Origin of the sequence: Streptomyces sp. NPDC058086, assembly GCF_042885015.1 — a bacterium.
Lineage (GTDB): Bacteria > Actinomycetota > Actinomycetes > Streptomycetales > Streptomycetaceae > Streptomyces.
Genome location: NZ_JBHVST010000026.1, coordinates 57,018 through 112,894 on the forward strand (window position 1 = coordinate 57,018; position 55,877 = coordinate 112,894).

56 protein-coding genes (1 of these 56 only partly in view) are annotated in these 55,877 nt (G+C 69.8%); 42 read left to right on the forward strand and 14 right to left on the reverse strand.

From position 1 onward, the window contains the following. The 3 genes in view from ACFVWD_RS21705 to ACFVWD_RS21715 are tightly spaced (at most 49 nt apart) and all read left to right on the forward strand, a layout consistent with a single transcriptional unit that may run on beyond the window. A protein-coding gene (locus ACFVWD_RS21705) for a phosphotransferase family protein (protein WP_389598145.1) crosses the window boundary here: on the forward strand, positions 1–212 show its end. The gene continues 787 nt to the left of window position 1, outside the view; the window shows 212 of its 999 coding nt (coding positions 788–999); its start codon lies off the left edge, out of view; it ends in the stop codon at positions 210–212. A 49-nt stretch (positions 213–261) separates the two neighbouring features. Further along, positions 262–570 (forward strand): hypothetical protein, encoded by a 309-nt coding sequence (locus tag ACFVWD_RS21710; RefSeq protein WP_389598147.1) that lies wholly within the window; start codon positions 262–264, stop codon positions 568–570. After that, positions 567–896, forward strand: a complete 330-nt coding sequence (locus tag ACFVWD_RS21715; protein ID WP_389598149.1) for a hypothetical protein — start codon at positions 567–569, stop codon at positions 894–896. Before ACFVWD_RS21710 ends, ACFVWD_RS21715 begins: the two co-directional genes overlap by 4 nt. 13 nt (positions 897–909) lie before the next feature. Here the strand turns inward: ACFVWD_RS21715 and ACFVWD_RS21720 are convergent, their stop codons facing one another. The 4 genes from ACFVWD_RS21720 to ACFVWD_RS21735 are packed head-to-tail and all read right to left on the reverse strand — an operon-like array spanning position 910 to position 4,795. Next, positions 910–1,686, reverse strand: coding sequence for a succinate dehydrogenase/fumarate reductase iron-sulfur subunit (locus tag ACFVWD_RS21720; RefSeq protein WP_389598150.1), 777 nt, complete (start codon positions 1,684–1,686; stop codon positions 910–912). Beyond that, entirely contained in the window at positions 1,683–3,626 is a 1,944-nt protein-coding gene (locus tag ACFVWD_RS21725; RefSeq protein ID WP_389598152.1) for a fumarate reductase/succinate dehydrogenase flavoprotein subunit, read from the reverse strand. Before ACFVWD_RS21725 ends, ACFVWD_RS21720 begins: the two co-directional genes overlap by 4 nt. A 17-nt stretch (positions 3,627–3,643) precedes the next feature. Then, positions 3,644–4,480, reverse strand: coding sequence for a hypothetical protein (locus ACFVWD_RS21730; RefSeq protein ID WP_389598153.1), 837 nt, complete (start codon positions 4,478–4,480; stop codon positions 3,644–3,646). A gap of 24 nt (positions 4,481–4,504) precedes the next feature. After that, positions 4,505–4,795 carry a hypothetical protein gene (locus ACFVWD_RS21735; RefSeq protein ID WP_389598155.1) on the reverse strand — a complete coding sequence of 97 codons (291 nt, stop codon included), beginning with the start codon at positions 4,793–4,795 and terminating at the stop codon, positions 4,505–4,507. A gap of 395 nt (positions 4,796–5,190) precedes the next feature. Between ACFVWD_RS21735 and ACFVWD_RS21740 the strand changes: the two genes are divergently transcribed. The 13 genes from ACFVWD_RS21740 (at position 5,191) to ACFVWD_RS21800 (ending at position 22,661) form a co-directional block, all read left to right on the forward strand. Next, a complete protein-coding gene (locus ACFVWD_RS21740) occupies positions 5,191–7,437 on the forward strand; it encodes an ABC transporter family substrate-binding protein (RefSeq protein ID WP_389598157.1) in 2,247 nt (748 codons plus the stop codon). Positions 7,438–7,618: 181 nt separating this feature from the next. Continuing rightward, entirely contained in the window at positions 7,619–9,526 is a 1,908-nt protein-coding gene (typA, locus tag ACFVWD_RS21745) for a translational GTPase TypA (RefSeq protein WP_389598159.1), read from the forward strand. A 720-nt stretch (positions 9,527–10,246) separates the two neighbouring features. Further along, positions 10,247–11,872 (forward strand): ABC transporter substrate-binding protein, encoded by a 1,626-nt coding sequence (locus ACFVWD_RS21750; RefSeq protein ID WP_389598161.1) that lies wholly within the window; start codon positions 10,247–10,249, stop codon positions 11,870–11,872. Between the two features lie 154 nt (positions 11,873–12,026). After that, positions 12,027–12,959: an ABC transporter permease gene (locus tag ACFVWD_RS21755; RefSeq protein ID WP_389598163.1), complete on the forward strand. Its 933-nt coding sequence runs from the start codon at positions 12,027–12,029 to the stop codon at positions 12,957–12,959. Continuing rightward, on the forward strand, positions 12,952–13,899 hold the full coding sequence (locus ACFVWD_RS21760; RefSeq protein WP_389598164.1) for an ABC transporter permease: 948 nt from the start codon (positions 12,952–12,954) through the stop codon (positions 13,897–13,899). The genes ACFVWD_RS21755 and ACFVWD_RS21760 overlap by 8 nt, the downstream gene beginning before the upstream one ends. Before the next feature lie 11 nt (positions 13,900–13,910). Continuing rightward, positions 13,911–14,969: an ABC transporter ATP-binding protein gene (locus ACFVWD_RS21765; protein WP_389598166.1), complete on the forward strand. Its 1,059-nt coding sequence runs from the start codon at positions 13,911–13,913 to the stop codon at positions 14,967–14,969. Next, the gene (locus ACFVWD_RS21770; RefSeq protein WP_389598168.1) at positions 14,962–16,107 is read left to right on the forward strand and encodes an ABC transporter ATP-binding protein; all 1,146 of its coding nucleotides are present in this window, start codon (positions 14,962–14,964) and stop codon (positions 16,105–16,107) included. The genes ACFVWD_RS21765 and ACFVWD_RS21770 overlap by 8 nt, the downstream gene beginning before the upstream one ends. A 124-nt stretch (positions 16,108–16,231) precedes the next feature. Continuing rightward, positions 16,232–16,615: a VOC family protein gene (locus ACFVWD_RS21775; RefSeq protein WP_389598170.1), complete on the forward strand. Its 384-nt coding sequence runs from the start codon at positions 16,232–16,234 to the stop codon at positions 16,613–16,615. A 157-nt stretch (positions 16,616–16,772) separates the two neighbouring features. Continuing rightward, positions 16,773–18,398 carry an ABC transporter substrate-binding protein gene (locus ACFVWD_RS21780; RefSeq protein WP_389598171.1) on the forward strand — a complete coding sequence of 542 codons (1,626 nt, stop codon included), beginning with the start codon at positions 16,773–16,775 and terminating at the stop codon, positions 18,396–18,398. A 299-nt stretch (positions 18,399–18,697) separates the two neighbouring features. Further along, entirely contained in the window at positions 18,698–19,621 is a 924-nt protein-coding gene (locus tag ACFVWD_RS21785; RefSeq protein WP_389598173.1) for an ABC transporter permease, read from the forward strand. Next, a complete protein-coding gene (locus ACFVWD_RS21790; protein WP_389598174.1) occupies positions 19,614–20,600 on the forward strand; it encodes an ABC transporter permease in 987 nt (328 codons plus the stop codon). The genes ACFVWD_RS21785 and ACFVWD_RS21790 overlap by 8 nt, the downstream gene beginning before the upstream one ends. Before the next feature lie 5 nt (positions 20,601–20,605). After that, positions 20,606–21,619: an ABC transporter ATP-binding protein gene (locus ACFVWD_RS21795; RefSeq protein ID WP_389598176.1), complete on the forward strand. Its 1,014-nt coding sequence runs from the start codon at positions 20,606–20,608 to the stop codon at positions 21,617–21,619. Next, positions 21,612–22,661 (forward strand): ABC transporter ATP-binding protein, encoded by a 1,050-nt coding sequence (locus tag ACFVWD_RS21800; protein WP_389598178.1) that lies wholly within the window; start codon positions 21,612–21,614, stop codon positions 22,659–22,661. Before ACFVWD_RS21795 ends, ACFVWD_RS21800 begins: the two co-directional genes overlap by 8 nt. A gap of 245 nt (positions 22,662–22,906) precedes the next feature. On the opposite strand, the gene ACFVWD_RS21805 is transcribed toward ACFVWD_RS21800, so the two are convergent. Further along, positions 22,907–25,036, reverse strand: coding sequence for a prolyl oligopeptidase family serine peptidase (locus ACFVWD_RS21805; RefSeq protein ID WP_389598179.1), 2,130 nt, complete (start codon positions 25,034–25,036; stop codon positions 22,907–22,909). A 176-nt stretch (positions 25,037–25,212) separates the two neighbouring features. Here ACFVWD_RS21805 and ACFVWD_RS21810 point away from each other — a divergent pair, with 176 nt between their 5' ends. The 3 genes from ACFVWD_RS21810 to ACFVWD_RS21820 all read left to right on the forward strand — a co-directional run bounded on the left by ACFVWD_RS21810 (position 25,213) and on the right by ACFVWD_RS21820 (position 26,978). After that, positions 25,213–25,407 carry a hypothetical protein gene (locus ACFVWD_RS21810; protein WP_054228237.1) on the forward strand — a complete coding sequence of 65 codons (195 nt, stop codon included), beginning with the start codon at positions 25,213–25,215 and terminating at the stop codon, positions 25,405–25,407. 123 nt (positions 25,408–25,530) lie between these two features. Next, a complete protein-coding gene (locus ACFVWD_RS21815) occupies positions 25,531–26,784 on the forward strand; it encodes a type I restriction endonuclease (RefSeq protein ID WP_389598181.1) in 1,254 nt (417 codons plus the stop codon). Further along, positions 26,721–26,978 carry a methyltransferase gene (locus tag ACFVWD_RS21820; RefSeq protein WP_389598183.1) on the forward strand — a complete coding sequence of 86 codons (258 nt, stop codon included), beginning with the start codon at positions 26,721–26,723 and terminating at the stop codon, positions 26,976–26,978. The genes ACFVWD_RS21815 and ACFVWD_RS21820 overlap by 64 nt, the downstream gene beginning before the upstream one ends. Before the next feature lie 12 nt (positions 26,979–26,990). On the opposite strand, the gene ACFVWD_RS21825 is transcribed toward ACFVWD_RS21820, so the two are convergent. Further along, positions 26,991–27,200: a DUF397 domain-containing protein gene (locus ACFVWD_RS21825; protein ID WP_389598185.1), complete on the reverse strand. Its 210-nt coding sequence runs from the start codon at positions 27,198–27,200 to the stop codon at positions 26,991–26,993. Further along, positions 27,197–28,075 carry a helix-turn-helix domain-containing protein gene (locus tag ACFVWD_RS21830; RefSeq protein ID WP_389598186.1) on the reverse strand — a complete coding sequence of 293 codons (879 nt, stop codon included), beginning with the start codon at positions 28,073–28,075 and terminating at the stop codon, positions 27,197–27,199. The genes ACFVWD_RS21825 and ACFVWD_RS21830 overlap by 4 nt, the downstream gene beginning before the upstream one ends. Positions 28,076–28,230: 155 nt before the next feature. Between ACFVWD_RS21830 and ACFVWD_RS21835 the strand changes: the two genes are divergently transcribed. The 11 genes from ACFVWD_RS21835 (at position 28,231) to ACFVWD_RS21885 (ending at position 38,440) form a co-directional block, all read left to right on the forward strand. Then, positions 28,231–28,716 (forward strand): ATP-binding protein, encoded by a 486-nt coding sequence (locus tag ACFVWD_RS21835; protein WP_389598187.1) that lies wholly within the window; start codon positions 28,231–28,233, stop codon positions 28,714–28,716. Between the two features lie 199 nt (positions 28,717–28,915). Continuing rightward, a complete protein-coding gene (locus tag ACFVWD_RS21840; RefSeq protein ID WP_389598188.1) occupies positions 28,916–29,809 on the forward strand; it encodes a helix-turn-helix domain-containing protein in 894 nt (297 codons plus the stop codon). Between the two features lie 190 nt (positions 29,810–29,999). Continuing rightward, on the forward strand, positions 30,000–30,347 hold the full coding sequence (locus ACFVWD_RS21845) for a hypothetical protein (protein WP_389598190.1): 348 nt from the start codon (positions 30,000–30,002) through the stop codon (positions 30,345–30,347). A 370-nt stretch (positions 30,348–30,717) separates the two neighbouring features. Then, positions 30,718–30,960, forward strand: coding sequence for a hypothetical protein (locus ACFVWD_RS21850; protein WP_389598191.1), 243 nt, complete (start codon positions 30,718–30,720; stop codon positions 30,958–30,960). 54 nt (positions 30,961–31,014) lie between these two features. Then, positions 31,015–32,001, forward strand: a complete 987-nt coding sequence (gene mshB, locus ACFVWD_RS21855) for an N-acetyl-1-D-myo-inositol-2-amino-2-deoxy-alpha-D-glucopyranoside deacetylase (RefSeq protein ID WP_389598192.1) — start codon at positions 31,015–31,017, stop codon at positions 31,999–32,001. Continuing rightward, positions 32,001–32,420: a DUF6113 family protein gene (locus ACFVWD_RS21860; protein WP_389598194.1), complete on the forward strand. Its 420-nt coding sequence runs from the start codon at positions 32,001–32,003 to the stop codon at positions 32,418–32,420. Before mshB ends, ACFVWD_RS21860 begins: the two co-directional genes overlap by 1 nt. Before the next feature lie 160 nt (positions 32,421–32,580). Next, a complete protein-coding gene (locus ACFVWD_RS21865; RefSeq protein WP_389598196.1) occupies positions 32,581–34,827 on the forward strand; it encodes a hypothetical protein in 2,247 nt (748 codons plus the stop codon). Positions 34,828–34,993: 166 nt separating this feature from the next. After that, positions 34,994–35,920 (forward strand): ABC transporter ATP-binding protein, encoded by a 927-nt coding sequence (locus tag ACFVWD_RS21870; protein WP_389598198.1) that lies wholly within the window; start codon positions 34,994–34,996, stop codon positions 35,918–35,920. Beyond that, a complete protein-coding gene (locus ACFVWD_RS21875) occupies positions 35,917–36,657 on the forward strand; it encodes an ABC transporter permease (RefSeq protein WP_389598199.1) in 741 nt (246 codons plus the stop codon). The genes ACFVWD_RS21870 and ACFVWD_RS21875 overlap by 4 nt, the downstream gene beginning before the upstream one ends. Next, a complete protein-coding gene (locus ACFVWD_RS21880; protein ID WP_389598201.1) occupies positions 36,654–37,829 on the forward strand; it encodes a sensor histidine kinase in 1,176 nt (391 codons plus the stop codon). The genes ACFVWD_RS21875 and ACFVWD_RS21880 overlap by 4 nt, the downstream gene beginning before the upstream one ends. Next, positions 37,826–38,440: a DNA-binding response regulator gene (locus tag ACFVWD_RS21885; RefSeq protein WP_168510936.1), complete on the forward strand. Its 615-nt coding sequence runs from the start codon at positions 37,826–37,828 to the stop codon at positions 38,438–38,440. Before ACFVWD_RS21880 ends, ACFVWD_RS21885 begins: the two co-directional genes overlap by 4 nt. 1 nt (position 38,441) lies before the next feature. On the opposite strand, the gene ACFVWD_RS21890 is transcribed toward ACFVWD_RS21885, so the two are convergent. Both ACFVWD_RS21890 and ACFVWD_RS21895 read right to left on the reverse strand, forming a co-directional pair. Then, on the reverse strand, positions 38,442–39,293 hold the full coding sequence (locus tag ACFVWD_RS21890; RefSeq protein WP_389598202.1) for a tetratricopeptide repeat protein: 852 nt from the start codon (positions 39,291–39,293) through the stop codon (positions 38,442–38,444). A 17-nt stretch (positions 39,294–39,310) separates the two neighbouring features. Continuing rightward, on the reverse strand, positions 39,311–40,351 hold the full coding sequence (locus ACFVWD_RS21895; RefSeq protein ID WP_389598204.1) for a GNAT family N-acetyltransferase: 1,041 nt from the start codon (positions 40,349–40,351) through the stop codon (positions 39,311–39,313). Between the two features lie 140 nt (positions 40,352–40,491). Here ACFVWD_RS21895 and fdxA point away from each other — a divergent pair, with 140 nt between their 5' ends. Beyond that, positions 40,492–40,812 (forward strand): ferredoxin, encoded by a 321-nt coding sequence (gene fdxA, locus ACFVWD_RS21900; protein ID WP_018089397.1) that lies wholly within the window; start codon positions 40,492–40,494, stop codon positions 40,810–40,812. A 154-nt stretch (positions 40,813–40,966) separates the two neighbouring features. Beyond that, positions 40,967–42,064 (forward strand): bifunctional succinyldiaminopimelate transaminase/glutamate-prephenate aminotransferase, encoded by a 1,098-nt coding sequence (locus ACFVWD_RS21905; RefSeq protein WP_389598206.1) that lies wholly within the window; start codon positions 40,967–40,969, stop codon positions 42,062–42,064. A gap of 152 nt (positions 42,065–42,216) precedes the next feature. On the opposite strand, the gene ACFVWD_RS21910 is transcribed toward ACFVWD_RS21905, so the two are convergent. Beyond that, a complete protein-coding gene (locus ACFVWD_RS21910) occupies positions 42,217–42,660 on the reverse strand; it encodes an ATP-binding protein (protein WP_389598208.1) in 444 nt (147 codons plus the stop codon). 350 nt (positions 42,661–43,010) lie between these two features. Next, the gene (locus ACFVWD_RS21915) at positions 43,011–43,997 is read right to left on the reverse strand and encodes a heavy metal transporter (protein WP_389598210.1); all 987 of its coding nucleotides are present in this window, start codon (positions 43,995–43,997) and stop codon (positions 43,011–43,013) included. A 97-nt stretch (positions 43,998–44,094) separates the two neighbouring features. Here ACFVWD_RS21915 and dapE point away from each other — a divergent pair, with 97 nt between their 5' ends. Both dapE and ACFVWD_RS21925 read left to right on the forward strand, forming a co-directional pair. Next, a complete protein-coding gene (gene dapE, locus ACFVWD_RS21920; RefSeq protein ID WP_389598212.1) occupies positions 44,095–45,174 on the forward strand; it encodes a succinyl-diaminopimelate desuccinylase in 1,080 nt (359 codons plus the stop codon). A 109-nt stretch (positions 45,175–45,283) separates the two neighbouring features. Continuing rightward, the gene (locus tag ACFVWD_RS21925; RefSeq protein WP_054228224.1) at positions 45,284–46,042 is read left to right on the forward strand and encodes a TIGR00730 family Rossman fold protein; all 759 of its coding nucleotides are present in this window, start codon (positions 45,284–45,286) and stop codon (positions 46,040–46,042) included. A 57-nt stretch (positions 46,043–46,099) separates the two neighbouring features. Here the strand turns inward: ACFVWD_RS21925 and folP are convergent, their stop codons facing one another. Beyond that, the gene (folP, locus tag ACFVWD_RS21930) at positions 46,100–46,960 is read right to left on the reverse strand and encodes a dihydropteroate synthase (protein ID WP_101400502.1); all 861 of its coding nucleotides are present in this window, start codon (positions 46,958–46,960) and stop codon (positions 46,100–46,102) included. Between the two features lie 192 nt (positions 46,961–47,152). Between folP and ACFVWD_RS21935 the strand changes: the two genes are divergently transcribed. Then, complete coding sequence (locus ACFVWD_RS21935; protein ID WP_388544690.1) at positions 47,153–47,503, forward strand: DivIVA domain-containing protein; 351 nt, start codon at positions 47,153–47,155, stop codon at positions 47,501–47,503. Beyond that, positions 47,500–48,081 (forward strand): DNA-3-methyladenine glycosylase I, encoded by a 582-nt coding sequence (locus tag ACFVWD_RS21940; RefSeq protein WP_389598214.1) that lies wholly within the window; start codon positions 47,500–47,502, stop codon positions 48,079–48,081. The genes ACFVWD_RS21935 and ACFVWD_RS21940 overlap by 4 nt, the downstream gene beginning before the upstream one ends. Before the next feature lie 104 nt (positions 48,082–48,185). Here the strand turns inward: ACFVWD_RS21940 and ACFVWD_RS21945 are convergent, their stop codons facing one another. Next, positions 48,186–48,989 (reverse strand): enoyl-CoA hydratase/isomerase family protein, encoded by an 804-nt coding sequence (locus tag ACFVWD_RS21945; RefSeq protein ID WP_389598216.1) that lies wholly within the window; start codon positions 48,987–48,989, stop codon positions 48,186–48,188. Positions 48,990–49,365: 376 nt separating this feature from the next. Between ACFVWD_RS21945 and ACFVWD_RS21950 the strand changes: the two genes are divergently transcribed. Then, the gene (locus ACFVWD_RS21950; protein WP_003966491.1) at positions 49,366–49,533 is read left to right on the forward strand and encodes a DUF3117 domain-containing protein; all 168 of its coding nucleotides are present in this window, start codon (positions 49,366–49,368) and stop codon (positions 49,531–49,533) included. 144 nt (positions 49,534–49,677) lie between these two features. On the opposite strand, the gene ACFVWD_RS21955 is transcribed toward ACFVWD_RS21950, so the two are convergent. Next, positions 49,678–50,202 carry an O-methyltransferase gene (locus tag ACFVWD_RS21955; RefSeq protein WP_054228219.1) on the reverse strand — a complete coding sequence of 175 codons (525 nt, stop codon included), beginning with the start codon at positions 50,200–50,202 and terminating at the stop codon, positions 49,678–49,680. A gap of 414 nt (positions 50,203–50,616) precedes the next feature. Here ACFVWD_RS21955 and sigE point away from each other — a divergent pair, with 414 nt between their 5' ends. The 5 genes from sigE (at position 50,617) to ACFVWD_RS21980 (ending at position 55,737) form a co-directional block, all read left to right on the forward strand. After that, positions 50,617–51,318, forward strand: a complete 702-nt coding sequence (sigE, locus tag ACFVWD_RS21960) for an RNA polymerase sigma factor SigE (protein WP_054228218.1) — start codon at positions 50,617–50,619, stop codon at positions 51,316–51,318. Further along, the gene (locus ACFVWD_RS21965; protein WP_389598218.1) at positions 51,315–52,295 is read left to right on the forward strand and encodes an anti-sigma factor family protein; all 981 of its coding nucleotides are present in this window, start codon (positions 51,315–51,317) and stop codon (positions 52,293–52,295) included. The genes sigE and ACFVWD_RS21965 overlap by 4 nt, the downstream gene beginning before the upstream one ends. Before the next feature lie 139 nt (positions 52,296–52,434). Further along, on the forward strand, positions 52,435–54,228 hold the full coding sequence (locus tag ACFVWD_RS21970) for a trypsin-like peptidase domain-containing protein (protein ID WP_389598220.1): 1,794 nt from the start codon (positions 52,435–52,437) through the stop codon (positions 54,226–54,228). A gap of 210 nt (positions 54,229–54,438) precedes the next feature. Beyond that, positions 54,439–54,900, forward strand: coding sequence for a sec-independent translocase (locus ACFVWD_RS21975; protein WP_101400508.1), 462 nt, complete (start codon positions 54,439–54,441; stop codon positions 54,898–54,900). Positions 54,901–55,080: 180 nt separating this feature from the next. Next, complete coding sequence (locus tag ACFVWD_RS21980; protein WP_384911615.1) at positions 55,081–55,737, forward strand: hypothetical protein; 657 nt, start codon at positions 55,081–55,083, stop codon at positions 55,735–55,737. Positions 55,738–55,877: the final 140 nt, after the last annotated feature.

A 55,877-nucleotide genomic window follows, 5' to 3' on the forward strand; every position in this document is an offset into this window, starting at 1 on the left:
GCCAGCGCTTCCACGACGACTACGCAGCTCTGCGTGCCGACGGCCTCGACGAGGACCGGCTGCGCCTCTACCGCCTGGCCATGCACCTCTCGCTGGTCGCGGGCCCGCTCCGGCTCCTCGACGGCGACTTCCCGGATCCGGAGTTCATGCGGGCGATCGCGGAACACAGCATCGGGCAGACCCTCACGCTGCTGGAGAACCCCGTGCCATGATCTGAGGGGCGCGTCCGATGTGCGGCGCGCGCCGGGGAGTGGGGAACCGATGCACTACTCGTATGTGGAGGCCGTGGGCACGGTGGCGCTGGTCGGCCTGGCGGCCATCGGGATCGCCGGGATCACGACGGGCTGGGTGCCGCCGTTCGGCCGCAGTATCGTGCTCCGGCCGAAACTGTGGGGGTACGGGGCGCTGGTGAGCGCCGTCGGTATGACCCTCTTCGTGTTCCTCGGACCGTTCCGCGCCCCCGACATCGGCATGGCGCCCTACGCGCTCGGAGGCATGGGCGTGGCCTTCGTGGGCATGGCCCTCCAGATGGCGGCGCGCCGCCCCGGCCGCCCTTCCGCACGCCGATGACAGCGCACTGGCTCTTCGCGGCCGGCCTCGGCGAGGGCGTGGTCCTGGGACTCGCGGCGGCCGTCGGGATCGTCGCCGTGCGCGGCGGCCGGGTGCCGGGGTGGGAGCGCCGCCCCGTGGTCCGGCGCCGCCTGTGGGGCCAGGGCGCGCTGGTGCTGACGGCGGCTCTCGCCCTCGAATCGCTGAGCCTGGCCTTCACGGGCCCCGGCTTCCTCCAGTTCGCCGTCGCCGTCGTGAGCGGCGCGGGCCTGATCACCGGCGCCGCCCTGATGCACCGCGCGACCCGCGACCGCCGCCGCGGCCCCACCGCTCCTATGACTCCTTAGAGTCCTCCGACTCCTACGACGACGAATCCCGCCTCCTGATCTTCGACCCCAGCCACACCAGCGGGTCGTACTTGCGGTCGACCGCCCGCTCCTTCAGGGGGATCAGGGCGTTGTCCGTGATCTTGATGCCCTCGGGGCAGACCTCCGTGCAGCACTTGGTGATGTTGCAGTAGCCGAGGCCGTGCTCGTCCTGGGCGGTGCGCTTGCGATCCAGGCCGGTGTCGGCGGCCGCGTCCAGCGGGTGCATGTCCAGTTCGGCGACGCGCATCAGGAAGCGCGGGCCCGCGAACGCCGGTTTGTTCTCCTCGTGGTCGCGCACGACATGGCAGGTGTCCTGGCACAGGAAGCACTCGATGCACTTGCGGAACTCCTGCGAGCGGTCCACGTCCTCCTGCTGCATGCGGTACTCGCCGGGGCCGAGACCGGCCGGGGGGACGAAGGCGGGGACCTGCCGCGCCTTCGCGTAGTTGAAGCCGACGTCCGTGACGAGATCCCGTACGACCGGGAAGGCGCGCAGCGGTGTGACGGTGATCGTCTCCTCCCGCGTGAACACCGACATGCGCGTCATGCACATCAGCCGGGGGCGTCCGTTGATCTCCGCCGAGCACGAACCGCACTTGCCCGCCTTGCAGTTCCAGCGGACGGCCAGGTCCGGGGCCTGGGTCGCCTGGAGCCGGTGGATGATGTCCAGCACCACCTCACCGTCGTTGACCTCGACCGCGAAGTCCTCCAGGCCGCCGCCCTTCACATCCCCGCGCCACACCTTGAAGCGGGCCTCGTAGCTGCTCACTCGTAGAGCTCCTCTTCGGCGAGGTACTTGACCAGCTCTTCCTTCTCGAAGAGGGCGAGCAGGTCGGGACGAATGCGTTCGGTGGTCTCGCGGCTGAGGTCGATCTGGCCGTGCACCGGGTCGGTGGCCGCCAACCCGCCTGTGGGATCGGTGAGTTGGCACAGGAGATTGACGCGACGCCAGGTCCGCTCCATCGTCGGATGGTCCTCGCGGGTGTGGCCGCCGCGCGACTCCGTGCGCTCCAGGGCGGCGCGGGCCACGCACTCGCTGACCAGGAGCATGTTGCGCAGGTCGAGGGCGAGGTGCCAGCCGGGATTGAACTGCCGGTGGCCCTCGACTCCGGCCCGCCGTGCCCGCACCCGTAGCTCCGCGAGCTTCTCCAGGGCCTGTTCCATCTCGGCCTCGCGGCGGATGATGCCGACCAGGTCGTTCATGGCCTGCTGGAGTTCCTGGTGGAGGGTGTACGGGTTCTCGGGCGGCCGCCCGCTCTCAGCACCGGGCTCCGGACCCTCGGCCGAGAAGGGCCGCAGGGCCTCGGCCGCCGCCGTGTCGATCTGGATGTCGTCCACGGGCGGGCGGTCCCCGGCCAGGTCGGCGGCGTACTCGGCGGCGTGCAGTCCCGCCCGTCGCCCGAAGACCAGCAGGTCGGAGAGGGAGTTGCCGCCGAGCCGGTTGGAACCGTGCATGCCGCCCGCGACCTCACCGGCGGCGAACAGCCCCGGTACGCCGCGCGCGGCGGCCGAGTCCGACTCGACCGCGATGCCGCCCATCACGTAGTGACAGGTGGGCCCGACCTCCATCGCCTCCGCCGTGATGTCGACGTCCGCGAGCTCCTTGAACTGGTGGTACATGGAGGGCAGCCGGCGCCTGATCACCTCGGCGGGCATCCGGGTCGACACATCGAGGAAGACCCCGCCGTGCGGCGACCCGCGACCCGCCTTCACCTCGGAGTTGATGGCGCGGGCGACCTCGTCGCGCGGCAGCAGCTCCGGGGGACGCCGGTTGTGGTCCGGGTCCTCGTACCAGCGGTCGCCCTCCTCCTCGGACTGCGCGTACTTCTCCTTGAAGACGTCCGGGATGTACTCGAACATGAACCGCTTGCCCTCGGAGTTCCTGAGCACCCCGCCGTCCCCGCGCACCGACTCGGTGACCAGGATCCCCTTCACCGACGGCGGCCAGACCATGCCCGTCGGATGGAACTGCACGAACTCCATGTTGAGCAGCGGCGCCCCGGCGAGGAGGGCGAGGGCGTGCCCGTCGCCCGTGTACTCCCACGAGTTCGACGTCACCTTGAACGACTTGCCGATACCGCCGGTGGCGATGACGACGGAGGGAGCTTCGAGCACGAAGAAGCGCCCGGACTCGCGCTCGTAGCAGAACGCCCCGGAGACGCGGCTGCCGTCCTTCAGCACCCGTGTGACGGTGCACTCCTGATACACCTTCAGGCGGCTCTCGTACTCGCCCGTCTCCTTCATGTCCTCCTGCTGGAGCGACACGATCTTCTGCTGGAGGGTCCGGATGAGTTCGAGCCCGGTCCGGTCGCCGACGTGTGCGAGCCGCGGATACTCGTGGCCGCCGAAGTTGCGCTGCGAGATCCGCCCGTCCTTCGTACGGTCGAAGAGGGCGCCCCAGGTCTCCAGCTCCCACACCCGGTCCGGGGCCTCCTTGGCATGCAGCTCGGCCATCCGCCACTGGTTCAGGAACTTCCCGCCCCGCATGGTGTCGCGGAAGTGGACCTGCCAGTTGTCGTGCTCGTTGGCGTTGGCCATGGCCGCCGCGATACCGCCCTCGGCCATCACCGTGTGCGCCTTGCCGAACAGCGACTTGCAGATCACGGCTGTACGGGCGCCACGTTCGCGCGCCTCGATGGCGGCGCGCAGTCCGGCGCCACCGGCACCGACCACGACGACGTCCCACTCCTGCCGGTCGACCACGGACATCAGAAGGCCCCACTCATCTAGAAGAAGCGCGGATCGTCGAAGGCGCCGGACGCGAGCAGATACACGTAGAAGTCGGCGAGCGCCACGCTGATCAGCGACGCCCAGGCGAGCAGCATGTGACGGGCGTTGAGCTTCCCGACCCACTGCCACATCCGGTAGCGCACGGGATGTTTGGAGAAGTGCTTGAGCTTGCCGCCGACGATGTGCCGGCAGGAGTGGCAGGACAGGGTGTAGGCCCAGATCAGCGTGATGTTGAGCAGGAAGACCAGGGTGCCCAGGCCCATGTGGCCCCAGCGGTAGTGCTCGTCGCGGAAGGAGAGCACGGTGTCGTAGGTCAGGATCCCGGCGACGATGATCGCGGCGTAGAAGAAGTACCGGTGGATGTTCTGCAGGATGAGCGGGAAGCGGGTCTCGCCGGTGTACTTCTTGTGCGGTTCCGCCACCGCGCAGGCCGGGGGCGACATCCAGAAGCCGCGGTAGTAGGCCTTGCGGTAGTAGTAGCAGGTCAGCCGGAAGCCGAGCGGGAAGATCAGGATGATGATGGCGGGGGAGATGCCCCACCAGCTCCCGAAGAGGTCCGCGTTCGGGCCCGCGTGCATCGTCTGGCACCGTTCGGCCAGACAGGGCGAGTAGAACGGCGAGACGTACGGCGCCGAGTAGTAGTTCGTGTCCGCGAACGCGCGCCAGGTCGAGTACACGACGAAGGCCAGCAGCCCGGCCGCGGTGACGGCGGGCGCCAGCCACCAGCGGTCGGTGCGCAGATGCGGGGCGGTGATCGCGGCGCGCGTAGCGGTGCGTACGCCGCCGCTGTAGGGATGGGGTTCCGTACCAGTGGGTTCCGTACCAGTGGTCAAGGGAGAGCTCCGGTCGGGGTGGGGTCAGGGGGCGTGCCGGTCGCGGGCGCCGAGACCCTCGTCGTCCGAGTCCGTCCACAAGGCGTTGTCGTACGGGGTGTCGGGGATGGCCACGAGATCGGGGCGCCGCGGCGAGGCGACGCCGGGGGCCGTCTCGCGCAGCAGCGCGACGCTCTCGCGCAGATGGTCGGCGTCGGCGCGGACGCGGCGCATTTCGAGCCCGCCCCTGCCGATTTGCTGCTCCAGGCGGCCCACTGACCGGTTCAGGTCGTCGAGGCAGCGCTGGACTGACATCAGGTCGTCTTGCACGGACATGACGTGACCTCACTTCCGTGGGCCTCCGGGGCCCTGGGTGGCGACGTTCATGCGCCTGCGAGTGTTGCGCGTCACACCTACCGGTGTGAAGGGACGTGCACCAATTGGCGGGCGTGCGCTGGGGGCGCCGTCCCCTGGGGGTTGCGCCCCCAGACCCCCGCTTCGGCCTGAACGGTCTCGTCCTCAAACGCCGGACGGGCTGAATCGAGTCGGCCGGCGTTGCGCCGCACGGGTGTGCTTGCTCTCGCTCCTCGCGTGTCGCCACCGGCAGACGAACCCTTTCCTCTTCAGTGGGTCCGTAGATCTGATCAACTCCTTATATCGGTAAATATACCGCCAAACATGATCAGAACCCCTGTTCGCCCGCGGAGCGGCTTGTCCCGGAGGTAGCAGAGATGTCCCACGACGGCGTCGGACCGCGCGCGGTGATGCGCTCGGTCGCGTTCCTCACCGCGGGCGCGCTCGCGGTACCCGCCCTCGCCGCGTGCAGCGCGGACGAGGAGGTCGCCAAGCCCGCCGCCGCGCAGGACATCGCGCCCGCGACCCGCGACCGCATCGAGGACGGCGGCACCCTCCGCTGGGCGGTGGACGCCGTACCGCAGACCCTCAACACCTTCCAGGCGGACGCCGACGCCGGTACCTCCCGGATCGCCGGCGCCGTACTGCCGTCCCTGTACCGCCTCGACTCCAACGGCATCCCCCAGCTCAACCCCGACTACCTCGAATCGGCCAAGATCGTCGAGAGCGAGCCCAAGCAGGTCGTCCTCTACAAGCTCAACCAGCAGGCCGTCTGGAGCGACGGCCGCGAGATCGGCGCAGCCGACTTCGCCGCCCAGTGGCGCGCCCTTTCCGGCAAGGACAGCGCGTACTGGACGGCCCGCAACGCCGGCTACGACCGCATCGAGAAGATCGAGCAAGGCAAGAACAACCTGGAGGTCCGCGTCACCTTCAGCCGCCCCTACGCCGACTGGAAGTCGCTCTTCTCACCGCTGTACCCCAAGGACGTGATGGGCACCGCGGACGCCTTCAACGACGGGGCGCGCACCAAGCTCCAGGCCACCGCGGGCCCGTTCGCCCTCCAGAAGATCGACCACAAGGACGGCCAGGTCCTGCTCACCCGCAACCCGCACTGGTGGGGCCGCCCCGCCAAGCTCTCCGAGATCGCGCTGGTCGCCGTCCCGCGCGACAAGCGGGCCGAGGCGCTCGCCGCCGACAAGGTCGACCTGGCCGAGATCGACCCCGAAGAGGCGGGCCGGATCGCGCTCGCCGCCCGCGACAAGGGGACCGCCTCGTTGCAGGGACCGGGCTCCGCGCTCCCGCCCGCGAAGGCGCTGCGTTCCTCGGCGGTCGCGCACGGTTCCGACGAGAAGGCCGCGTCCGACGAGATCAAGGCCCGCGAGAAGCAGCGCACGGCGGTCGCGACCTACGCCGGTCAGCAGACGGCCCTGCGCGACTTCGTGGTCCGCAAGTCCCTCGAGCCCGCCTACACCCAGCTGGCCCTGAACGGCTCCGAGGGCCCGCTCGCCGACGAGCGTGTCCGCCGCGCCGTCGCCCGCGCCATCAACCGCGACGAACTCGCCAAGATCGTCCTGAGCCCGCTGGGCCTGCCCGCCGTCCCGGTCGGCAGCCACCTCGCGCTCTCCGGCCAGCCGGCCTACGCCGACAACAGCGGCGCGCTCGGCGGTGAGGACACCAAGGAGGCGCAGGCGCTGCTGGCGGATGCCGGATGGGTGCCCGGGGGACCGGTGAACGAGCAGCAGCAGCAGAAGAAGAAGGACAAGGACAAGGCGGCCGGGCCCGAGGGCAAGAAGGCGGACTCCGACGCCGACTCGGACGACGGGACGTTCATCGTCGGCGAGGACGACAAGAACGGCGAGGCCGACCGGGACAAGAAGGACCCGAAGGACCACGCCGAGAAGCAGGGGAATCACGGGCAGCAGCACGCGGACGACCAGGCCGACAAGCACCTCGACGGCAGGCAGTACGCCCCCAAGGACAACCGGCAGGGCGGGGCGCCGGGAGCCTACGCGCCCAAGGGCACGGCCGCCCCGGCGGGCGCCGCGGCCGGCGCGCTCGCCAAGGACGGCAAGGCGCTGACGCTGCGCTTCGTCCTGCCCTCGGGTCCCGGTTCGGAGTCGCTGCGCACGGTCGCCGACCAGATCTCACGGATGCTGGAGCGCATCGGCATCCGGACCGAGACGTCCAAGGTGCCGGACGACAGCTATTTCAAGGACCACATCGCCTCGGGCCAGTACGACCTGGCGCTGTACTCCTGGCCCGCCTCGGCCTTCCCCGCCACCGACGCCCGCCCGATCTACGCGAAGCCCGTCCCGGCAGCCGACGGCTCCCTCGCCGTCGAGCAGAACTACACCAGGGTCGGAACCGACCAGGTCGACCAGCTCTTCGACCAGGCCATCGCGACGCTGGACGAGGACGAGTCGCGTTCCCTGGTCCGCAAGGCCGACGCCCGGATCTGGGCCGCCGCCGGATCGATTCCCCTCTATCAGCGCCCCCAGCTCACGGCCACCCGCCTGAACCTCGCCAACGCCGGTTCCTTCGGATTCCAGACCCCTCTTTACGAGGACATGGGCTTCCTGAAGAAGGGCGCGCAGGGGGGAACGCCAACGAAGAAGGACAAGTAAGAAGGGCACGTAAGAAGGGCGAGCAACGTCGCCCACGGCCTCCGCGGACTGGCCCGCGGAGGCCGTGCCCGTCAAGGCCACGTACCATGGGGTAAGGCCGTGGCGTGTCCAGCCCGGCAGGGTCCGCGTAGCACTGACGTACGCGCAGGCCGTCCACTCACTCCGGGAGAAGCGCCTCAATATGGCCACGCGCCACGACATCCGCAACGTCGCCATCGTCGCCCACGTCGACCATGGCAAGACCACCCTGGTCGATGCCATGCTCAAGCAGGCCGGTGCCTTCGCCGCGCACGCCGCCGAGTCGCTTGACGACCGCATGATGGACTCGAACGACCTGGAGCGTGAGAAGGGCATCACGATCCTGGCCAAGAACACGGCCGTGAAGTACCACCCGAAGGATGGTGGTGAGGTCATCACCATCAACATCATCGACACCCCGGGCCACGCCGACTTCGGTGGCGAGGTCGAGCGCGGTCTGTCGATGGTGGACGCGGTCGTCCTCCTCGTGGACGCCTCCGAGGGTCCGCTGCCGCAGACCCGCTTCGTGCTGCGCAAGGCGCTGCAGGCCCGCCTGCCCGTCATCCTGTGCATCAACAAGACGGACCGTCCCGACTCGCGCATCGACGAGGTCGTGAACGAGGCGTACGACCTCTTCCTCGACCTGGACGCCGACGAGGACCAGATCGAGTTCCCGATCGTCTACGCGTGTGCGCGTGACGGTGTCGCCTCCCTGACCAAGCCGGAGAACGGCACGGTCCCGCAGGACAGCGACAGCCTGGAGCCGTTCTTCACCACGATCCTGGAGTCCGTGCCGGCCCCGTCCTACGACGAGTCCGCCCCGCTCCAGGCGCACGTCACCAACCTGGACGCCGACAACTTCCTCGGCCGTATCGCGCTGCTCCGCGTCGAGCAGGGCGAGCTGCGCAAGGGCCAGACCGTCACGTGGATCAAGCGCGACGGCACGATGTCCAACGTCCGCATCACCGAGCTGCTGATGACCGAGGCGCTCACCCGCAAGCCGGCCGAGAAGGCGGGCCCGGGTGACATCTGCGCGGTCGCCGGTATCCCGGACATCATGATCGGCGAGACCCTGGCCGACCCCGAGAACCCGATCGCGCTGCCGCTGATCACGGTGGACGAGCCCGCGATCTCGATGACCATCGGTACGAACACCTCGCCGCTGGTCGGCCGCGGCGGCACCGGCAAGGGCGCCACCGCCAAGGCCGCGGTCAAGGACCGCAAGGTCACCGCCCGCCAGGTCAAGGACCGTCTCGACCGCGAGCTGGTCGGTAACGTCTCGCTGCGGGTGCTGGACACCGAGCGTCCGGACGCCTGGGAGGTCCAGGGCCGTGGTGAGCTCGCGCTCGCCATCCTGGTCGAGCAGATGCGCCGCGAGGGCTTCGAGCTGACCATCGGCAAGCCGCAGGTCGTCACCCAGCAGGTCGAGGGCAAGACGTACGAGCCCGTCGAGCGCATGACGATCGACGTGCCCGAGGAGCACATGGGCGCGGTCACGCAGCTCATGGGCGTCCGCAAGGGCCGTATGGACAACATGTCGAACCACGGCTCCGGCTGGGTCCGCCTGGAGTTCGTCGTCCCCTCCCGCGGTCTCATCGGCTTCCGTACCGAGTTCCTGACCGGTACGCGCGGCACGGGCATCGCCCACTCCATCCACGAGGGCCACGAGCCGTGGTTCGGCACGCTCACGACCCGTAACAACGGCTCGCTGGTCGCCGACCGCTCCGGCGCCGTCACCGCGTTCGCGATGACGAACCTCCAGGAGCGCGGTGTGCTGTTCACCGACCCCGGCACCGAGGTGTACGAGGGCATGATCGTCGGCGAGAACTCGCGTGCCGACGACATGGACGTGAACATCACCAAGGAGAAGAAGCTCACCAACATGCGCTCGGCCGCCGCCGACTCGTTCGAGGCGATCGTGCCGCCGCGCAAGCTCTCCCTGGAGCAGTCCCTGGAGTTCTGCCGCGACGACGAGTGCGTCGAGGTGACCCCGGAGGCCGTGCGCATCCGCAAGGTCGTCCTCGACCAGAAGGAGCGCGGTCGCACCGCCAGCCGCGCCAAGCACGGCTGACCTCGGCCGTTCCGCAGTGATTTCGGGCACCTCGCATCCGCGGGGTGCCCGACGCGTTGGGGGGCGCGCCGAGCGCGACGCGCGGTTTGCGCCGCGGTACGGGGCTGCGATAGGGCGGAGAGCGAGGGAAGGGTAGGGAAAACCCTTCATTACGGAGGAGCAGACCTCCAAATTGGCCGGTTCCCACTACCCTGCAATCACGTGGGTCTCGGCCGCACGGTGCGTCTCGCTGCCGTGATCACACCGTCGGGGACGCACTCGCTTGATCAGCGAACGGCCTTGTCGTGGAAGCCCGTTGACCGCACAGAGGGGCAATCGCCTCCGCCGGTCCGGGGTGGGTGGGCACGCCGATGGCACCCCCACATGACGGCCACGATAGCCGCAACCCCTTTTTTCGCTCCGCGCGTCCGCAATGCGGACGGTCGAGACCGATAGATGTGTAACAAGTCCGTTTCGCAGGGATCTTTCAGCAAACCCTTTGTCCGGATTTTGGAAGAAGTAGGCGACAGGTGTGATCGAACCGAGACCTTGTGAGTGTGGTCGGGGTCTGGCCCATGGCAGATAGTTAGGCGCGTAGAGCTCGGATCAACGGGCCATGCGCCTTCAGGTGGCGCCGGCTTGCGAGCGCAGGGGGCGCCAGCACTTTCTCCGTCCCAAGTGTCGGCAATGTGACTAGTGCTCCCTTTTGCGGTGAACCAATGGACTCATGAGGAGGAACCCATGCGCGGTGCCAAGAGCGCCAAGTGGGTCGCGATAGCCGCGGTTGTGGCGCTGGGAGCGACCGCCTGTGGTGGTGGCGGCAGCGACAAGGGCAGCGACAGCAAGGCCGCCGTCGACCCGGCCGGTAAGTTCTCGGTCGAGGTGGGCGAGCCGCAGAACCCGCTGCAGCCGGCCAACACCATGGAGTCCAACGGCAGCATCGTCATCAAGTCGCTCTTCTCGCAGCTCGTGAGCTACGACGACAAGGGCAACATCGTCTACGTGAACGCGCAGTCGGTGGACACGAAGGACAACAAGACCTTCACGGTCAAGCTGAAGTCGGGCTGGAAGTTCCACGACGGCACCCCGGTGACCGCCACGTCCTACGTCAAGGCGTGGAACTGGGCCGCCGCCCCGGCGAACAAGCAGACCAACAGCTTCTGGTTCTCCGACATCGCTGGCTACGACGACGTCGCCCCGGCGAAGGGCAAGCCGAAGGCCACGGAGATGTCCGGTCTGAAGGTCGTCGACGACAACACCTTCACGATCTCCCTCTCCAAGGCGATCCCCTACTACGTCTACAAGCTCGGCTACGAGGTCTTCTCGCCGCTGCCCGAGTCCTTCTACAAGGACCCGAAGGCCGCGGGCGAGCACCCGATCGGCAACGGCCCGTACAAGTTCGTCAGCTGGGCGCACAAGAAGCAGATCGAGGTCGCCAAGTTCGACGGCTACCAGGGTCCGGACAAGGCCAAGAACGGTGGTGTGCTCTTCAAGAACTACACCAACCTGGAGACGGCCTACGAGGACCTGAAGTCGGGCAACGTCGACGTCCTGCGTCAGATCGCCCCGAAGGACCTGCCGGTCTACAAGTCGGACCTCGGCAGCCGCGCGGTGGACAAGGCGTACTCGGCGATCCAGACCATCGCGCCGGCCTTCTACACCAAGCAGTGGAAGAACATCGACCCGAAGGTCCTGCAGGGCCTGTCGATGGCGATCGACCGCGCCACCATCACCAAGACGGTGCTCCAGGGCACCCGCGAGCCCGCCACCGGCTGGGTCGCGAAGGGCGTCCTCGGCTACCAGCCGAGCGCGGGCGGTGACGTCTTCACGTACAACCCGACGAAGGCCAAGCAGCTCATCAAGGACGGCGGCGGCGTCCCGGGCAACGCCATCACCATCCAGTACAACGCCGACGGCGGTCACAAGGAGTGGGTGGAGGCGGTCTGCAACTCGATCACCAACGCCACCGGCGTCAAGTGCGCGGGTGACTCCAAGGCCGACTTCCAGGCCGACCTCAACGCGCGTGACGCTCAGCAGGTCAAGTCCATGTACCGCAGTGGCTGGGTGCTCGACTTCCCGATGAACGCCAACTTCATCCGTGACCTGTACGGCAGCAAGTCGGACGGCAACCAGAGCGGCTTCTCGAACAAGAAGATCGACGCCGACATCGCCGCGGCCGACACCGCCAGCTCGCTCGCGGACTCGGAGAAGAAGTACCAGGACATCGAGAAGGAGCTCGTCAACTACATGCCGAGCATTCCGCTCTGGTACTACAAGGTCAACGCGGGCTACTCGGACAAGGTCACCGGCGTCGCGTACGCCCAGGACGGCGACCCGATCCTGACCGGCGTTCAGGTCAAGAAGTAACCGCAATCAGCCCGTGATCCCGGGTGCGGCGCCGCCTCGTGCGCCGCACCCGGGGGGACGGCAGCGGCCGGGGGGCCCTTTCCACGCGCATCGTTCAGGGGTGCGCGGGGAAAGGGCCCGTCGGCTGTCGTCGTAGTAACTACATGGAGGCACGATGGGGCGCTACGTCGCACGACGACTGCTCCAGATGATCCCGGTCTTCATCGGGACAACCCTGCTGATCTTTCTCATGGTCTACGCCCTGCCCGGCGACCCCGTGCGAGGCCTGTTCGGCGACAAGGGCGGAAGCCCCGCCGTCATCGCCTCACTGAGACATCAGTACGGCCTGGACCAGCCGATCCTGGTGCAGTACTACCACTACATGAAGGACATGATCCTTCACCTCGACTTCGGCACGCAGATCGCGAGCGGCCGCCCCGTCACGGACGTGCTCGGCGAGGCGTTCCCGGTGACCCTCCGTCTTGGCGGGCTGGCCTTCGCCATCGAGTTGGTCCTGGGCTTGATCCTGGGCGTCTGGGCGGGCATGCGCGCCGGGCGGTTCGCGGACAACGCGATCCTGCTGGTCTCGCTGCTGCTGATCTCCGTTCCGGTGTTCGTTCTCGGCTTCATCCTGAAGGTCGTCTTCGCCTTCCAGCTCAACTGGCTGCCGCCGAACGTGAACGACTCCACGAACTACAACGAGTTGCTGATGCCGGCGTTCGTCCTCGCGACCGCCTCGCTGGCCTATGTGACCCGGCTCACCCGTACGTCGGTCGCCGAGAACCTGCGCGCCGACTACATCCGTACCGCCGTCGCCAAGGGCCTGCCCCGGCGTCGTGTGGTGGGCGTCCACCTCATGCGCAACTCGCTGATCCCCGTGATCACCTACCTGGGCACCGACATCGGCGCGCTGATGGGCGGAGCCGTCGTCACCGAGGGCCTGTTCAACATCCAGGGCATCGGTGGCACGATCTACCAGTCCATCGTGCGGCGTGAAGGCACCACGCTCGTCGGCCTGGTGACCATCCTGGTGCTGGTCTACCTCCTCGCCAGCCTGCTCGTCGACCTGCTGTACGCGGTCCTGGACCCGAGGATTCGCTATGCCTGACGTGACCAAGACCGACGTTCAGACGGCGGTGGCGACCGAGGGCGGGGCCACCCCGGTGGCGGTCCCCGTGACCAAGCCGGAGAAGTCCCGCAGCCTGTGGGGCGACGCCTGGAACGACCTCCGGCGCAGCTGGATCTTCGGTGTCTCGGCGGTACTGATCGTGCTGCTGCTGACCATCACCTTCTTCCCGGGGGTGTTCACCGACACCGACCCGATCAAGGGCGACCTGGCCAAGCACTTCCTGCAGAAGCCGAAGCTGGGCCATGTGTTCTCCGCGGACTGGCTGGGCTACGACCAGCAGGGCCGCAGTGTCTACGCCCGCACCGTCTACGGCACCCGGGCCTCCGTGGCCGTGGGCTTCGGCACCACCCTCGCGGTGACGGTGGTGGGTGGCCTGATGGGCATGATCGCCGGATACTTCGGCGGCATCGTCGACTCGATCCTGTCGCGTCTGACGGACGTCTTCTTCGGCATCCCGTTCCTGCTCGCCACCATGGTCGTGCTGACCTCCTTCCCGGACCGCACGACCTGGGTCGTCATCGGCGCGCTGGCCGCCTTCGGCTGGACGCAGATCGCCCGCGTGATGCGCGGCGCGGTGATCACCACCAAGCAGGCCGACTACGTGCACGCGGCCAAGGCCCTGGGCGCGAGCACCCCGCGGATCATGTTCCGGCACATCCTGCCGAACACCCTCGCCCCCGTGATCGTCGTCTCCACCATCTCGCTCGGCGTCTACATCTCCGCCGAGGCGACCCTGTCCTTCCTGGGCCTCGGCCTCAACGGCGTGTCCTGGGGCAACGACATCTCGGACGGCGGCAACCAGATCCGCGTGGCGCAGTGGATCATGCTCTATCCGTCGATCATGCTCAGCATCACGGTGCTGGCGTTCATCATGCTCGGTGAGGCCGTCCGTAACGCCCTCGACCCGAAGCTGCGCTGAGGGAGGCGTACGTGACCATCATCGAAGACTCCGTCCCGGTGCCCGCCCCGCGTAAGGGCGGCGCCGACGACGGGCCGCTGCTCGAAGTGCGTGACCTGCACGTCGAGTTCCACACCCGCGAGGGCGTGGCCAAGGCGGTCAACGGTGTCAACTACAGCGTAAGCGCGGGCGAGACGCTCGCCGTGCTCGGCGAGTCCGGCTCCGGCAAGTCCGTGACCGCGCAGGCGATCATGGGCATCCTCGACATGCCGCCGGCGAGGATCCCGCAGGGTGAGATCCTCTTCCGCGGCCAGGACATGCTCAAGATGTCCGGCGAGGAGCGCCGCAAGATCCGCGGCCAGAAGATCGCCATGATCTTCCAGGACGCGCTCAGCTCGCTCAACCCGGTCCTGTCCGTCGGCTACCAGCTCGGCGAGATGTTCCGGGTGCACCAGGGCCTCTCCAAGAAGGAGGCCAAGGCCAAGGCGATCGAGCTGATGGACCGGGTGAAGATCCCGGCCTCCGCGGCCCGCGTGAACGACTACCCGCACCAGTTCTCGGGCGGTATGCGCCAGCGCATCATGATCGCGATGGCGCTGGCCCTGGAGCCGGACCTGATCATCGCGGACGAGCCCACCACGGCGCTCGACGTGACGGTCCAGGCCCAGGTCATGGACCTGCTCGCGGACCTTCAGCGCGAGTACAACATGGGCCTGATCCTGATCACCCACGACCTCGGCGTCGTCGCCGACGTCGCGGACAAGATCGCCGTGATGTACGCGGGCCGGATCGTGGAGCGTGCCCCGGTCCACGAGCTGTACAAGCGCCCCGCGCACCCGTACACGCGGGGTCTGCTGGACTCGATCCCGCGCCTGGACCAGAAGGGCCAGGAGCTGTACGCGATCAAGGGGCTGCCGCCCAACCTGCTGCGCATCCCGACCGGTTGCGCCTTCAACCCGCGCTGCCCCAAGGCCCAGGACATCTGCCGTACGGACGTCCCGGGGCTGCTCCCGGTCAGCGAGCAGGACGGCACCGAGCTGGTCGGCCGCGGTTCGGCCTGCCACTTCTGGAAGGAGACGATCCATGGCTGAGCTCAGCAAGAACGACGAGCAGGAGGCCACCCCGAACGTCTCCGACGTGGAGGTCGTCGACGCCCACTCCGAGACGGAAGCGGTCGCCGCGATCGAGGCGCCGGTGGACCGTGGCGAACCGATCCTTCAGGTGCGCAACCTGGTGAAGCACTTCCCGCTCACCCAGGGCATCCTGTTCAAGCGGCACATCGGCGCGGTGAAGGCCGTCGACGGCATCTCCTTCGATCTGCACCAGGGCGAGACGCTGGGCATCGTGGGCGAGTCCGGCTGCGGCAAGTCCACCGTGGCCAAGCTCCTGATGAACCTGGAGCGGGCCACCGCGGGCGAGATCTTCTACAAGGGCCAGGACATCACCAAGCTGTCCGGGCGCGCCCTGAAGGCCGTGCGCCGCAACATCCAGATGGTCTTCCAGGACCCGTACACCTCGCTCAACCCCCGTATGACGGTGGGCGACATCATCGGTGAGCCCTTCGACATCCACCCCGAGGTGGCTCCGAAGGGCGACCGGCGGCGCAAGGTCCAGGAACTGCTGGACGTGGTCGGCCTCAACCCCGAGTACATCAACCGCTACCCGCACCAGTTCTCCGGCGGTCAGCGTCAGCGCATCGGCATCGCCCGTGGTCTCGCGCTCAACCCCGAGATCATCATCTGCGACGAGCCGGTGTCGGCGCTCGACGTGTCGGTGCAGGCGCAGGTCATCAACCTGATGGAGCGGCTCCAGGACGAGTTCAACCTGTCCTACCTCTTCATCGCGCACGACCTGTCGATCGTCCGGCACATCTCGGACCGGGTCGGCGTCATGTACCTCGGCAAGATGGCGGAGATCGGCAGCGACGAGCAGATCTACGACCACCCGACGCACCCCTACACCCAGGCGCTGCTGTCGGCCGTCCCGGTGCCGGACCCGGAGGCCCGTGAGCACCGCGAGCGGATCATCCTGACCGGTGACGTGCCGTCCCCGGCCAACCCGCCGTCGGGCTGCAGCTTCCGCACCCGCTGCTGGAAGGCCCAGGACAAGTGCTCCGTGGAGACCCCGATCCTCGCGGTGCCCGAGGTGTTCATGGGCGTGGACTCGCCTGCGGCCCATGAGTCGGCGTGCCACTTCGCCGAGGAGAAGAACGTCGTGCACGCGGCCTGAGCGCCAAGCGTCCCGTGATCGACCGGCCGGTTCCCGGCACCGCCACCGCGGTGCCGGGAACCGGCTTTTTCGGGTGAGGGAAGATCGGGCGGGGAAAGATCGGGCGAGGGCCGGGTGGGGGAAGATGCTGCATCACGTCGAACTGTGGGTGCCGGACCTGGAGCGCGCGGTCCGCTCCTGGGGATGGCTGCTGGAGCGCCTGGGCTGTGAGCCGTACCAGGAGTGGCCGCACGGCCGCAGCTGGCGCCGGGGCGAGACCTATCTCGTCGTCGAGCAGTCGCCCGCGCTGAAGACGGACTCCCACGACCGCCTCCGCCCCGGCCTGAACCACCTCGCCTTCCACGTGCCGGACCGTACCGAGCTCGACCGGCTCGTGGCCGAGGCACCCCACCACGGATGGTCCCCCCTCTTCCCGGACCGCTATCCGCACGCGGGCGGCCTGGAGCACTGCGCCGCGTATCTGGAGGACGCGGACGGCTTCGAGGTGGAGTTGGTGGCGCGCGCCTGACGCATGTCGCGCCTGACACGTATCGGGCTGACACATATGGGTGTGCGATCCCACGTACGGGTGGGCTGAATGTGCGGTATGTGCCTTATCGGTCGATATTGGCCGGTAATGGAACAGCGCCGCGGCGCTCGCGGCAGCGCACTCTGGGAGGCACTCCATGCGTGGAGCGACGCACGCCAAATGGGCCGCCGGCGCGGCGGCGGTGGCCCTCGGGGCGACGGCCTGCGGAGGCGGCGGGGGCGGCAGCGGCGGCGCGTCCGGAGTGCTCAGTTCCTCCTGGGGAGACCCGCAGAACCCGCTGGAGCCGTCCAACACCAACGAGGTGCAGGGCGGCAAGGTCCTCGACATGATCTTCCGGGGTCTGAAGCGGTACGACGCCAGGACCGGCGCGGCCCAGAACATGCTGGCGCAGAAGATCGACACCTCGGACTCGCAGAACTTCACGATCACCGTCAAGGACGGCTGGAAGTTCAGCAACGCAGAGCCCGTCACCGCCCAGTCCTTCGTGGACGCCTGGAACTACGGGGCCAGTCTCAAGAACAACCAGAAGAACGCCTACTTCTTCGGGTACATCGAGGGCTACGACAAGGTCCACCCCGAGACGGGAACGCAGAGCGCGGACTCGCTGTCGGGGCTGAAGGTCACCGGCGCCCGCACCTTCACCGTCAAGCTCAACCAGAAGTTCTCGACGTTCCCCGACACCCTCGGTTACGTGGCCTTCGCGCCGCTGCCCAAGGCGTTCTTCAGCGACCACGCGGCCTGGCTGAAGAAGCCGATCGGCAACGGGCCCTACACCGTCGACTCGTACGCCAAGGGCTCGATGATGTCGCTGCGGAAGTGGGACGCGTACCCGGGGACGGACAAGGCGGAGAACGGCGGGGTGGACCTGAAGGTCTACACGGACAGCAACACCGCCTACACCGACCTGATGGCGGGCAACCTCGACCTCGTCGACGACGTGCCCGCCGCCCAGCTCAAGAACGTGAAGAGCGACCTCGCCGGCCGGTACATCAACACCCCGGCCGGCATCATCCAGACCATCGCCTTCCCGTTCTACGACAAGGCCTGGGACAAGAGCGGCATGGAGAAAGTCCGCAAGGGCCTGTCCATGGCGATCAACCGGGACCAGATCACCAGCACGATCTTCCGGAAGACCCGCACCCCGGCCTCCGACTGGACCTCACCGGTGCTCGGCGCGGCCGGCGGCTTCCAGGACGGGCTGTGCGGCGCCTCCTGCCGGTACGACCCCGCGCAGGCGAAGAAGCTGATCCAGGACGGCGGCGGTCTGCCCGGCGGCCAGGTCAAGATCTCGTACAACGCGGACAGCGGCTCCCACAAGGAGTGGATCGACGCCGTCTGCAACTCCATCAACAACGCGATGGGCAACGACAAGGCCTGCGTCGGCAACCCCGTCGGCACCTTCGCCGACTTCCGCAACCAGATCGGGCAGCACAAGATGCCGGGTCCCTTCCGGGCCGGCTGGCAGATGGACTACCCGCTGATCCAGAACTTCCTTCAGCCGCTGTACTACACGAACGCCTCCTCCAACGACGGCAAGTGGTCCAACAAGGACTTCGACAAGCTCGTCGACCAGGCGAACGCCGAGACCGACAGGGCCAAGGCCATCCAGCTCTTCCAGCAGGCCGAAGGGGTCGTACGGGACAACATGGCCGCCATCCCGCTCTGGTACCAGAACGGCAGCGCGGGCTACTCGGACAGGATCTCCAACGTGGCGCTCAACCAGTTCAGCGTGCCCGTCTACAACGAGATCAAGGTCAGCTGAGCCGTCCACGGGGCTAGGGCCTGTCGTTTGGATCAGGCCTGGGCCGCGGGGTCTGGCACGCACATCTGCGGCGTTGTCGTCGGTCAACGACTCCCCCAAGTTCTCGGCTTCGCTCGAACAGGGAGGGACCCCCATCGCGTCGCCTCCCTCCTCCGCCTTGCAGCTGCACGCACCAGACCCCGCTCACCGGCACTGATCAAGCCCCGTCTCCTGAAATGACCTGATCCAAACGAAAGGCCCTAGCACCGGGTTGCTGAAGCGAACCCGGGCGTGGGTCCCGTACTACCTCCGGAGCCCTCATGGGACGGTATGTGATCCGGCGTCTGCTCCAGATGATCCCGGTCTTCATCGGCGCCACGCTCTTGATCTTCCTGATGGTGAACGTGATGGGCGACCCCATCGCGGGGCTGTGCGGCGAGCGGCAGTGCGACCCCGCCACCGCCGCCCAGCTGCGCAAGGAGTTCGGCCTCGACAAGCCGCTGTGGCAGCAATACCTCACGTACATGGGCAATGTCTTCACCGGCGACTTCGGCACCGCCTTCACCGGGCAGCCGGTCACCGAGCTGATGGCGACCTCCTTCCCCGTCACCATCCGGTTGACGATCGTCGCGATCCTCTTCGAGATCGTCATCGGCATCCTGCTGGGCGTCGTCACCGGGCTGCGCCGCGGCCGGCCCGTCGACACCGGTGTCCTGCTGCTCACCCTCGTCGTCATCTCGATCCCGACCTTCGTCACCGGATTGCTGCTGCAACTACTCTTCGGTGTCGAGTGGGGCTGGATCAGACCCTCGGTCTCCACGGACGCCGCCTTCGGCGAACTGATCGTGCCCGGACTGGTCCTCGCCTCCGTCTCCCTCGCCTACGTCACCCGGCTCACCCGGACCTCCATCGCCGAGAACAAACGGTCCGACTACGTCCGTACGGCCGTCGCCAAGGGCCTGCCCCGGCACCGGGTGATCACCAAGCACCTGCTGCGCAACTCGCTGATCCCCGTGGTCACCTTCATCGGCACGGACATCGGCGCGCTCATGGGCGGCGCGATCGTCACCGAGCGGATCTTCAACATCCACGGCGTCGGCTACCAGCTCTACCAGGGGATCGTGCGGCAGAACACCCAGACCGTGGTCGGCTTCGTGACCGTCCTCGTGCTCGTCTTCCTGGTCGCCAACCTGCTCGTCGACCTCCTCTACGCCGTACTCGACCCGAGGATCCGCTATGCCTGAGCAGCTGCCGCCGTACCAGCGGGACGGCGCCATCGCCGCGACCGGCGCGGGCGGCGCCATGGACCTCGCCACGAGCGAGGGCGCCACCCTGGAGCGGACGCCCGGCGGCCCTGAGGGCACGGGCCCTCAGGAGAAGCCCAGGAGCCTGTGGTCCGACGCCTGGCGCGATCTGCGGCGCAACCCCGTCTTCATCGTCTCCGGGCTCCTCATCCTCTTCCTGGTCGTCATCTCCCTGTGGCCCTCGCTGATCGCCACCCAGAACCCCCTCAAGTGCGACCTCGCCAAGGCCCAGGAGGGCTCGCAGCTGGGACACCCCTTCGGGTTCGACGGGCAGGGCTGCGACGTCTACACACGGGTGGTGTACGGGACCCGCGTCTCGATCAGCGTCGGCGTCTGCGCCACCCTCGGCGTCGCGATCCTCGGCTCGGTGCTCGGCGGGCTCGCCGGGTTCTTCGGCGGGGCGGGCGACTCGGTCCTGTCCCGGGTCACCGACATCTTCTTCGCGATCCCCGTCGTGCTCGGAGGCCTGGTCCTCCTCTCCGTGGTGACCAGCAACACCATCTGGCCGGTCATCGGGTTCATGGTGCTGCTCGGCTGGCCCCAGATCTCCCGCATCGCGCGCGGCTCCGTCATCACCATCAAGCAGAACGACTACGTCCAGGCCGCCCGCGCCCTCGGCGCCTCGAACTCCCGCCTGATGCTGCGGCACATCACCCCCAACGCCGTCGCGCCGGTCATCGTCGTCGCCACCATCGCGCTCGGCACCTACATCGCGCTGGAGGCGACGCTCTCCTACCTCGGCGTCGGCCTGAAGCCCCCCACGGTCAGCTGGGGCATCGACATCTCCTCGGCCTCCGCCTACATCCGCACGGCCCCGCACATGCTGCTGTGGCCCGCCGGCGCCCTCGCGATCACCGTGCTCGCGTTCATCATGCTCGGCGACGCGGTGCGCGACGCCCTCGACCCGAAGCTGAGGTGACGGCCGTGCTGCTCGAAGTACGCGATCTGCACGTGGAGTTCCGCACCCGGGACGGGGTCGCCAAGGCCGTCAACGGGGTCGACTACGGCGTGGACGAGGGCGAGACGCTCGCCGTCCTCGGCGAGTCCGGCTCGGGCAAGTCCGTCACCGCGCAGGCCGTGATGGGCATCCTCGACATGCCGCCCGGGAGGATCACCGGCGGCGAGATCCTCTTCCAGGGCCGGGACCTGCTGAAGCTCAAGGAGGACGAGCGGCGCAAGGTCCGCGGCGCCGAGATGGCGATGATCTTCCAGGACGCGCTGTCCTCCCTCAACCCCGTGCTCAGCGTCGGCGACCAGCTCGGCGAGATGTTCACCGTGCACCGGGGGATGTCCCGCAAGGACGCCCGCGCCAAGGCGATCGAGCTGATGGACCGGGTGCGCATCCCGGCCGCCGCCGACCGGGTGCGCGACTATCCGCACCAGTTCTCCGGCGGTATGCGCCAGCGCATCATGATCGCCATGGCGCTGGCCCTGGAGCCCGCCCTGATCATCGCCGACGAGCCGACCACCGCCCTCGACGTGACCGTCCAGGCCCAGGTCATGGACCTGCTCGCCGAGTTGCAGCGCGAGCTCGACATGGGGCTCATCCTCATCACCCACGACCTCGGCGTCGTCGCGGACGTCGCCGACCGGATCGCCGTCATGTACGCGGGCCGGATCGTCGAGTCCGCGCCGGTCCACGACATCTACAAGGCCCCCGCCCACCCGTACACCAAAGGCCTCCTGGAGTCGATCCCGCGCCTCGACCAGAAGGGCCACGAGCTCTACGCGATCAAGGGCCTGCCGCCCAACCTGATGCACATCCCGCCCGGTTGCGCCTTCAACCCGCGCTGTCCGATGGCCCAGGACATCTGCCGCACCGAGGTGCCGCCGTTGTTCAAGGTGGACCGTGAAGAGGAGGCCCAGGAAGCGGTGGACCAGGAAGACGGGGCCCGCACCAGCGCCTGCTTCTTCTGGCGGGAGTGCCTCGATGGCTGAGGCGATTCTGGAGGTCCGCGGCCTGGTCAAGCACTACCCGCTGACGCGGGGGATCCTCTTCAAGAAGCAGATCGGCGCGGTCAGGGCCGTCGACGGGGTCGACTTCGAACTCGCCGCGGGCGAGACCCTCGGCATCGTCGGCGAGTCCGGCTGCGGCAAGTCGACGGTCGCCAGGATGCTGGTCAACCTGGAGAAACCGACGGACGGGACGATCAAGTACAAGGGCGAGGACATCACCAAGCTGTCCGGCAAGGCGCTCAAGGCCGTACGCCGCAACATCCAGATGGTCTTCCAGGACCCGTACACCTCGCTCAACCCGCGCATGACCGTCGGAGACATCATCGGGGAGCCCTACGAGATCCACCCCGAGGTCGCGCCCAAGGGCGACCGCAGGAGGCGCGTCCAGGACCTGCTGGACGTGGTCGGCCTCAACCCCGAGTACATCAACCGCTACCCGCACCAGTTCTCCGGTGGCCAGCGCCAACGCATCGGCATCGCACGGGGGTTGGCGCTGCGCCCCGAGATCATCGTCGCCGACGAGCCCGTCTCCGCGCTCGACGTCTCGGTGCAGGCGCAGGTGATCAACCTGATGGAACGGCTCCAGGACGAGTTCGACCTGAGCTACGTCTTCATCGCGCACGACCTCTCCATCGTGCGGCACATCTCCGACCGGGTCGGCGTGATGTACCTCGGACGGATCGTGGAGACCGGCAGGGACGCCGAGATCTACGACCACCCGACGCACCCCTACACGCAGGCCCTGCTCTCCGCCGTGCCCGTACCCGACCCGGAGGCCCGCGAACGCCGGGAGCGGATCATCCTCACCGGAGACGTGCCCTCCCCGGCGAACATCCCCTCCGGCTGCCGCTTCCGCACCCGTTGCTGGAAGGCCCAGGAGCGCTGCGCGCTGGAGGTGCCGCTGCTCGCGGTGCCCGCGGAGTTCCGCTTCGTGGTGGGCCCGGCCGCGCACGACTCGGCCTGCCACTTCGCGGAGGAGAAGCGGGTCGTACCGCCGGAGGAACCGCCCGAGCGGGCGACATAACCCCGCAAATGCTGGCGAACTTCGTTAACACGCAGGCAACTTGGTCGAAGCGGCACCGATATACGGACGCGTCAAGGTAATCAGCGTACGGCCGTGCGGGTGCCGTAGATGGGCCGGGGCGCGCCATGTCGCCCCGGCCCGTCGCACCTCTTTGCGCCTAAACCGGCGCCGCTTTCGCGGACGTGGCTGGGGTTTCGTCGGGGTTCCTCAATTGATGGTTGCGGTGCTCTGTGGGGTTTTGTGGCTCAGCTCAGTTTGAGGGCGCGCCTCAGGAAGTCCACCTGGAGCAGGAGCAGGTTCTCCGCGACCTGTTCCTGCGGGGTCATGTGGGTGACGCCCGACAGGGGCAGCACCTCGTGCGGGCGGCCCGCGGCCAGGAGCGCCGAGGAGAGCCGCAGGGCGTGCGCGACCACCACGTTGTCGTCCGCGAGGCCGTGCACGATCATCAGCGGCCGGTGCGGCTCGGCGGGCGCGGACAGTCCGTCGTCCGTGATCAGTGAGCTCCTCGCGTACACCTCCGGGGCCGCCGCCGGGTCACCGAGGTAGCGCTCCGTGTAGTGGGTGTCGTACAGCCGCCAGTCGGTGACCGGGGCGCCCGCGATGCCCGCGTGGAAGACGTCGGGGCGGCGCAGCACGGCGAGCCCCGCGAGCCAGCCGCCGAACGACCAGCCCCGGATCGCCACCCGGGACAGATCCAGCGGGAACCGCTCCGCGAGGCCGTGCAGCGCGTGGATCTGGTCGTCGAGGGTCAGCGTGAAGTCGTCGCGGACCGCCTTCTCCCAGGCGGGGGAGCGGCCGGGGGTGCCGCGGCCGTCGGCGACGATCACCGCGAAGCCCTGGTCGGCGAACCACTGCGAGGTGAGGTGCGCGTTGTGCGCGGCCAGCACCCGGGGGCCGTGCGGACCGCCGTAGGAGTCCATGAGAACGGGGAGGGGAGTGACACCGTCGTAGTCAGTAGGCATAAGCAGGGCGCATGAGATTTTCCGTGCGCCCCCCTCGGTGAGCGTCACGCGCGGGGACAGACCGGGACTTTCCGCATACGACGTGATAGCCGCCGCACGCTTTCCCTCTCGCAGCACCTGCACCTGGGCGCCCGGCCGGTCCGGCACCGAGGAGACCAGCACGGTCACGCCCCCGCCGCGCACCGCCGCGTGCACGCCGGGTTCCTGGGAGAGACGCTCGACACCGAGCTCGTTGACGCGGTAGACATGCACCTCGCCCGTCTCCGGGGCGGTGGCCGCCTCGCCGGCCGACGCCGAGATCAGCATGTCGTCGTCCGAGACGTCCAGCACTGCGCGCACATGCAGCTGCGGTCCCGTGAACGGGCGTTCGCCGAAGGCCAGGACCCGTGCACCGCCCTCGTCGGCGATCCGTACGAGCTGTCCCGCCGGGCTCCAGCACGGCACACCAGGGAAAAGATCAAGCCATTGTCGATCTTCGTCGGCGTGCACCATCCGGGTCGCCCCGGTGTCCGGGTCCACGGCCAGGAACAGCTGGCTGCGCTGGTCTCGCGCCTGCACCAGAATCAGCGGCGCGCCCGCCGCTGACCAGTGCACATGCGCCAGATACGGATAGTGCGCCCGGTCCCAGACCACCTCCGTGCGCACCCCGTCGAGGCTGACCACGAAGAGCCTTACATCCGCATTGTCCGTTCCGGCGGCCGGGTAGCCGACCTGCTGCGGAGCGCGTTCCGGTTGTGCGGGATCGGAAATCCACCAGCGCCGGACGGGCGCGTCGTCGACCCGCGCGACCAGCAGCCGGTCCCCTTCCGGAGACCACCAGAAACCGCGCGAACGCCCCATCTCCTCGGCCGCGATGAACTCAGCCAATCCATAGGAAACCGTCCCCGAATCCGCCCCGGACTCCGGCTCCACGAGCGCCCGGTCATCCTCCCCCTCGGCGCCGACGACCCGCAGGGCGCCCCCGCGGACGTACGCGACGAGCCGTCCGTCGGGCGAGGGACGCGGGTCGATCACCGGTCCCGGGACCCGGAGTTCACGTGCCGTACCGGCCCGCAGCTCCGCTGTGAAAAGCCGCCCTGACAAGGCGAAAGAGGCCAGCTCGACCGCCGTGTCCGTGGCATAGCCGACGATCCCCGCGCCGCCCTCGCGACTGCGCTCGCGGCGTGCCCGCTCCGCCGCCGACAAGCGCTCGGTGGCGCCGCCGAGCAGCGTCCGCGGGTCGGCCGCGACGCGCTCCTGCCTCTCCGCGACATCGAGGACCCACAGCTGATTCGCCCGGTCCGTACCGGAGGAGGACCTCAGGAACACCACCCGGGAACCGTCCGGGGAGACGGTGAACGCGCGGGGCGCGCCGAGGGTGAAGCGCTGCGTCCGGGCGTACCGGCGGGGGAAGGAGAGAGGCTCGGTCGTCATGCCTTGACCATATTGGCCATGCGCCCCCTTGTGCGGCCGTGCGCCGATCGATGCGCGCGTATGGATAGTTATGATCACTGGCGGTGTGTGGGTATGAACCTGCTGGCCGCTGTATGGATTTACCGACCCCCATGTCCGACCCCCCGTGTCCCTGGGATCTTTGGAGGTGAGCCGCCGTGGCACTCTCGATTTCGGCGGTGGTGCTGCTGGCGATCATCGTCGTCATCCTGGTCAGGAAGTCCGGGTTGAAGGCCGGCCATGCGGTCGTGTGTGTCCTGTTCGGCTTCTATCTCGCCTCTTCGACGATGGCCCCCACGATCAGCGACCTGACGACGAACGTCGCGGACATGATCGGCAGCTTCAAGTTCTGACGGGTGCCGGCTGAGCTTTTGGAGCCGAACTCCGCCCACTGCCTGTCCTGTTCCGCTGCTTTGTACTGCCTGGCTCCGTAAACTTGGCGGATCCAGGACAAGTGAAGGCTGAGGCAGCGGCGCGTGGATGGACACAGTGCGGATGATCGGCTCCGGAAGCTGGCGAAGGCGTCTCCCAACTTCGGGCGCCTGTACGGGTACCAGCCTCTCCTGGCCATCTACGGCTCGCAGGCGGAGCTCACGGTTCTGACGAACCCGAACGCCGCCTACGTCAGCGCCGGGCAGTTCGGCGAGGTGCTGGCCGAGGAGTTCGTCACCCGTACCGGCACTCGGGTCGAGGGCACCAGCCAGTTCGACCGCCTCAACGCGCTGACGCGGGCAGGCGTGCTGGTCGGCTGGAGCCGTGACGCCTTCGACAAGCTCCGCCGAGGCCGCAACGACGCCGCGCACAACCACCTGTTCGACACGACGAAGGCACTCGAAGCGCTGAAGTTGTGCTGGCAGTTGGGTGATCTCTTCGACCGGGCCATGGGCGGCACGCGGACCGTGGGCGCGTTCGTCCCGCCGACCCTTCCGACTGACGTGCAGTCGGCCGACCCCGAGGAGATCACGGAGCTCCAGGAGGCGCTGGAGGGGCATCGCCGCGCGCTGGCGGAGTCGCGCGTGAAGCTGTCCGAGACCAGCGACCGCCTCGAAGCGGCGCGGCGGGCCCGTGAAGAGGCCGAGGCCCTCATCGCCAGTGCGGAGCGGACCAAAACCGCGTATGCCGAACAGATCGAGGAGTTGCGGACGCAGGTCTCGGAGCTGCGGACTGCCCACCAGCAGCAGTACGACCGAGAGCGTGTCCAGCCCCGCAAGGTCGCCTCCGCCGCCCGTGACGCCATCGTGGAGCGCGCGCAGCGCCCCGCCCCGCTCAACGAGGTGCAGGCGCGGAAGAAGATCGACGCGATGCTGTCCAAGGCGGGCTGGCTGATCCAGGCCAAGGCGGACGCCAACCCGCTGGCGGGCAGGGGCGTCGCCATCGAAGAGTTCACCCTGGCCACCGGCCGTGCCGATTACGTCCTCTACGTGGACGGGAAGATCGTCGGTGTCATCGAGGCGAAGCGTGAGGGAACCCGGCTCGCCGGAGCCCTCGCCCAGAACGAGCGGTACGCGGCGGGTGTGCTCAAGGAGCACGCGATGGCCGTGTGGCGCCGGGAGGGACCTGGTTCTACGACTTCCGTACTGGCCAGCACTTCACGCTCAAGCAGCGCCCGCTCACTCGTGCCCACCTGGACGATTTCGTGGAGGCGTACCGCTCCGGTGAGCCCACGGTGTCCCGCGTCGAGTCCGAGGACGAGAACGGCCCGTTCAGGAAGTTCAGCTACGAGGACCTGATCGCTCGCGACAAGGTCAGCCTCGACATCACGTGGATGAAGGACCCTGCGCTCGACGACGCCGACAGTGGCCTCGCGCCCGAGGTGATCGCCGAGGAGATCGTCCGCGACCTCCAGTCCGCCCTGAACGAGTTCACGGCCATCGCACGTGCCCTGGGCGGCGAGGTTGACGTACCGGAGGCCGAGGTCGAGTAGCCGACCCGCCGGTCAGTCTTCCGACGCGTACGACACGAAGTCGGCCCATGCCCCCAGCGTGAGCGCGAGCTGGGGGCCGGCGGCGTTCTTGGAATCGCGGACGTGCACCGTGCCGGGAGTGGTGGCGATCTCGACGCAGGAATCGCCGTCGGGGCCACTGCTGTAGCTGCTCTTGAACCACTCCAGTGCGGAGGTGGGCCTGGCAGTGGACTTGTGGATCATGTTTCTCCCAGCACTTGCTCGACGAGGGCCAGCGACTCCCCGGGTGGGAGAGCCTGGGCCCGGATGGTGCCGTATCGCAGCTCAAGGAGGCGCAGCTGCCTCAAGTCGGAGACCGGACGACCGTTGAATGCGCCGTCGGAACGTCCGACAGCCGTGCCGTCCTCGAACTTCAGCACTTCGATCCTGCCGCTCATACCGGGATGCGCTCCACTGTCCATGGGCATGATCTGAAGGGTGACGCTGTGCAACCGTCCCACCTCCAGCAGGCGTTCGAACTGCTGTCGCCGCACCATTGTGCCTCCAACCTTGCGGCGGAGCGTCGCCTCTTCCAGGACGAACCCAAGGGCGGGCGCGGGCGATCGGTCGAAGACGGACCGCCGAGCCATACGGGCGGCAACCCGGCGTTCCAAGTCTTCCGGTGAATAGGCTGGTTGCCACGATTCCAACAAGGCTCGCGTGTGCTCAGGCGTCTGCAACAGACCGGCGATGTTGCTGCTTTCGTACACCCCGATTTCGACCGCCCTGGCCTCCATCTGCGCCAGATCCCGCACCTTCTTCGGGTACCGAACCCTCTTCACGTCCTCCTTCATCGCCGAGAGCAACCCACCCGCCACCAACACCTCGTCGGCCTTGTCCAGATACTCAGGCTGGGGAATCCTCTTCCCGCCCTCGATCTTGTAGACCATGTCCTCGCCGTACCCGACCGCCTTCCCGAACTCGGCGGCCCGCATCCCCACCGCCTCCCGCCGCAGCTTCAGCTGCCGCCCGACGGTCGCGACGACCGCCACACCCCAGTCGTCGTCCGGGTCCACCTCCCAACCCGGCTCGTCCGCCTCGCTCTTGAGCCGTCCCGCTTCACCGTCCACCTGCTGCATCGCGCGCCCCTCCGTCGTACCACCGTGCCTCAACGCCCCTTACCCGTACGACCGTTCCGGACTGGCCGGACACCATCGGACAACGCCCGGACAGTCACCGTACGTATCGGCGTTGTCACTGTTCACGGTATGCACGCGCCGCCACGCTGAGTGACGTGAATCAAGAAACAGCCGCCCCCGAGGCTCAGCCCGTCACTCCCATCCGCAACTTCAGCGTGCTCCTGTCGCCGACGCCACGCGGCGCCCGTCTCGGCCGTCTTCTCGCCACCGAGCAACTCCGCACCTGGGGACTCCCCTTGGACCCAGCGGCGCACATCGTCGCCGAACTGGCGGCCAACGCGGCGACGCACGGACGTGTCCCGGGCCGCGACTTCCGGCTCACGCTCTACGTCGTCGCCGACACTCTCCGGATCGAGGCCACCGACACCCGCGGTGACCGTCTTCCGTACGCGCGACACTCCGCCCCCGACGCCGAGTCCGGCCGGGGTCTCGTCCTCGTCGACGCCTTGGCCGATCGCTGGGGCTGGGCCCCGGGGTCGCCCCCGCGCAAGACGGTATGGGCCGAGCTGGACCTCGTACCGGAACCCGACTGCCCGTGTTCCGGTACGACGGGCGGTCTTTCCCAAGAAACACAAAGGTGAAAGAACCCGACCAAGCCCCACCCCTCCCGCCCGCCGCGCAAACTCACCCGCGCGGGTGAACATCGCCAACTCAGCTGGATCAGGGGCCGGTTGCCTGCCCTACGCTCGGCGCAACACAACCGCAGACATGCGACGGCCCCCGCCGGGACGGCAATCCCAATGCGAGGGCCTGACCACCGAGGAAGACAAGGACTTCCCGATGGATACGCAGAACCCTAGCGGGCCCCCGCGCGCCCAGTCCCGGCTTGTCGAGAACAAGCACCCGAACCGGCACGCCGCGCACTCCGGCGGCCTCACCCACGAAAACACCCGCCACACCACCCGCTTCACGGTGGTTGGCAACCACCTCGCCCAGCACCCTGAGCTCTCGCTTCTCGCCATCGGGCTGGCCGTACACATCCAGTCGCTCCCCGCCGGCGCCCGCGTCGACATCAAGACGCTCACCGCCCGCTTCTCCGAGGGCGCGACCCGTATCGCCGCCGCCCTGCGCGAGCTCGAAGCCCACGGCTACCTGCGCCGCGCCCGCGAACGCGTCCCGGGCGGCCGTATCGTCACCCGCACGGTCTCCTGCAACCAGCCCGGACGCCGTACGGGCCACGGGGCTGCCCTCGAACCCGCCGCACGGCCCGCACGACCCCCGCACCCCACCCCGGGGCATCCCGGGACGCGTGCACCCCGCAAGCCCCTCCCCGCAGTACCGCTCCCTTCCTGCCCCGCCCCCGCCCTCCTCCAGGTCGCCGCCGACCTCCTCGCGGACCTGCGCCGCGACGACCCTCGCCTGCTCCTCTCCACCTGCGACAGCGCTCACCTCACCCCTGGCGTCGCAGCCTGGCTGGAGCGCGACGTCAGCGCCACCGCCGTACGCCGTGCACTCATCAGCGACCTGCCGCCCGAAGGGCTACGACGTCCGGCAGCCCTCCTGGCTCACCGACTCGCCGCGCAGCTGCCACCACCGCCCCCGTTCCGTGCGCCCACCCCGCCGGCGGCCGCCCGGCACCCACTCCAGACCTGCGACGGCTGTGAGCGCGCCTTCCGGGCCCCCGAGCCCGGTCGTTGTCGCGACTGCCGGGTCGCCGTCCCCACGGCTGCCTGACACGCGCTTGTTCAGGTATCCAGACCTTCAGGTCATTGGCTTTGCGACACGAAAGGTTCCGGGCTCCGCTATGGCCGGCTCCCCTCTTGTGGACAGAAACTCCGCCGATGCGCTTCCGCCCTCCTCCCGAGGCCGGCTCGGCTGCCGCCCCGGCTCGATACTCTGGCGGGGGCATCCCCAGGAGGACACGATGAGCACCCAGTCTGATCACGGACACGAGCTGATCCCCCGTCCCGAGCACACCCCTGACGCCCTGCGCGCGGCCCTCGCGGTCGTCGACCCGGGCCGCCTGGAGGAGATGCAGGCCAAGAAGGACGAGGCATTCGCCAAGGCGGTCGAGTGGCAGTCACTCAGCCCCGTGCAGAGCTGGGCCCTGACCTGGGCCAGGGACATCGAGATCGCCCGCCGCCCCGATCTGTCCGCCCGTTACTCCCACGCGAAGAGCCATCTGGAACACGAAGATCAGGCCACTGCCCAGGAAGCGCTCCGAGAACTGACCTCCGTCCTGGACGAGGCCATGAAGGCAGTCCGCGCGTGAGCTGGAAGTGGGAGTACGCCTTCGGTGCGGAGGAAGCCGCTCGTACCGCTCCGGCCGACTTTCTCGCGTAAGTCGAAAGAAAGGCGGACGAACTGGTCAGGGCGGCCGAAGCCTTCCACATTCACGGCCGGGCCCACGAAGGGGACGACCCGAAGGGCGGCGACATCATCATCCCCGGCGGGATGTTCACGTATCAGGTCGTCGTGCGGAGCGAGCGCGTCTACATCGTTCAGATCACATATCTGGGTTTCTGAACCGTCGGCTCATCGGGCCCGGAGGAGTGCGATCCGGAAACGGACGGGCCGCAATCGGCCACCTTCATCCGAGGCCTGCTTTCCGGCTTGACTGGCCCCCGTCCGGCTCGGGAATCGTGATCGTAGCGATAGCGATCAACGACTGGTTCCAGGGCCGTACCACCCTGAACGAGAAAAAGCTTCGCAGTCGCTATCTGGAGATCACTCAGCGGCGCAACAAGATCGCCCACGACGCCGACCTGATCGACGGCGATCTCAAGCAGCGCCGCCCGATCGACGAGGCCGAGGTCACCGACGCGATCGACTGGATCGAGCGGATCGCGCTGGCGATCGCCTACGTACTCGACGACCAGGGGTGACGGGCGGCCGGGGGAGGGCGGACGGTGGGCCGGGCGCCTCGTAGGGTGGGTTCCATGACGGAACTGCCCGACCGGCGTCTGCTCCTGGTGCACGCGCATCCGGACGACGAGTCGATCAACAATGGCGCGACCATGGCCAGGTACACGGCCGAGGGCGCCCATGTGACGCTGGTGACCTGCACCCTCGGCGAGGAGGGCGAGGTCATCCCGTCCGCGCTGGCGCATCTCGCGCCCGACCGCGAGGGCGGGCTCGGCCCGCACCGGATCGGTGAGCTGGCCGCCGCCATGAAGGAGCTCGGGGTCACCGACCACCGCTTCCTCGGCGGTCCCGGGCGCTTCGGCGACTCCGGGATGATGGGCCTGGAGCAGAACGACCGCGCGGGCGCCTTCTGGTCCGCCGACGTCGACGAGGCCGCGGAGTACCTGGTCGAGGTGATCCGCGAGGTCCGCCCCCAGGTGCTCGTCACCTACGACCCCGACGGGGGCTACGGACACCCGGACCACATCCAGGCCCACCGCGTCGCCGTGCGCGCCGTCGAGCTGGCCGCGGACCCCGCCGTCCGCCCCGACCTCGGCGCGCCCTGGGAGATCAGCAAGGTCTACTGGAACCGCGCCCCGCGCGCCGTCGTCGAGGAAGGCTTCCGACGGCTGCGCGAGGCCCTGCCCGGACTGCCCTTCGAACACTCCGCCGCCGTGGCCGACGTACCCGGCGTGGTCGACGACACGGTGGTCACCACCGCGATCGACGGGACCGCGTACGCCACCGCGAAGGCCGCCGCCATGCGGGCGCACGCCACCCAGATCGAGGTGGCCGAACCCTGGTTCGCGCTGTCGAACGCACTCGCGCAACCGCTGTTCACCACCGAGTACTACGAGTTGGTGCGCGGGGAGCGCGCGGGACCCGGTCGTGAGACCGACCTCTTCGCGGGGATCGAACAGGGTTCCACGGGGGCCGAGCAGAGATCCACGGGGATCGAGCAGGGATTCACGGGGATCGAGCAGGGATTCACGGGGATCGAGCAGGGAAAGGCGGACGCGTGATGAGCATGTCGGGACAGCGGGGGAGCGCGCTCGCCCAGCCGCTGCCACGGCCCTCGGCCGGGCGGATCGTGGCCCACCTGGGCCTGTTCCTGCTCGGCACGGTGGTCGGAGCCGCCGGGACGCTGGTGCAAGCCGCCTGGTTCCCGGGCGGGTTGCTGCTCGCCCTGGCCGGCGCCGCCGGGCTCTTCCTGGGCGGATCGCGGGCGACCGGTTCCCGGGCCGGCGCCGTCGCGCCCGCCGTGGGCTGGATGATCGCGGTCGTCCTGCTCACCTCCACCCGTCCGGAAGGGGACTTCTTCTTCGGTGCGGGATTCGGTTCCTACCTCTTCCTGCTCGGCGGGATGGCCGTGGCTGTGATGTGCGCCACGCTTGGTCTGGGGCGGCAACCGCACGACTCCGTCGTCCGACTTGGGAAGTGACGTACCACTTCGCCGTACCGGACAGGTGCGGGTCCCGTGCGAGTTTCCTGGACGGGCGAGGTTTGCGCGCCGAATGCGGCCAGTATGGTGGTGCGCGCCGCCGAGCTGCCCGAGATGAGGTCGAGTAAACGGGCGGCGGAGCCAACCGGGAGAACCTGCCTTGAGTCGTGAAACTGACAGTTCGTCCTCCGGGCCCAACGGGCGCGGTGGAGCCGCGTACCCGTCGGGGACGCCCCCCTACGGGACCCCCACGGTTTCCGAAAACGGTGCCGACGCGGGCCGTTCGGCCGCCGGCACCCCGCCGGAGGAGCGCAAGACCGAGACCACGCTGACGACACGGATCCGGATCAACATCCCCGGATCGCGGCCCATCCCGCCGGTCGTCGTGCGCACACCGGTCGGGGACACCGAGTCGCCCGCCGAGTCCGCCGGTTCCGCGGGAGCCCCGGCGGAGGCGCAGCGTGCCGTGAGTGCGCCCGTGGCAGCGTCCACGGCCACCGAGACCTCGGCCGAAGCCGCCGCCGCGGGCGGTGCTCCGGCCAGAGAGAAGACCAGCGACTGGTTCGCACCCCGCAAGTCCGGTGCGCCGGGCGGCGGCCCGGGCGGCGGGTCCACCAATGGGGCGGGCCTGCCCGGCGGTTCGGGACCGGGTCCCGGGGCGCCGCAGGGCGCGCCGGGCGGCAACGGCACCGGCGGTACGCGTCCGGGTGCCCCCGGTGGCGCGAACGGCGCCGGTCCCCTGGGCGGTGCCCGGCCCGGCGGGGCGAACGCGCCCCGCCCCGGGAGCGGCGGTACGAACGGTGCCGGGCTGCCCGGTGCCACCGGCGCCGGACCCGTGGCCCCCGGTCACGGCGGCGGCACCGGTTCCTTCGATGTCTCCGCGGCGCTGGGGAACACGGCCTCGTTCCCGGCCATAGGCAGCGACGGCCCGGGCGGCCCCGGAGGCCCGGGTGGCCCCGCAGGGCCGGGTGGCGAACCGCGCCGTGACGACCTCCCGTACTTCGCGGAGAACTTCTCGGGGAACGGCCGGGGCGGTCCCGCGGGTCCGACCGGCGGTCCGGTCACCGGTGACGGCCCGTTGGTGCCGCCGGTCGGCCCGGGCGTGGCTCCGGGCAGCCTGGCCGGTGGCCCCGGTGGCCCCGGTGGCCCCGGTGGTCATGGCGTCCCCGGCGGGCACGGCGCGGCCGGCCTCGGTACGGGATACCCCGGTGGCGGCCTCAGCGACGACACCGCGATCCTCACCCCGCAGAAGCCCGCGCCCGATCCGGGCGGCCAGGGCTACGTCGGCCCCGTGGACAACGTCTCCGGGCACACCCTGACCAGCGGCATTCCCGTCGTGCCTGCCGCCCAGAACTCCCCGTTCGGGCCGGGCGCGCACACCGACGGACCGCTGCCGCACACCCCGCCGAAGGCGCCCGAGCCTGCCCCGAAGCCCGCCGCCTCCTCGAAGAAGCCGGCCAAGAAGAAGGGCCGCAGCAAGCTGACGCTCCTGGTCGTCGCCGTGGTGTTCATCGGCGGTGGCGTCTACGGCGCGGGGCTGCTGATGAACCGCTCGGACGTCCCCAAGGGCACCACGGTGCTCGGCGTCGACATCGGCGGCGGCACCCGCGACGAGGCCGTCAAGAAGCTCGACGACGCCTTCGGGGCCAATATGAACAAGGCGCTCAGGCTGTCGGTGGACGGCACCACGGTCTCGCTCAAGCCGGATCAGGCCGGGCTCCAGTTCAACGCCCAGGACACGGTCCGCGCCGCCGCGGGCAGCGACTACAACCCGGTCTCCGTGATCGGCTCGCTGTTCGGTCAGCAGCGCGTCGTCGAGCCGGCGATGCCCGTCGACGAGGAGAAGCTCCAGGCCGCCCTGGAGCGCACCGCGGGCGGCTCCGGGTCGGTGAGCGACGGCACCATCAAGTTCGAGTCCGGCAAAGCCGTCGCCGTGTACGGCAAGGCGGGCAAGGGCATCGACGTGGCGGCCTCGACCCAGGCCGTCGAGGACGCGTACCGCGCCCAGGTCGAGACCGGCACCGCCACCCCGGTGAAGGTCGCCACCACGACCCGTCAGCCGACCGTCTCGAACGCCGAGGTCGACCGGATGATGAAGGAGTTCGCCGAGCCCGCGATGTCCGGCATCGTCATCGTTCGGACCGACGCGGTGCACAGCATCAAGTTCGGTCCCGTGTCACTGCCGAAGATCCTCGGCTTCAAGGCCGTCAACGGCAAGCTCGTCGAGACGTACGACCTCACGGCGCTCAAGAAGGCGTACGGCACCACCTTCGACGGCGTGCAGATCCAGACCGCGAGCGGGAAGCGCGCTCTCACGCCGCAGGACGTCGTCACCGCACTGGGCAAGGTCCTGCGCGGCAAGACGGCGGCGGAGCGCATCGGAGTCATCGACACCAAAGCGAGCTGACCCCTGGTCGTCCGGATGAACGGAGCCCCTGCCCGCACCGGGCAGGGGCTCCGTCGTCGCAGCACGGGGACCCCTGGACCGTGCCGCACGACATGACATCTGTCATCCGGCACTCGGGACCGCCGACACTGCCGGGCACCGGGCCCTCGCGGCCACGATGGTTCCCATGACGACAACAGCGGCGCCCGCCACCACCCCGGTGGTCGGGTTCGATCAGGTGAGCAAGAGCTACGGGAACGTACGGGCCGTCGACGGGCTGACGCTCGACCTGCACCCGGGCGAGACCGTCGCCCTGCTGGGTCCCAACGGCGCGGGCAAGTCGACCACGCTGGACCTGCTCCTCGGCCTCAAGCACGCCGACACCGGCGCGGTCCGGGTGTTCGGCGCGAGCCCCCGCGAGGCGATCGTCGGCGGCCGGGTGGGCGCCATGCTGCAGAGCGGCGGCCTGATGGACGAGGTGACGGTCGGCGAGCTGGTGAAGCTGGCCTCCGATCTGCACCCGAAGCCGTACAAGGTCAGTGACGTGCTGGCCCGCGCGGGCATCTCGCAGATAGCCGACCGCAAGGTCAACAAGCTGTCCGGCGGCCAGGAACAGCGCGTCCGCTTCGCGCTCGCCACCGCCGGCGCCAACGACCTCATCGTCCTGGACGAGCCCACCACCGGCATGGACGTCTCCGCCCGCCAGGCCTTCTGGGCCACCATGCGCGAGCAGGCCGACCAGGGCAGGACCGTCCTGTTCGCCACGCACTACCTGGAGGAGGCCGACGCCATCGCGGACCGCGTCCTCGTACTGCACCGGGGCCGTCTGCTGGCCGACGGCACCGCCGCCGAGATCAAGGCGAAGGCCGGCGCCCGCCGTATCGCCTTCGACCTGGAAGTCCCCATCGACGAGGCCCCGTTGCGCGCCCTGCCCTTCCTGACCTCGATCGACGTCTCCGGGCACACCGTCCGCATCCAGTCCTCCGACGCCGACGCGACCGTACACGCGCTGTACGGGCTCGGCCTCTACCCCCGCAATCTCGAAGTCGCCGGGCTCGGGCTCGAGCAGGCCTTCGTCGCCATCACGGCCGCCGAGGAGGCGAAGTCGCAGTGAACAGCCTCATCAAGCTCGAGATCACCCGCGCCCTGCGCAACAAGAAGTTCCTGTTCTTCTCGGTGGTCTACCCCTCGGCCCTGTTCCTGCTCATCGCGGGCAGCGCCGACAGCACCACCAAGGTGGACGGCACCGGGCTCACCCTGCCGACCTTCTTCATGGTCTCCATGGCTTCCTTCGGCGCCCTGACCGCGGTCCTGATGGGCAACAGCGAACGCATCGCGAAGGAGCGCGAGAGCGGCTGGGTACGGCAGCTCAGGCTCACCACCCTGCCGGGCCGCGGCTATGTCCTGGCGAAGACCGCCAGCGCCGCCGTGATCAGCCTGCCGTCGATCGTGGTCGTCTTCGTGGTCGCCGCGGCCGTGAAGCACGTACGGCTGGACGCCTGGCAGTGGCTCGCGCTCACCGGCGCGATCTGGGCCGGCAGCCTCGTCTTCGCCGCGCTCGGCGTGGCCATCGGCTATCTCGCGAGCGGCGACGCGGTCCGCCCGATCACGATGATCCTGTACTTCGGGCTCTCGGTGCTCGGTGGCCTGTGGATGCCCACGACCACCTTCCCCGACTGGCTCCAGAAGATCGCGTCCTGGCTGCCCACGCACGCGTACGCTGCCCTCGGGCGGTCCATCGAACTGGGTGACGCCCCGCACGCGAAGGACCTTGTCATCCTCGCCGTCTCCTTCCTCCTCTTCGCGGGCGGCGCGGCATGGCTGTACCGGAAGGACACGCTGAAGGCGTGAGCAGCGTCGGCATCGGGCAACCCCCGCAGAATCGCAGGCAGAAGATGGTCAAGGCCATCTGGACCGGCATCTGGCTCGTCTATCTGAGCGCCCCCGTCAGCGACCTGGTGCACGGCGGGCACAGCACCGGTGTCGTCGTGCTCGGCTGGTTCGGCCTGGTGGCCTTCGTCGGGTGGTACGGGGCGCTGGTCTTCCGCACCGGCCGCGGCGAGACGACCCCCTTCGTGTTCGTCTCGCTCGTGGTCCTCGCGGCCGAGGCCGCCCTGCTCTCCTTCACCCTGGGGCGGGAGTGGCTCGTCCTGTTCGTGTACGTCTCGATCGCGTCCGGCGCGGTGCTCCCGCTGCGGCTGGCGCGCTGGGCCATCCCGGCCGTCTCCGCCGTGCTGACGGCGATCGCCCTGACCGTTTCGGGCGGCAAGGCGTATCTGGCGGGGCTGCTGATCCCGGCGTTCCTCGGCGGGTTCGCCATGACCGGCGTCCGCGAACTGATCCGCACCACGATCGCGCTGCGCGAGGCCCGTGCGACGGTCGCCCAACTGGCCGCGAACGAGGAGCGCCTGCGCCTGGCCCGCGATCTGCACGACCTGCTGGGCCACTCGCTCTCCCTGATCACCCTCAAGAGCGAGCTGGCCGGCCGGATGCTCCCCGACCACCCCGAGAAGGCGGCCCAGCAGGTCGCCGACATCGAACAGGTCAGCCGGCAGGCCCTCGTCGATGTGCGCGAGGCCGTCACCGGCTACCGGCGGCCCCGGCTGTCCGGCGAACTCGCGGGCGCACAGGTCGCGTTGACGGCGGCGGGCGTCACCGCGGACCTGCCCGCCGAGCCGGACCTCACCGATGTCGCCGAGGAGAGCGAGTCCGCGCTCGCCTGGGCGCTGCGGGAAGCGATCACCAATGTCGTACGGCACAGCGGGGCCCGGCGCTGCACCGTGGAGCTCGTGCGCCGCCAGACACTGGACGGCCCGGTGCTCGAACTGAGCGTGGAGGACGACGGTTCGGGTGGCTCGGGCCATGGTCCGGGCAACGGTCTGACGGGCCTGACCGAGCGGCTGGAGAAGGCGGGCGGAGCCCTGGAGGCGGGCCGGGTGCGGCACGGGTTCCGGCTGGTCGCACGGGTACCGGCGCAGGCCCCCTTCGAGGCCGCCGATCACCCCGTAGGATCCGGTGCATGAGCCGCACGATCAAGGTCCTGCTCGCCGAGGACCAGTCGATGGTCCGCGAGGCGCTGGCCGCGTTGCTGGGCCTCGAGCCCGACATCGAGGTGGTCGCCCAGGTGGCGCGCGGCGACGAGGTGCTGGCCGCGGCCCGCGCCCACGACGTGGATGTGGCGCTCCTCGACATCGAGATGCCGGGCAAGACGGGCATCGAGGCGGCGGCCGAGGTCCACAAGGAACTTCCCGGCATCAAACTGCTCATCCTCACGACCTTCGGCCGCCCCGGCTATCTGCGCAGCGCCATGGAGTCCGGGGCCGACGCCTTCCTCGTCAAGGACGCCCCGGCCGCCCAACTCGCCGCGGCGGTCCGCAAGGTGCTCGCCGGCGAACGGGTCATCGACCCCACCCTCGCGGCCGCCGCCCTCGCCGAGGGCGCCAACCCCCTGACCGACCGCGAGCGCGAGATCCTCCGCGCGGCGGCCGACGGCTCCACCAACGCCGAACTGGCCACCGCCCTCCACCTCTCCCAGGGCACGGTCCGCAACTACCTCTCGACAGCGATCCAGAAGCTGGCGGCGCGCAATCGCGCGGAGGCGGTCCGGATAGCACGAGAGAAGGGCTGGCTGTAGCTCAGTTCAACATCGCCCGAGCCGCCCGGGCCTGCCCCCGAACCTTCTCCGCCGAAGGCGGATCCACCGCGGCGACCACATCGGCGTAGGCATCCAACTCCGCGGCTCCACCCAGGAAATCCCCACGCTGAACAAGCAACTGAGCCCGCTCGTACCGCAATCGCGCAGGATGCGAAGGCAACACCAGCGACAACTCCACGGCCCACAGGCTGACATCCGACCGCTCCGGCCGCGCCGCCGCCCACGCCCGGACGTTGTTCAGGATCCGCACGACCACGTCGAGCGGAGGGGCGGGGACGAGCATCGAGGGATCGAGAGGCGCCCCGGTGGCGCCCTGCACGAGCAGCTCGGCATCGGAGCCGCTCAGCACCCGCCCCCCGTCGAAGGGGTCGGCGAGCACCTGCTGCTCGGCCGGCCCGAAGCCCACCACGAAATGCCCGGGCAGGGCGACCCCGTACACCGGCGCGCCGGCCCGCCTGGCCACCTCCATCCACACCACGGAGAGCAGGATGGGCAGCCCGCGCCGCCGCCGCAGCACCGCGTGCAGCAGCGACGACTCCAGCCGTTGATAGTCCCCGGGCGAGCCCCGGAACCCGCAGCGCCCGCCGAGCAGCTCGGCGAGCGCGGTCGCCCAGGGCAGCGCCCCACCGGGCCGGAACGGCAGCTGTCCGGCGAGCCGGTCGAGTTCGATCTGCGCCGCGTCGGTCCCCGCCTCGTCCAGCGTGCCGTCCGCCGCCGCCCCGATCAGCAGACACAGCGCCGCCAGGTCGGGGCGCTCGGACCGCGCCTCCTCGGCGAACCTGCGCCGCACCTCGGCGGCCCGCTCCGGCTCCGGGGGTTGGGGGGAAGGCATGGCGATCTCGTACCCCTTCACGCCGGTCGACGGCGGTCGCCGGCGGACACCTGAGGCGCACGGTAGTGGTGGTACGTGTGATGCGCCGCGAAGCCCATCCCGGCGTACAGCGCCCGCGCCCCGGCGTTGTCCGCCTCCACCTGGAGCCAGGCCGCCGAGGCGCCCTCGTCCAGGGCACGACGGGCGAGCGCGGCCATGACGGCGGTGGCGAGGCCCCGGCGGCGCTGGGCGGGGTCGACCTCGACGGCCGCGAAACCGGCCCACCGCCCGTCGACGACACACCGCCCGATCGCGGCCGGAGGCTCCCCCTCGGCGCCGGGCACCGTCGCGAACCACACCGAGGGCCCGCTGCCCAGGACGTGCAGCGCGACCTCGCTCAGCCCCTTGCGCTGGTAGCGGCCCAGCCATGCCTCGTCGGCCACGCGGGCGAGGACCACCCCGGAGGCCTCCGGGGCCTCGCGGTCGGCGAGCGGCGCGAGCGCGCCGATCCACAGCCCGGCGCTCACCTCGCGCGCCCAGCCGCGCGTCTCCAGCTCCGCACACAGCACCTCCTGCGCGCCCTCGGCCCCGGTGGCGGTCTGGATGTAGGCGGGCAGGTCACGGGCCGCGTACCAGTCACGTACGTACGTCAGCGCCTCGTCGAGCGGCACGCCCGGGTCGCCGAGCGGCAGCACGGAGTTCGCGCGCCGGGTGAACCCGGAGGCCGCCCGCAGCTCCCAGTCGCCGAGCCGCTCGCTCTCCACCGGCTGCCAGGCCCGCGCGGCGACCCGCGCCAGCTCCTCGTACGAGGCCGCGGGCCCTCGCCGACGCGCCGGGGCGGCCGGTACGACCTTGCCCGCGACCAGCGAGGACTCCGGAATCCGGACACTCTCGCCGTCCCGCCGTGTGATCAGCAGCACACCCTTGTCCCATGATGTGAGAACACCGACCGTGTCGGTGAACTTCTCACCCCGGACGGCACCTTCGATATCTATGATCATCCGCCGAACAGAGACACGTTTGCCCACGTCAGCAGCGGTGATGCGGACCTCAAGACGTCCGGCCGCAGAGATTTCCACAGGTCAGTTCACCCCTCCTGTATGGATCACGCCCCGGAACGGAGATACTAGGTGCGGGCATCGACGACGCCGCGCTCCCGCGCGCCAGGCGGCGGAGCCTATGGAGGCCCGCCAGCGCCCTATCGAGGAGGAACGACAGCGTGACCTACGTCATCGCGCAGCCTTGTGTCGACGTCAAGGACAAGGCGTGCATCGAGGAGTGCCCGGTCGACTGCATCTACGAGGGCTCCCGGTCCTTGTACATCCACCCGGACGAATGCGTCGACTGTGGAGCCTGTGAGCCGGTGTGCCCGGTCGAGGCGATCTTCTACGAGGACGACACTCCTGAAGAGTGGAAGGACTACTACAAGGCGAACGTCGAGTTCTTCGACGAGCTCGGCTCGCCCGGCGGCGCCAGCAAGCTCGGTCTGATCGAGCGCGACCACCCCTTCATCGCAGCGCTGCCGCCGCAGAACCAGTAAGCGGCCGCACCTACGCGCCGCCTCGGTCCCGTACGGCCCGATCCCCTCGATCGCCGTACGGGGCCGAGGCGTTTGCCGTAGCAGCCCGTACCGGCCACAGGCGCGCCGGCCGTGTGTGTACGGGTGGTACGAACGAGAAAGTGAGCCCGATCCCGTGTCCGCAGTCTCCGACCGGCTTCCCGCCTTCCCCTGGGACAAGCTGGAGCCCTTCAAGGCGACGGCCGCCGCTCATCCGGGCGGCATCGTCGACCTGTCCGTCGGCACCCCGGTCGACCCGGTGCCCGAGCTGATCCAGAAAGCTCTGGTCGCGGCAGCGGACTCGCCGGGCTATCCCACGGTGTGGGGCACGCCCGAACTGCGGGACGCGCTCACCGGCTGGGTCGAGCGGAGGCTCGGCGCTCGGGACGTCACGCACCACCACGTGCTCCCGATCGTCGGCTCCAAGGAACTCGTCGCCTGGCTCCCCACCCAGCTGGGCCTGGGCCCCGGCGACAAGGTGGCGTACCCGCGCCTCGCGTACCCGACGTACGAGGTCGGCGCGCGCCTGGCCCGCGCGGACCACGTGGTCTACGACGACCCCACGGAGCTGGACCCGACCGACCTGAAGCTCCTGTGGCTGAACTCCCCGTCGAACCCGACGGGCAGGGTCCTCTCCGCCCGGGAACTCACCCGGATCGTCGCGTGGGCCCGCGAGCACGACATCCTCGTGTTCTCTGACGAGTGCTACCTCGAACTGGGCTGGGAGGCCGATCCGGTCTCGGTCCTGCACCCGGACGTCTGCGGCGGCTCGTACGAGGGGATCGTCTCGGTCCACTCGCTCTCGAAGCGCTCGAACCTGGCCGGCTACCGCGCCGCGTTCCTCGCCGGTGACCCCGCCGTCCTCGGCGACCTCCTCCAGATCCGCAAGCACGGCGGCATGATGACGTCCGCGCCGACCCAGGCCGCGGTGGTCGCCGCCCTCGCGGACGACGTCCACGTCCGCGAACAGCGCGAGCGCTACGCGGCCCGCCGCACCGCCCTGCGCGAGGCGCTGCTGCGCCACGGCTTCCGCATCGAGCACAGCGAGGCGAGCCTGTACCTGTGGGCCACCCGCGGCGAGTCCTGCTGGGACACCGTCGCCCATCTGGCCGAACTGGGCATCCTCGTCGCCCCGGGCGACTTCTACGGCGAGGCGGGCGAGAACTTCGTCCGCGTGGCCCTGACGGCGACGGACGAGCGGGTGGCGGCGGCGGTAGAGCGCCTGGCGCTCTAGGGGCGCGGGGCTCTGACATCTGCGGCTCCGCCGCGTGGGCGCGCCCAGCCCCCACCGGCCCGCACGCCAGGAACCGACACACGCGAAGGGGTCCAGGGAAACTCCCTGGACCCCTTCGCCGTACAGCTACAGCATGTGCACGGCCCCGGCGGCTAGCCGAGCGGCAGCCCCTTCAGCGGCAGCTGCCCCGTCGGCAGACCACCCTTGGTCACCGCGTCCGTCGGAAGACCACCACCGGTCGTCTTCGCCGTGTCACCGAGCAGACCCCCGGCCTGCCCCGCCGCGTCCCCGGCCACCTTCTGCGCGGTCGGCGTCGCCGTCCTGGCGACACTGCCACCCGTCTTGCCCGCGGCCGGGACGGCCTTCTTGAGGGCGTTGCCGCCGGTCGTGCCCGCGAGCCCGGTGACGTTCTGCGTCGCACCGTCGACCGTGTTGCCGACGTGCGCGCCGTCCAGAGCGGTCAGCCCGCCGAGATCGGGCGTGGCCGGGAGTTCGGCCGCCGCGCTGGCGGAGCCGGCCGCACCGACCACGGGCGCCGCTCCCGCTGCGATGAGCAGCGCGGCACGGGCGATCCGGCGGGTCAGGGGGAGGGACATGATGCTCCTTAGACGGAAGAGAACGGTGAAGTGTCCACCCGCGCCCGGGAGTTGACCGTTCGGCCGCCGACCGGCTGTCGGGCGACCCGTTGATCGTTCCGGGCTCGGACGCAGTGACTACCGCTCGAGACCCGCGAAGGTTGCGGTGGCCCGACGTAAAGAGTTGGTAATGCGTCGCATTATCGGTTGTGGATAAAAACGGGCAAAGAGTATCCGGTCGGAAAGTCTGCCGAATCCTTACGGCCCTTTGTTTCCAAGGGGTCCGGCGGATTCTGGAGTCAGCACGCGAAAACCTGCTCGCAGCGGCAACGCGCCACGCCGCGCATCCCCCGTACAGGTGAGGCCCCGTACTACTGCGCGGTGACGATGCGGACCTCGGCGGCGGACTGCGTCGTCGTCGAACCGCCCTTGGCGTCCGCCGCGCGCCACTCGCCGTTCCTTTCCCCTGCCGTCCACTCCCGCCCCGCGTAGGAGACCCGTTGGATGTGCAGCGCCGAGGAGTTGGCCACCGCCCAGTGCGCCAGCTCCCAGCCACGCTGGCGGACGGTGGAGCCGCCCGTGGGGTCCTTGCGCACGGGCACGGTCACGGTCCGGCCGGAGACGGTCGGCGAGGGGGCCGGTGTCGGGGAAGCCGCCGTGGAGGCGGAGGAGCCCGCGGTGCTCACATCGGCTCCCGCGTCCTGCACCACCTCGCGCCCGAAGTCCCGTACGAGCGCGGCGCGCACCGAGTCCGGGCCGCCGACCGGGGTCGCCCCCGGGCGGCCCTCACAGGTCAGCGTGGCCGCCGCGCGGCCGGTCAGGGCCGCGGCCAGCAGCGTCGCGTCCGGCTCGTGCTTCGCGTACGCCTGCGGATAGCCGCTGCGCTGCACGCGCTGCGCGGCGACGGTGAGCGGCAGCCGCGTGTAGCCCGGCACCTTGGCCAGGTGTTCGTAGAACATACCGGCCGCGTACGTCGGGTCCATGATCTGCTTCGTCGTCCCCCAGCCCTGCGAGGGGCGCTGCTGGAACAGACCGAGCGAGTCCCGGTCGCCGTGCTGGATGTTGCGCAGCCCCGACTCCTGGAGCGCGGTCGCGAGGGCGATGGCCACGGCGCGCTCCGGCAGCCCGCGGGTGGTGCCGACCGCCGAGATCGTCGCCGCGTTCACCGCCTGCTCCGGGGTGAACTCGTACGACGCGCCGTCGCTCTTGCCCGAGACGACTCTGCAGCGAGGCGCACCCGTCCCTCCTGTGAGGTACTGCACCGCGAGGTACCCCGCGAGCGCGAGCGTGACTACGACGGCCGCCCCGAAACGGAAGAGGCGGCCGCGCCGGACAGGAGTGGGGGACGGCTCTGGCACGCCTACAAGGTACTGGAGGCGACTGTTGGCGACGTATGGGGTTGTGGACAACCCGTGCGCGGCAGAGCGCCGAGCAGGGGGCGCTAGGGTCGAGGGCATGGCCGACACCACCCTTGACCTCACGCTGGACGCCGCCGAGCTCACCGCGCGGCTCGTCGACTTCCCCTCGGAGAGCGGCAACGAGAAGCCGCTCGCGGACGCCGTCGAGGCCGCGCTGCGCGCCCTGCCGCATCTGACGGTCGACCGGTACGGCAACAACGTCGTGGCGCGTACGAACCTGGGGCGGGCCGAGCGTGTGATCCTCGCCGGCCACATCGACACGGTCCCCATCGCCGGCAACGTGCCCTCGCGCCTCGACGAGGACGGCGTCCTGTGGGGCTGCGGCACCTGCGACATGAAGTCCGGCGTCGCCGTACAGCTGCGCATCGCGGCCACGGTCCCCGCCCCCAACCGCGACCTCACCTTCGTGTTCTACGACAACGAAGAGGTCGCCGCCCACCTGAACGGCCTGAAGCACGTCGCCGAGGCCCACCCCGACTGGCTGGCGGGCGACTTCGCGATCCTCCTGGAGCCGACGGACGGCCAGGTGGAGGGCGGCTGCCAGGGCACGCTCAGGGTGCTCCTGAAGACCAAGGGGGAGCGTGCCCACTCCGCGCGCGCGTGGATGGGCTCCAACGCGATCCACGCGGCGGCCCCGATCCTCGCCAAGCTCGCCGCCTACGAGCCGCGCACGCCGGTCGTGGACGGCCTCCGGTTCCACGAAGGCCTCAACGCCGTCCGCATCGAGGGGGGCGTGGCCACCAACGTGATCCCCGACGCCTGCACCGTCGTCGTCAACTTCCGCTACGCGCCCGACCGCAGCGAGACGGAGGCCGAGGCCTTCGTGCGTGACTTCTTCGCCGACTGCGACATCGACGAGTTCATCATCGACGACCACACCGGCGGGGCCCGGCCCGGCCTGACCCACCCGGCCGCCGCGGCCTTCCTGGCGGCCGTCGGCGGCGAGGCCCGCCCCAAGTTCGGCTGGACGGACGTCGCCCGCTTCAGCGCGCTCGGGGTGCCCGCGGTGAACTACGGGCCCGGCGCGCCGCTCCTCGCCCACAAGGTGGACGAGCGGGTGCGGGCGTCGGAGATCCCGGAGGCGGAGGAGCGTCTGCGCGCCTGGCTGACGTCCTGAGGGCCCGCCCGAACCGTCATGGTGCACGGCGGACATGCGCATGTCCCCCCTCCGTAACCCGCGCAGATCTACGCTGGGGCTGAACCACCTGCAAGCGGAGGGAGCGCACATGGCTACTGGCAACCCCGAGGGCAAGAAGCAGCCACCGGAGGAGCAGCGGCTGGGGCCGGTACTGCGCAGGCGCGGACAGGTGCAGGCGAGCACCACGGACCAGCGGCTGCTCGACGCGGGCGGCCCCTCCGACTGGGTGCACACCGACCCCTGGCGGGTCCTGCGCATCCAGTCGGAGTTCATCGAAGGCTTCGGCACGCTCGCCGAACTCCCGCCAGCGATCAGCGTCTTCGGCTCCGCCCGTACACCGGTGGACTCGCCCGAGTACGAGGCGGGAGTCGCGCTCGGCCGAGGCCTGGTCGAAGCCGGCTTCGCCGTCATCACGGGCGGCGGGCCCGGCGCGATGGAAGCCGCCAACAAGGGCGCCTGCGAGGCCAAGGGCATCTCGGTCGGCCTGGGCATCGAGCTCCCCTTCGAACAGGGCCTCAACCCCTACGTCGACATCGGCCTCAACTTCCGGTACTTCTTCGTCCGCAAGATGATGTTCGTCAAGTACGCCCAGGGCTTCGTGGTCCTGCCCGGCGGCCTCGGCACCCTCGACGAACTCTTCGAGGCCCTCACCCTCGTCCAGACCCAGAAGGTCACCCGCTTCCCGATCGTCCTCTTCGGCACGGCGTACTGGGGCGGTCTTGTCGACTGGCTCAAGAACACCCTGATCGCCCAGGGCAAGGCCTCGGAGAAGGACCTCCTCCTGTTCCATCTCACGGACGAGGTGGAGGAAGCGGTGGCCTTGGTCTCCAAGGAGGCAGGCCGGTAGAGGAGCGGCCCCGCAAGGGGCGCGGGGAACTGCGCGACCGGTGGGGGCGAGGAAGGTCTACGCCAGGCCCCGGCGGGCCACCGTCGGAGGGCGGTGGCCCGCGATCGACGTCACCATGTCCAGGACCTGACGGGTCTCGGCGACCTCGTGGACGCGATACACCTGCGCCCCCAGCCACGCCGACACCGCCGTCGTGGCCAACGTCCCCACCACCCGCTCCTTCACCGGTCTGTCGAGCGTCTCCCCGACGAAGTCCTTGTTGGAGAGGGAGACAAGCACGGGCCACCCCGTCTCCACCATCTCGCCCAGCCGCCGAGTCGCCTCCAGGCTGTGCCGGGTGTTCTTCCCGAAGTCGTGCCCGGGGTCGATCAGCACGGACTCCCGGGGCACGCCCAGAGCCACCGCCCGCTCGGCCAGCCCCAGAGTCACCCGCAGAATGTCGGCCATGACGTCGTCGTAGGCGATCCGATGCGGCCGCGTACGAGGCTCGGCGCCCCCGGCATGGGTGCACACCAGCCCCACCCCGTACCGCGCGGCCACCTCCGCGAGCCGGGGATCCACGCCACCCCACGCGTCGTTGAGCAGATCGGCCCCCGCCTCGCAGACCGCCTCCCCGACCTCGTGCCGCCAGGTGTCGACGCTGATGATCACGTCCGGGAACCGCCGCCGCACCTCGGCGACGAAACCCACCGTGCGGCGCGCCTCCTCCTCGGCGGTCACCTCTTCCCCGGGCCCGGCCTTCACCCCGCCGATGTCGATGATGGCGGCGCCCTCGGCCACCGCCTGCTCCACGCGGGCGAGCGCGGGCTCGTCGCGGAAGGTGGCTCCCTGGTCGTAGAAGGAGTCCGGGGTCCGGTTCACGATGGCCATGATCACCGGCTCGTGCGGGTCGAATTCGTGCCTGCCCAGCCTGAGCATCCCCTGTGACCTCTCCTAGTAAGTCCCGCTGCTTAGCCGCCTGCGACCTTAACTGTCAGACTCGCATGGCACGATCGGACCCTGACACTTTCAGCGCCGGACCGCTTCGGCACTCGTCAGACATTTTCAGTAGCTTCAGTACTTTCGCGCCGACGCCCAACGCGTCGGCACCAGAGCGTGGGGACCTCAGCGATGTTCATGTTCTTGTTCCTGGTCGTCGCGCTCGCCGTCGTGGTCGCCGCGGTGACACTGTCCGTGGTGGGCGGCGGCGAGAGCGCCCCCCTTCCCGACGCCGAGCCCGATCGGCTGGTGGACCCGCTGCCCCAGGACCGGCCGGTGAACCGCGCGGACGTGGAGTCCGTGCGCTTCCCGCTCGCCGCCCGCGGCTACCGCATGGCGGACGTGGACGACGCCCTCGGCCGGCTCGGCGCCGAGCTCGCCGAGCGGGACGCCAGGATCGCCGACCTGGAGGCCGCGCTGGCCGGTGCCCGCGCCACCGCGACCATGTCGCTGCGCAAGCCGACCGAGGGGGAGCAGCAGTGAGCGATGCGCTTGCCGGGCCCGACGGCGCGCTGCGCTGCCCCTGGGCCCTGTCCACCGAGGACTACGTCTCGTACCACGACAAGGAGTGGGGCCGCCCGGTCCACGGCGACGACGCGCTGTACGAGCGACTCTGCCTGGAGGCCTTCCAGTCGGGCCTGTCCTGGATCACGATCCTGCGCCGCCGGCCGGGTTTCCGGGCTGCCTTCGCCGACTTCGAGATCTCCTCGGTGGCCGCGTTCACGGACGACGACAAGGAGCGCCTCCTCGGCGACCCGGGCATCATCCGCAACCGCGCCAAGATCGAGGCGACCGTCGCCAACGCGCGCGTGCTGGCCGACTGGGCGCCGGGCGAGCTGGACGAGCTGATCTGGTCCTTCGCCCCCGACCCGGCCACCCGCCCGGCCCCGAAGCGGCTGGCCGACGTCCCGGCCGTCACCGACGAGTCGACGGCCCTCTCCAAGACCCTCAAGAAGCGCGGCATCCGCTTCGTGGGCCCGACCACGGCGTACGCGCTGATGCAGGCCTGCGGCCTGGTGAACGACCACTTGGAGGATTGCGCGGCCAGGAGCGCCCCTTGAGGGGCGCGGGGCTGTGACAGATGCGGCTGGCCGCGTGGGCGCGACCAGCCACAGACGGCCCGCAGTTCCCGCACCGACCTCCGAGCGCCGAATCCAGCGAAGCGTCACCGCCCCAAGTACTTCGGCTTCTCCTTGTTGACGAACGCCTGCACCGCGATCACATGATCCTCGGACGCCCCGGCCCGCGCCTGCAGCTCGTCCTCCTTCTCCAGCGTCTCGTCCAGAGAATGAGTGAGCCCGTACGCCATGGCCTCCTTCAGCGCGGCGTACGCGACCGTCGGCCCCGCCGCCAGCGCCCGCGCCACCTTCTCCGCCTCGACGCGCAGTTCGGACGCCGGGACGAGCCGGTTGGCGATCCCCAGCTCGAAGGCTTCCTGCGCGGTGATGCTGCGCGGGAAGAGCAGCAGATCGGCGGCTCGGCCCGGTCCGATCACCCGCGGCAGGGTCCATGACATGCCCGAGTCGGCGGTCAGCGCGACCTTGGCGAAGGACGTGTTGAAGGCGGCGGTGTCGGCGACGATCCGGTAGTCCGCGCAGAGGGCGAAGCCGAAGCCGGCTCCCGCGGCGACGCCGTTCACCGCGGCCACCACGGGCTTCGCGGCCCCGGTCAGGGCGCGCACGATCGGGTTGTAGTGCTCGCGCACGGTGCTCATCGTGTGCTGCGACCCCGACTCCTTGTCGGAGGCCAGCAGCCCGATGTGCTCCTTGAGGTCCTGCCCGACGCAGAACGCCCGGTCACCTGCGGCGGTGAGCAGGATCGCCCGTACGCCGCCGTCCGCCGCGGCGGCCCGGGCCGCGTCCCGGAGGGCGACCTTGGTCTCGGTGTTCATCGCGTTCATCGCCTCGGGGCGGTTCAGCGTGATGGTCGCGAGTCCGTCGCTCACCTCGTAGAGCACGGTGTCGGCCATGGTGGGTTCCCTCCGGTGTCGCGGCTCCGACGTACTGGTCGGTACGTCCTGGGTGCGAGGACAGCATGCAGGACAGCATGGCGGAGATCACGGTCCGGGGCATGGACAGGACATGTGACCTGCGTCAAAGAATTCCGAGCCATGGAAGTCGATGCAGCGGCGCAGTATCGCAGTCACATCGCCGAATTGAGTGGTTTTGCTCAAGCGCGTTGCGCAAGCGATGCCGACTGATGTTGGTCATCGGGTCCTGAGATGCGGGATAATGGCCGGGAAGCAATGTGTTCGATGCCGGTGACGTGTGTCCTATGAGGGGACGTGCGTGCCCTTTCAAGGGGCCGTCGGCGACGATGAGCTGGTTTCAGGAAGGGGAACGAGCATGGCGGCCATGAAGCCGCGGACGGGCGATGGCCCGCTCGAGGTGACCAAGGAGGGGCGGGGCATCGTCATGCGCGTTCCGCTCGAAGGCGGCGGTCGGCTCGTCGTCGAGCTGACCCCTGACGAGGCCGACGCGCTCGGCGACGCCCTCAAGAAGGTCGTCGGCTGACGCGGAACGCGACCACACCTTTTCAACTGCCCCGGCATCGTATTCGGTGCCGGGGCAGTGGTTTTCCTGAAGTACGGCAGCGGCGTACCCCTGTCTATCGACGCAGGTCAGACAAGTGCTGCGGGTACGAGACCGAGCGTGCGGTCAGCGCTTGACCCCGCACAGCAACCCGTCGCCCACCGGCAGCAGCGAGGGCACCAGGTCCTGGCTCTCGCGCACCGCGCGCAGCAGTTCGCGCAACCGGCCGACCTCGGCGGGCTGCGGGCCCGATTCGACCGTGCGGCCGTCCGCGAAGACACCCTCGAAGACGACCAGCCCGCCCGGACGCAGCAGACGCAACGATTCAGCGAGGTAGTCCAGGCACTCCAGACGGTCGCCGTCGCAGAAGACGAGGTCGTAGCCGGCGTCCGCGAGCCGGGGCAGGACGTCCAGTGCGCGGCCGGGGATGAAGCGGGCGCGGTTGCTGGCGAAGCCGGCCGCGCGGAAGGCCTGGCGGGCGAACTGCTGGCGGTCCGGTTCCGGATCGACGGTGGTCAGTACCCCGTCCGGCCGCATGCCGTGCAGCAGATGAATTCCGGAGACGCCGGTCCCGGTACCGATCTCCGCCACCGCTTTCGCGTCCACGGTGGCGGCGAGCAACCGCAGCGCGGCGCCCGTGCCGGGCGACACCGGGCGCAGCCCTGCCTCGCGGGCCCGGTCGCGGGCCCAGCGCAGCGCTTCGTCCTCGGCGACAAAGGCGTCGGCGAACGCCCAGCTCGTCTGCCGGTTGCCGGTAATGACCCTCTCCCTGTCCCCGTGGTTGCCTGGGCGTGACTGTATCCGTTGGTGCCGGGAACCCGCAGATGGGACCAGGCGTTTAGAGGGGTGCGGAAACAGAGCGGGGGGAAGTCGATGGAACAGCGCGCGGAGCGGGGTGTGGAGCGGGGTGGCGATCACATGCTGACGCAGCCATATGAGCACGTATCAAATTCTCGTAAAACCGCTTATCCGGAGCTAACGGGCGAGGTGGCTATGGTAGGGGCTCCACTGGACACCACCAGAGCCGACAGGGGAGGTGCGGCTACGCCTGTGGATCGGGGAGGGGTGCTGCGGCGCCTTCTCAGATCGGCGGGTGAGCCGAAATCCGTGACCGACATCGCTGACAAGTTCCATGCTGCTGCCCCGGCGCAGACCGCGACGTTCACCACCGACGCGGAGTCGCAGGCGTGGACTCCGCCCACCTGGGAGGAGATCGTCAGCACGCACAGCGGCCGGGTCTACCGGCTCGCCTACCGCCTGACGGGCAACCAGCACGACGCCGAGGACCTCACACAGGAAGTCTTCGTCCGCGTCTTCCGCTCCCTGTCGACCTACACGCCAGGCACCTTCGAGGGCTGGCTGCACCGCATCACCACGAACCTCTTCCTCGACATGGTGCGCCGCAAGCAGCGCATCCGCTTCGACGCCCTCGGTGACGACGCGGCCGAGCGCCTGCCCAGCCGCGAGCCCTCCCCGCAGCAGGTCTTCAACGACGCGCACTTCGACGCGGACGTCCAGCAGGCGCTGGACACCCTCGCGCCCGAGTTCCGCGCCGCGGTCGTCCTCTGTGACATCGAGGGACTTTCGTACGAGGAGATCGCCGCGACCCTGGGCGTCAAGCTCGGTACGGTCCGCAGCCGGATCCACCGTGGCCGTTCGCAGCTGCGCAAGGCCCTCGCACACCGGTCTCCCGAGGCCCGTGCCGAGCGCCGCGGCTTCGCGATCACGGGAGTTCCCGCGCTGGGAGGAGGGGGCGCGACCGCGTGAGTGGATCCCGGCCCAACCCTACCGAGCGGCGTGTAGCCGACCAGCATCTTGGGGACCGACTCTCCGCCCTGGTGGACGGAGAGCTCGGTCATGAGTCGCGCGATCGCGTCCTGGCCCACCTCGTCACCTGCGCGAAGTGCAAGGCCGAGGCGGACGCCCAGCGCCGACTGAAGAACGTCTTCGCGGAAGTCGCCCCTCCGCCCCCCTCCGAGAGCTTCCTGGCCCGTCTCCAGGGACTTCCGGGGGGAGGTGACTTCGACGGCGGTGATGGCTCACCGTTCGGCGGGGGCGGATTCGGCGGAAGACTCCCCTCCGGCGCCCCCGTGACCGGCGTCTTCGGAGTGCGAGGAGAGCCCTTCGGGTACGTGCCCGCCGCGCCGCACGGCGACGTGCTGCCGCCCGACTCCGGGCGCGGTTTCCGCATCCATGACGTCAGCCGTCACGAGACCGACCGATCGGCCTCGCGCGGGCTGCGCTTCGCCTTCGCCGCCGCCGGCGCGGTGTCGCTGGCCGCGGTCGCGCTCGGCGGGGTGTCGACCGGAGTGCCGGCCGACACCACGGACGCGCGCGGCGGCTCCGGCGGTAGCAATGTGACGCCGGCGCGTACGCCGGGCTCGGGGCCCGCGACGGCCCCCGAGACACAGCGGCGCCGCTCCGACGGGCCGCTGCTCGCCCAGGGCGAGCGTTCGCTCGGCGTGACGCCCGCGGTGCCCACCTCGGTGTCCGCACCCCTGCTCCCCGGGGTCCCCGCTCCGGTGACCCGGGCAGACGACGTCATGCACACGCTGACCACCCCCGTGGTGGCCGGTGCCGCCGTGATGTCCCCGCTCATACATCCGCTCACCGAGGCCCAGCCGATCGCGCAGACCTCCTGGTCGACGCCGCCCGGCCTCACGCCTCCGCGCCTGCTCGCCGCCCCCGCCACCACCCCGTCCCCCTCTTCCTCCCCGAGCCCTTCCTCCCGTACCGCCCACTGACCGGCCCTCTGCGCCCCCGGCCCCGGAACCTGGTTGAATCCAGGCTGGGCCGCGTCCGCCGGAGGGATTCCCGGGCGCGGAGTCGGCAATCTGCGGTGACCGTCGGCGTGTTGTGCCGCGGGCCAGGTGTGGGGAGAACATGAACGAGGGGAAGCCCACGAAGGCGAAGTGGTGGAGTCGGCCCCGCCCGGTCCCTCCGGGGGTCGGCGCGGCGGGTCCGGTCGAGGGCATCTCCGGGGCAGAGACGGACCACACGTCCGACGGGGACCACAGGCCTGAGGGCGACTACAGGTCCGACGGCGACTACGAGCTGGACCGGCCGTCGGTGGGCGCCGCCTCATCGGGTACGGCTCTGTCGGGCGTCGCCCCGTCGAGCACGGTCTTGTCGGGCGCCGCCCCCTCGGGGGCCGGCGCCGGGAGTGGCAGCGACGGCGACTTCGAGCTGGAACGCCCTGCTCCGGCTCAGCAGGGCGGGCCCGGTGCCGAAGAGGCCGGTGCGCCGTCCGGCGCGGCGCCCGCCGACCAGGCCCCGGTCGCCGCTGTACCGGCGCAGCAGACCCCCGTCGACCGCCCCCGGCCCCTGCACGATCCCGACCCCTACAGCACCCCGCCGTACGGCGAGCCGGGCCCCTGGGCGCCAGCCCCGCCCGTCCAGCACCCGGCGGCCACCCCCGCGCACGGCACCGCCATGCCCCCGGGCCGGCCCTCCGCCCCGTACCCGGGCAACCCCCACCCGGCCCCCACCCCGTGGCAGAACTACGACCCCTGGGCCGCCCCGGGACCGCTCCAGCAGAACGGGGCGGCTGTCGAGACGAAGACCCAGCGGCGTAAGCGGGCGAGGAAGGCGTTGATCCTCGGGGCCGTCGCGCTCGCCGTCGTCTCCGGAGGCGTAGGGGGCGCCGTAGGGGCCTATCTGGAGCGCAACGGCGGGGTCGGTGACGTCACACTGCCGCAGGCCGCCAAGGAGGCGCCCGGGCGGGCCCCGGACAGCGTGGCCGGGATAGCGGCCCGCGCGCTGCCCAGCGTCGTCACCCTGCATGTGCGCGGCTCCAGCGAAGAGGACACCGGCACCGGGTTCGTGCTCGACACCCGGGGTCACATCCTCACCAACAACCACGTGGTCGAGCCGGCCGGCGGCGGCGGCGAGATAACCGTGACGTTCAGCGGCGGCGAGAGCGCCAAGGCCACCGTCGTCGGGCACGACAGCGGGTACGACCTCGCCGTGGTCAAGGTGTCGGGAGTCCGTGGGCTGCGGCCCATGGCGCTGGGCAACTCCGACAGCGTCCAGGTGGGCGACCCCGTCGTCGCCATCGGCGCGCCCTTCGACCTCGCCAACACCGTCACCGCCGGGATCATCAGCGCCAAGGAGCGGCCCATCACGGCGGGCGGCGAGAAGGGCGACGGGAGCGACGTCTCGTACGTCGACGCGCTGCAGACCGACGCGCCCATCAACCCCGGCAACTCCGGCGGCCCCCTGCTCGACACGCGGGCCCGCGTCATCGGCATCAACAGCGCCATCCGCTCCGCCGACGGCGGCACCGACCTCCAGGGCGGTCAGGCCGGTTCCATCGGGCTCGGCTTCGCCATCCCCGTCAACCAGGCCAAGCGCGTCGCCGAGGAGCTGATCAACACCGGCCGGGCGACCCACCCGGTGATCGGGGTCATGCTCGACCTGGACTACACGGGCGACGGCGCCCGGGTCGGGACGAAGGGCGGCGGCGCCCCGGTCACCGCGGGCGGCCCCGGGGCCAAGGCGGGCATCAAGGCCGGCGACGTCATCACCGAGGTCGACGGACAGCGCGTCCACTCGGGCGAGGAGCTGATCGTGAAGACCCGCGCCCACCGTCCCGGCGACCGGCTCCGGCTGACCCTCCGGCGGGGCGGCTCGCAGCGGACGGTCACTTTGGTCCTCGGCTCCGCGAACGGCGGCTGACCTCTTTCGACAGCAACTGACATGAACTTCACAGGAGGGGCCCCAGGCCCGTGCTGAGCGGCGAACATCCGGGGAAACTCGTCGTGTACACGAACCCGGAAGGCCCGGGACAGTTCCGGACGGACGGGATCGACGGGTACCGTGGATCCCGGCCCGGACCACGGAAGAATCCCGAGGGCCGTGGACTGAGGACATCGCAAGGAGCTTCAGGTGTTCAATGACATAGGACCGCTCGAGCTGGTGACGCTCGTTGTCCTTGCCGTGCTCGTCTTCGGTCCGGAAAAGCTCCCGAAGATGATCCAGGACGTCACCCGCACCATCCGCAAGATCCGTGAGTTCTCGGAGAGCGCCAAGGCGGACATCCGCGAGGAACTCGGCCCGGAGTTCAAGGACTTCGAGTTCGAGGACCTCAACCCCAAGACGTTCATCCGCAAGCAGCTGGACAACGACGAGCTGGGGCTCAAGGAGATCCGCAACGGCTTCGACCTGAAGAAGGAGATGGCCGAGGTCACGGACGCGGTCCACAGCCGCGACACGGACTCCTCCTCGTCGTCCTCTTCGTCTTCCCCGTCCTCGTCCTCCGGTTCCTCCGGCGGTTCGATCGACATGACCAAGAAGCCCGAGAAGAGCGACCCCGACGAGCGCCCGCCCTTCGACGCGGACGCCACCTGAGCCGTACCCGCAGGCGTGTGACACGGCCTGAAAACGGTGCGTGTGCGCCCCACGCGCCGGGTGCTTTCCCTGCTGCTCGGAGCGGTGTGGCTATGCTGCCCAGTTGTTGTGCGGACTGCTGAGGACGCCCGAGGGGGGCGGGCCGCCCGGTCCGACGAGAGCAAGGAGGCGTCCGGGCAGATGGAGACGACAAGTCGGGTAGGCGCGCAGGCGCCGGCCGCGGAAGGCGGACAGCAGCTCCCCTCCGCCCGCCGCACGGCCGAAGGCTACCTGCTGGCACCCTTCCCGTGGTACGGCCTCGACGAGGCCTTCACAGGGCCGCGCTGGCTGATGCAGGTCGGTACGTCGGCGGACGGTGCCGTCGAGCACGGTTCGATCGGGCACGGGGAAGAGCCCTCGGTGCGCAGCGAGTCCACGGAGGACAAGGAGCGGTTCGCGGTCGTGGTGACCGTCGCGGCCAGCCCCTCGCGTCGCAGCGCGGACGGTGCGGGCCTCCTTGAGGCCACGTCGGTGTCCTCGGCGGCCTGGCTGGCCGGTGTGGGGCTGCTGTCCTTCACCTGGCCCGGCCAGATGGACCACACCCGGCGGGATGACTGGCTGGACCAGCAGACCGAGACGGCGTGGGTCCTCGCGGACGACCTCGAAGGGCCCGACTGGTCCTCGCTGTCCCTCCCCGTGGACGGCGTCCCCACGCCGTTCCACTACCGCGAGTTGGAGTTCGGCTGGGTCCTCGCGGGTTCCACCCAGATGGGGGTCCATGTGGGGGCGTACGGCCGGGGGATGAGCGCGTACGGGCTGGGCTTCGCCATGATCAAGGACATCGCGGCGTACGCGTGACGGTGCCCTCCGGGGGCTTGCGGGAACTGCGCCGTCTGTGGCTGCGGGGCCGTCGTGGCTGGTCGCGCCCACGCGGCGCAGCCGCATATGTCACGGCCCCGCGCCCCTGATGGGGCGCGTTCACCTCTCCGGGGTTGGAA

What these genes read in the sequence shown, in the direction of transcription:
- dapE (WP_389598212.1), top strand. Translation starts at nt 44,095, where the DNA reads ATGGCCGACACCACCCTTGACCTCACGCTGGACGCCGCCGAGCTCACC.
- ACFVWD_RS21860 (WP_389598194.1), top strand. Translation starts at nt 32,001, where the DNA reads ATGAGCATGTCGGGACAGCGGGGGAGCGCGCTCGCCCAGCCGCTGCCA.
- ACFVWD_RS21785 (WP_389598173.1), top strand. Translation starts at nt 18,698, where the DNA reads ATGGGACGGTATGTGATCCGGCGTCTGCTCCAGATGATCCCGGTCTTC.
- ACFVWD_RS21775 (WP_389598170.1), top strand. Translation starts at nt 16,232, where the DNA reads ATGCTGCATCACGTCGAACTGTGGGTGCCGGACCTGGAGCGCGCGGTC.
- ACFVWD_RS21870 (WP_389598198.1), top strand. Translation starts at nt 34,994, where the DNA reads ATGACGACAACAGCGGCGCCCGCCACCACCCCGGTGGTCGGGTTCGAT.
- ACFVWD_RS21925 (WP_054228224.1), top strand. Translation starts at nt 45,284, where the DNA reads ATGGCTACTGGCAACCCCGAGGGCAAGAAGCAGCCACCGGAGGAGCAG.
- ACFVWD_RS21805 (WP_389598179.1), bottom strand. Translation starts at nt 25,036, where the DNA reads ATGACGACCGAGCCTCTCTCCTTCCCCCGCCGGTACGCCCGGACGCAG.
- ACFVWD_RS21830 (WP_389598186.1), bottom strand. Translation starts at nt 28,075, where the DNA reads ATGCAGCAGGTGGACGGTGAAGCGGGACGGCTCAAGAGCGAGGCGGAC.
- ACFVWD_RS21825 (WP_389598185.1), bottom strand. Translation starts at nt 27,200, where the DNA reads ATGATCCACAAGTCCACTGCCAGGCCCACCTCCGCACTGGAGTGGTTC.
- ACFVWD_RS21750 (WP_389598161.1), top strand. Translation starts at nt 10,247, where the DNA reads ATGCGCGGTGCCAAGAGCGCCAAGTGGGTCGCGATAGCCGCGGTTGTG.
- ACFVWD_RS21890 (WP_389598202.1), bottom strand. Translation starts at nt 39,293, where the DNA reads ATGCCTTCCCCCCAACCCCCGGAGCCGGAGCGGGCCGCCGAGGTGCGG.
- ACFVWD_RS21725 (WP_389598152.1), bottom strand. Translation starts at nt 3,626, where the DNA reads ATGTCCGTGGTCGACCGGCAGGAGTGGGACGTCGTCGTGGTCGGTGCC.
- ACFVWD_RS21910 (WP_389598208.1), bottom strand. Translation starts at nt 42,660, where the DNA reads ATGTCCCTCCCCCTGACCCGCCGGATCGCCCGTGCCGCGCTGCTCATC.
- ACFVWD_RS21945 (WP_389598216.1), bottom strand. Translation starts at nt 48,989, where the DNA reads ATGGCCGACACCGTGCTCTACGAGGTGAGCGACGGACTCGCGACCATC.
- typA (WP_389598159.1), top strand. Translation starts at nt 7,619, where the DNA reads ATGGCCACGCGCCACGACATCCGCAACGTCGCCATCGTCGCCCACGTC.
- ACFVWD_RS21740 (WP_389598157.1), top strand. Translation starts at nt 5,191, where the DNA reads ATGTCCCACGACGGCGTCGGACCGCGCGCGGTGATGCGCTCGGTCGCG.
- ACFVWD_RS21770 (WP_389598168.1), top strand. Translation starts at nt 14,962, where the DNA reads ATGGCTGAGCTCAGCAAGAACGACGAGCAGGAGGCCACCCCGAACGTC.
- ACFVWD_RS21935 (WP_388544690.1), top strand. Translation starts at nt 47,153, where the DNA reads ATGTTCATGTTCTTGTTCCTGGTCGTCGCGCTCGCCGTCGTGGTCGCC.
- ACFVWD_RS21715 (WP_389598149.1), top strand. Translation starts at nt 567, where the DNA reads ATGACAGCGCACTGGCTCTTCGCGGCCGGCCTCGGCGAGGGCGTGGTC.
- ACFVWD_RS21980 (WP_384911615.1), top strand. Translation starts at nt 55,081, where the DNA reads ATGGAGACGACAAGTCGGGTAGGCGCGCAGGCGCCGGCCGCGGAAGGC.
- ACFVWD_RS21950 (WP_003966491.1), top strand. Translation starts at nt 49,366, where the DNA reads ATGGCGGCCATGAAGCCGCGGACGGGCGATGGCCCGCTCGAGGTGACC.
- ACFVWD_RS21755 (WP_389598163.1), top strand. Translation starts at nt 12,027, where the DNA reads ATGGGGCGCTACGTCGCACGACGACTGCTCCAGATGATCCCGGTCTTC.
- ACFVWD_RS21735 (WP_389598155.1), bottom strand. Translation starts at nt 4,795, where the DNA reads ATGTCCGTGCAAGACGACCTGATGTCAGTCCAGCGCTGCCTCGACGAC.
- mshB (WP_389598192.1), top strand. Translation starts at nt 31,015, where the DNA reads ATGACGGAACTGCCCGACCGGCGTCTGCTCCTGGTGCACGCGCATCCG.
- ACFVWD_RS21790 (WP_389598174.1), top strand. Translation starts at nt 19,614, where the DNA reads ATGCCTGAGCAGCTGCCGCCGTACCAGCGGGACGGCGCCATCGCCGCG.
- ACFVWD_RS21780 (WP_389598171.1), top strand. Translation starts at nt 16,773, where the DNA reads ATGCGTGGAGCGACGCACGCCAAATGGGCCGCCGGCGCGGCGGCGGTG.
- ACFVWD_RS21970 (WP_389598220.1), top strand. Translation starts at nt 52,435, where the DNA reads ATGAACGAGGGGAAGCCCACGAAGGCGAAGTGGTGGAGTCGGCCCCGC.
- ACFVWD_RS21800 (WP_389598178.1), top strand. Translation starts at nt 21,612, where the DNA reads ATGGCTGAGGCGATTCTGGAGGTCCGCGGCCTGGTCAAGCACTACCCG.
- folP (WP_101400502.1), bottom strand. Translation starts at nt 46,960, where the DNA reads ATGCTCAGGCTGGGCAGGCACGAATTCGACCCGCACGAGCCGGTGATC.
- ACFVWD_RS21885 (WP_168510936.1), top strand. Translation starts at nt 37,826, where the DNA reads ATGAGCCGCACGATCAAGGTCCTGCTCGCCGAGGACCAGTCGATGGTC.
- ACFVWD_RS21710 (WP_389598147.1), top strand. Translation starts at nt 262, where the DNA reads ATGCACTACTCGTATGTGGAGGCCGTGGGCACGGTGGCGCTGGTCGGC.
- ACFVWD_RS21760 (WP_389598164.1), top strand. Translation starts at nt 12,952, where the DNA reads ATGCCTGACGTGACCAAGACCGACGTTCAGACGGCGGTGGCGACCGAG.
- ACFVWD_RS21845 (WP_389598190.1), top strand. Translation starts at nt 30,000, where the DNA reads ATGAGCACCCAGTCTGATCACGGACACGAGCTGATCCCCCGTCCCGAG.
- ACFVWD_RS21840 (WP_389598188.1), top strand. Translation starts at nt 28,916, where the DNA reads ATGGATACGCAGAACCCTAGCGGGCCCCCGCGCGCCCAGTCCCGGCTT.